51 protein-coding genes and 1 pseudogene (1 of these 52 running past the window's edge) are annotated in these 49150 nt (G+C 72.0%); 22 read left to right on the top strand and 30 right to left on the bottom strand.

Features of this window, described 5'->3' with window-relative positions:
- Positions 1–593 precede the first annotated feature (593 nt).
- Positions 594–878: a hypothetical protein gene (locus FB455_RS28790; RefSeq protein ID WP_013283842.1), complete on the top strand. Its 285-nt coding sequence runs from the start codon at positions 594–596 to the stop codon at positions 876–878.
- 253 nt (positions 879–1131) lie between these two features.
- On the opposite strand, the gene FB455_RS28785 is transcribed toward FB455_RS28790, so the two are convergent.
- Positions 1132–1740: a TetR/AcrR family transcriptional regulator gene (locus FB455_RS28785; protein ID WP_013283841.1), complete on the bottom strand. Its 609-nt coding sequence runs from the start codon at positions 1738–1740 to the stop codon at positions 1132–1134.
- 99 nt (positions 1741–1839) lie between these two features.
- Here FB455_RS28785 and FB455_RS28780 point away from each other — a divergent pair, with 99 nt between their 5' ends.
- The 6 genes from FB455_RS28780 to FB455_RS28755 all read left to right on the top strand — a co-directional run bounded on the left by FB455_RS28780 (position 1840) and on the right by FB455_RS28755 (position 6823).
- Positions 1840–2490 (top strand): hypothetical protein, encoded by a 651-nt coding sequence (locus FB455_RS28780; protein WP_145755388.1) that lies wholly within the window; start codon positions 1840–1842, stop codon positions 2488–2490.
- Between the two features lie 21 nt (positions 2491–2511).
- Positions 2512–3489: a CPBP family intramembrane glutamic endopeptidase gene (locus FB455_RS28775; protein WP_145755387.1), complete on the top strand. Its 978-nt coding sequence runs from the start codon at positions 2512–2514 to the stop codon at positions 3487–3489.
- Between the two features lie 19 nt (positions 3490–3508).
- On the top strand, positions 3509–3880 hold the full coding sequence (locus tag FB455_RS28770) for a hypothetical protein (RefSeq protein ID WP_145755386.1): 372 nt from the start codon (positions 3509–3511) through the stop codon (positions 3878–3880).
- A gap of 206 nt (positions 3881–4086) precedes the next feature.
- Positions 4087–4434 carry a hypothetical protein gene (locus tag FB455_RS34410; RefSeq protein ID WP_186466454.1) on the top strand — a complete coding sequence of 116 codons (348 nt, stop codon included), beginning with the start codon at positions 4087–4089 and terminating at the stop codon, positions 4432–4434.
- Positions 4435–4871: 437 nt separating this feature from the next.
- Positions 4872–6371: a SulP family inorganic anion transporter gene (locus FB455_RS28760; protein ID WP_071096941.1), complete on the top strand. Its 1500-nt coding sequence runs from the start codon at positions 4872–4874 to the stop codon at positions 6369–6371.
- On the top strand, positions 6371–6823 hold the full coding sequence (locus tag FB455_RS28755; protein ID WP_145755385.1) for a MerR family transcriptional regulator: 453 nt from the start codon (positions 6371–6373) through the stop codon (positions 6821–6823). The genes FB455_RS28760 and FB455_RS28755 overlap by 1 nt, the downstream gene beginning before the upstream one ends.
- Before the next feature lie 218 nt (positions 6824–7041).
- On the opposite strand, the gene cspE is transcribed toward FB455_RS28755, so the two are convergent.
- On the bottom strand, positions 7042–7245 hold the full coding sequence (gene cspE / locus FB455_RS28750; protein WP_013283833.1) for a transcription antiterminator/RNA stability regulator CspE: 204 nt from the start codon (positions 7243–7245) through the stop codon (positions 7042–7044).
- A gap of 435 nt (positions 7246–7680) precedes the next feature.
- Between cspE and FB455_RS28745 the strand changes: the two genes are divergently transcribed.
- Entirely contained in the window at positions 7681–8874 is a 1194-nt protein-coding gene (locus FB455_RS28745) for a PP2C family protein-serine/threonine phosphatase (protein ID WP_145755384.1), read from the top strand.
- Between the two features lie 71 nt (positions 8875–8945).
- On the opposite strand, the gene FB455_RS28740 is transcribed toward FB455_RS28745, so the two are convergent.
- The 3 genes from FB455_RS28740 to FB455_RS28730 form a co-directional block, all read right to left on the bottom strand.
- Positions 8946–9293, bottom strand: a complete 348-nt coding sequence (locus FB455_RS28740) for an STAS domain-containing protein (RefSeq protein WP_235437409.1) — start codon at positions 9291–9293, stop codon at positions 8946–8948.
- Complete coding sequence (locus tag FB455_RS28735) at positions 9290–9754, bottom strand: ATP-binding protein (protein WP_013283830.1); 465 nt, start codon at positions 9752–9754, stop codon at positions 9290–9292. The genes FB455_RS28740 and FB455_RS28735 overlap by 4 nt, the downstream gene beginning before the upstream one ends.
- A 247-nt stretch (positions 9755–10001) precedes the next feature.
- Positions 10002–10298, bottom strand: a complete 297-nt coding sequence (locus tag FB455_RS28730; protein WP_013283829.1) for a helix-turn-helix domain-containing protein — start codon at positions 10296–10298, stop codon at positions 10002–10004.
- A gap of 744 nt (positions 10299–11042) precedes the next feature.
- Here FB455_RS28730 and FB455_RS34930 point away from each other — a divergent pair.
- Positions 11043–11327: pseudogene (locus tag FB455_RS34930) on the top strand (MmyB family transcriptional regulator); the annotation flags it as partial.
- A gap of 245 nt (positions 11328–11572) precedes the next feature.
- Here FB455_RS34930 and FB455_RS28720 read toward each other — a convergent pair.
- The gene (locus FB455_RS28720; RefSeq protein ID WP_145755383.1) at positions 11573–12610 is read right to left on the bottom strand and encodes a sporulation protein; all 1038 of its coding nucleotides are present in this window, start codon (positions 12608–12610) and stop codon (positions 11573–11575) included.
- A gap of 161 nt (positions 12611–12771) precedes the next feature.
- Positions 12772–13395: a TetR/AcrR family transcriptional regulator gene (locus FB455_RS28715; protein WP_145755382.1), complete on the bottom strand. Its 624-nt coding sequence runs from the start codon at positions 13393–13395 to the stop codon at positions 12772–12774.
- A gap of 101 nt (positions 13396–13496) precedes the next feature.
- Between FB455_RS28715 and FB455_RS28710 the strand changes: the two genes are divergently transcribed.
- Positions 13497–13685 (top strand): NAD(P)-binding domain-containing protein, encoded by a 189-nt coding sequence (locus tag FB455_RS28710; RefSeq protein ID WP_222433954.1) that lies wholly within the window; start codon positions 13497–13499, stop codon positions 13683–13685.
- Between the two features lie 52 nt (positions 13686–13737).
- Here FB455_RS28710 and FB455_RS28705 read toward each other — a convergent pair whose 3' ends face one another.
- Complete coding sequence (locus tag FB455_RS28705; RefSeq protein WP_013283826.1) at positions 13738–15123, bottom strand: glycoside hydrolase family 6 protein; 1386 nt, start codon at positions 15121–15123, stop codon at positions 13738–13740.
- 156 nt (positions 15124–15279) lie between these two features.
- Here FB455_RS28705 and FB455_RS28700 point away from each other — a divergent pair, with 156 nt between their 5' ends.
- The gene (locus FB455_RS28700; protein ID WP_047891460.1) at positions 15280–16572 is read left to right on the top strand and encodes a GAF domain-containing protein; all 1293 of its coding nucleotides are present in this window, start codon (positions 15280–15282) and stop codon (positions 16570–16572) included.
- Between the two features lie 75 nt (positions 16573–16647).
- Here the strand turns inward: FB455_RS28700 and FB455_RS28695 are convergent, their stop codons facing one another.
- From FB455_RS28695 to FB455_RS28685, 3 genes are all read right to left on the bottom strand, one after another.
- Positions 16648–16833 carry a hypothetical protein gene (locus tag FB455_RS28695; RefSeq protein WP_222947460.1) on the bottom strand — a complete coding sequence of 62 codons (186 nt, stop codon included), beginning with the start codon at positions 16831–16833 and terminating at the stop codon, positions 16648–16650.
- A gap of 150 nt (positions 16834–16983) precedes the next feature.
- Entirely contained in the window at positions 16984–18051 is a 1068-nt protein-coding gene (locus FB455_RS28690; protein WP_145755381.1) for a DUF2855 family protein, read from the bottom strand.
- Between the two features lie 86 nt (positions 18052–18137).
- Complete coding sequence (locus FB455_RS28685; protein ID WP_013283822.1) at positions 18138–19043, bottom strand: oxidoreductase; 906 nt, start codon at positions 19041–19043, stop codon at positions 18138–18140.
- Between the two features lie 133 nt (positions 19044–19176).
- Between FB455_RS28685 and FB455_RS28680 the strand changes: the two genes are divergently transcribed.
- Complete coding sequence (locus FB455_RS28680; protein WP_013473813.1) at positions 19177–20055, top strand: helix-turn-helix transcriptional regulator; 879 nt, start codon at positions 19177–19179, stop codon at positions 20053–20055.
- A gap of 15 nt (positions 20056–20070) precedes the next feature.
- On the opposite strand, the gene FB455_RS28675 is transcribed toward FB455_RS28680, so the two are convergent.
- Positions 20071–20547, bottom strand: coding sequence for a TspO/MBR family protein (locus tag FB455_RS28675; protein WP_013283820.1), 477 nt, complete (start codon positions 20545–20547; stop codon positions 20071–20073).
- 134 nt (positions 20548–20681) lie between these two features.
- Between FB455_RS28675 and FB455_RS28670 the strand changes: the two genes are divergently transcribed.
- The 3 genes from FB455_RS28670 (at position 20682) to FB455_RS28660 (ending at position 23375) form a co-directional block, all read left to right on the top strand.
- A complete protein-coding gene (locus FB455_RS28670) occupies positions 20682–21839 on the top strand; it encodes a peptidoglycan DD-metalloendopeptidase family protein (protein WP_145755380.1) in 1158 nt (385 codons plus the stop codon).
- A gap of 175 nt (positions 21840–22014) precedes the next feature.
- A complete protein-coding gene (locus FB455_RS28665) occupies positions 22015–22812 on the top strand; it encodes a S1 family peptidase (protein ID WP_013283818.1) in 798 nt (265 codons plus the stop codon).
- A 122-nt stretch (positions 22813–22934) separates the two neighbouring features.
- A complete protein-coding gene (locus tag FB455_RS28660) occupies positions 22935–23375 on the top strand; it encodes a hypothetical protein (protein WP_047891465.1) in 441 nt (146 codons plus the stop codon).
- A 7-nt stretch (positions 23376–23382) separates the two neighbouring features.
- Here the strand turns inward: FB455_RS28660 and FB455_RS28655 are convergent, their stop codons facing one another.
- The 5 genes from FB455_RS28655 to FB455_RS28635 are packed head-to-tail and all read right to left on the bottom strand — an operon-like array spanning position 23383 to position 28513.
- Positions 23383–24093, bottom strand: a complete 711-nt coding sequence (locus FB455_RS28655; protein ID WP_030272842.1) for an ABC transporter ATP-binding protein — start codon at positions 24091–24093, stop codon at positions 23383–23385.
- Positions 24090–25058, bottom strand: a complete 969-nt coding sequence (locus FB455_RS28650; protein WP_013283815.1) for an ABC transporter ATP-binding protein — start codon at positions 25056–25058, stop codon at positions 24090–24092. The genes FB455_RS28655 and FB455_RS28650 overlap by 4 nt, the downstream gene beginning before the upstream one ends.
- Positions 25055–25921: an ABC transporter permease gene (locus FB455_RS28645; protein ID WP_013283814.1), complete on the bottom strand. Its 867-nt coding sequence runs from the start codon at positions 25919–25921 to the stop codon at positions 25055–25057. The genes FB455_RS28650 and FB455_RS28645 overlap by 4 nt, the downstream gene beginning before the upstream one ends.
- Complete coding sequence (locus FB455_RS28640; protein WP_047891468.1) at positions 25914–26918, bottom strand: ABC transporter permease; 1005 nt, start codon at positions 26916–26918, stop codon at positions 25914–25916. Before FB455_RS28640 ends, FB455_RS28645 begins: the two co-directional genes overlap by 8 nt.
- Positions 26915–28513: an ABC transporter substrate-binding protein gene (locus FB455_RS28635; RefSeq protein ID WP_145755379.1), complete on the bottom strand. Its 1599-nt coding sequence runs from the start codon at positions 28511–28513 to the stop codon at positions 26915–26917. The genes FB455_RS28640 and FB455_RS28635 overlap by 4 nt, the downstream gene beginning before the upstream one ends.
- A gap of 202 nt (positions 28514–28715) precedes the next feature.
- On the opposite strand from FB455_RS28635, the gene FB455_RS28630 reads away from it, so the two are divergent.
- Positions 28716–29984, top strand: coding sequence for a PP2C family protein-serine/threonine phosphatase (locus tag FB455_RS28630; protein ID WP_145755378.1), 1269 nt, complete (start codon positions 28716–28718; stop codon positions 29982–29984).
- Here FB455_RS28630 and FB455_RS28625 read toward each other — a convergent pair.
- A complete protein-coding gene (locus FB455_RS28625) occupies positions 29964–30305 on the bottom strand; it encodes an STAS domain-containing protein (RefSeq protein ID WP_230651205.1) in 342 nt (113 codons plus the stop codon). The genes FB455_RS28630 and FB455_RS28625 overlap by 21 nt on opposite strands.
- Positions 30306–30506: 201 nt before the next feature.
- Here FB455_RS28625 and FB455_RS28620 point away from each other — a divergent pair, with 201 nt between their 5' ends.
- Positions 30507–32090, top strand: a complete 1584-nt coding sequence (locus FB455_RS28620; protein WP_013283809.1) for a DUF4139 domain-containing protein — start codon at positions 30507–30509, stop codon at positions 32088–32090.
- Between the two features lie 69 nt (positions 32091–32159).
- Here the strand turns inward: FB455_RS28620 and FB455_RS28615 are convergent, their stop codons facing one another.
- From FB455_RS28615 to FB455_RS28565, 10 genes are all read right to left on the bottom strand, one after another.
- Positions 32160–32429 (bottom strand): GlsB/YeaQ/YmgE family stress response membrane protein, encoded by a 270-nt coding sequence (locus FB455_RS28615; protein ID WP_013283808.1) that lies wholly within the window; start codon positions 32427–32429, stop codon positions 32160–32162.
- A 111-nt stretch (positions 32430–32540) separates the two neighbouring features.
- Positions 32541–33500: an ion transporter gene (locus FB455_RS28610; RefSeq protein WP_013283807.1), complete on the bottom strand. Its 960-nt coding sequence runs from the start codon at positions 33498–33500 to the stop codon at positions 32541–32543.
- Between the two features lie 90 nt (positions 33501–33590).
- A complete protein-coding gene (locus FB455_RS28605; RefSeq protein ID WP_013283806.1) occupies positions 33591–34697 on the bottom strand; it encodes a magnesium and cobalt transport protein CorA in 1107 nt (368 codons plus the stop codon).
- 58 nt (positions 34698–34755) lie between these two features.
- The gene (locus FB455_RS28600; protein WP_013283805.1) at positions 34756–35436 is read right to left on the bottom strand and encodes a response regulator; all 681 of its coding nucleotides are present in this window, start codon (positions 35434–35436) and stop codon (positions 34756–34758) included.
- On the bottom strand, positions 35433–37979 hold the full coding sequence (locus FB455_RS28595) for a sensor histidine kinase (protein WP_013283804.1): 2547 nt from the start codon (positions 37977–37979) through the stop codon (positions 35433–35435). Before FB455_RS28595 ends, FB455_RS28600 begins: the two co-directional genes overlap by 4 nt.
- A gap of 80 nt (positions 37980–38059) precedes the next feature.
- Positions 38060–38941: a potassium-transporting ATPase subunit C gene (locus FB455_RS28590; RefSeq protein ID WP_013283803.1), complete on the bottom strand. Its 882-nt coding sequence runs from the start codon at positions 38939–38941 to the stop codon at positions 38060–38062.
- Positions 38941–41115, bottom strand: coding sequence for a potassium-transporting ATPase subunit KdpB (kdpB, locus tag FB455_RS28585; protein ID WP_013283802.1), 2175 nt, complete (start codon positions 41113–41115; stop codon positions 38941–38943). Before kdpB ends, FB455_RS28590 begins: the two co-directional genes overlap by 1 nt.
- 20 nt (positions 41116–41135) lie before the next feature.
- On the bottom strand, positions 41136–42791 hold the full coding sequence (kdpA, locus tag FB455_RS28580; RefSeq protein ID WP_145755377.1) for a potassium-transporting ATPase subunit KdpA: 1656 nt from the start codon (positions 42789–42791) through the stop codon (positions 41136–41138).
- Positions 42791–42880: a K(+)-transporting ATPase subunit F gene (gene kdpF / locus FB455_RS28575; protein ID WP_036311210.1), complete on the bottom strand. Its 90-nt coding sequence runs from the start codon at positions 42878–42880 to the stop codon at positions 42791–42793. Before kdpF ends, kdpA begins: the two co-directional genes overlap by 1 nt.
- Positions 42881–43344: 464 nt before the next feature.
- On the bottom strand, positions 43345–44049 hold the full coding sequence (locus tag FB455_RS28565) for a GAF and ANTAR domain-containing protein (protein WP_013283799.1): 705 nt from the start codon (positions 44047–44049) through the stop codon (positions 43345–43347).
- Between the two features lie 197 nt (positions 44050–44246).
- Here FB455_RS28565 and FB455_RS28560 point away from each other — a divergent pair, with 197 nt between their 5' ends.
- Together FB455_RS28560 and FB455_RS28555 are read left to right on the top strand one after the other, a co-directional pair.
- The gene (locus FB455_RS28560) at positions 44247–44696 is read left to right on the top strand and encodes an STAS domain-containing protein (protein WP_145755376.1); all 450 of its coding nucleotides are present in this window, start codon (positions 44247–44249) and stop codon (positions 44694–44696) included.
- A 179-nt stretch (positions 44697–44875) separates the two neighbouring features.
- Positions 44876–45586 carry a GAF and ANTAR domain-containing protein gene (locus FB455_RS28555; RefSeq protein WP_013283797.1) on the top strand — a complete coding sequence of 237 codons (711 nt, stop codon included), beginning with the start codon at positions 44876–44878 and terminating at the stop codon, positions 45584–45586.
- 8 nt (positions 45587–45594) lie between these two features.
- Here the strand turns inward: FB455_RS28555 and FB455_RS28550 are convergent, their stop codons facing one another.
- Positions 45595–45813, bottom strand: a complete 219-nt coding sequence (locus FB455_RS28550) for a hypothetical protein (RefSeq protein ID WP_013283796.1) — start codon at positions 45811–45813, stop codon at positions 45595–45597.
- 84 nt (positions 45814–45897) lie between these two features.
- Between FB455_RS28550 and FB455_RS28545 the strand changes: the two genes are divergently transcribed.
- Positions 45898–46653, top strand: a complete 756-nt coding sequence (locus FB455_RS28545) for an SAM-dependent methyltransferase (RefSeq protein ID WP_145755375.1) — start codon at positions 45898–45900, stop codon at positions 46651–46653.
- Between the two features lie 38 nt (positions 46654–46691).
- Entirely contained in the window at positions 46692–47117 is a 426-nt protein-coding gene (locus tag FB455_RS28540) for an ATP-binding protein (RefSeq protein ID WP_013283794.1), read from the top strand.
- Positions 47118–47137: 20 nt separating this feature from the next.
- Here FB455_RS28540 and FB455_RS28535 read toward each other — a convergent pair whose 3' ends face one another.
- Entirely contained in the window at positions 47138–47971 is an 834-nt protein-coding gene (locus tag FB455_RS28535; protein ID WP_145755374.1) for a DUF3152 domain-containing protein, read from the bottom strand.
- A gap of 139 nt (positions 47972–48110) precedes the next feature.
- Here FB455_RS28535 and FB455_RS28530 point away from each other — a divergent pair, with 139 nt between their 5' ends.
- On the top strand, positions 48111–49150 hold the 5' portion of the coding sequence (locus FB455_RS28530; protein ID WP_071096985.1) for a DUF2786 domain-containing protein. The gene runs 151 nt beyond the window's last position; 1040 of the gene's 1191 nt are visible here — the first part of the coding sequence; its start codon is at positions 48111–48113; its stop codon lies beyond the right edge, outside the window.

Genomic DNA, 49150 nt, shown 5'->3' with positions numbered 1-49150 from the left:
CCTCGCCAAGAACCGGGACAAATAGACCAAGCTGACCTGACGGGGGGTCAATCCCAAACCGTCCAGGAGGGGTCAGTTCTAATCCGCCGTTGACAGACTCGGTCCCGACTCCCGGCAGCGTAAGCCTGCACACGCAGGGCCCAGAACGTCCAGCTGGTCTTCGGCAAGCGATCGCAGCGAGCCCGCGAAGCGACCGGCACGCCACGAGGGACAGCAGGAGAAAGCAGGTCGTCGGCCTGTGGACACCGGCAGACCGTCGTCTTAGGAAACCGATGCTCTATCCCCTGAGCTACGAGGGCGCGAGCGCCTAGTCTAGCGACCTGGGGTTCACCTGGGCTGGCAGGGAGTGGCCCGCGTTCACCCATGATCCCCGGACCGCTGTTGTCGCAGCCCAGGAGCACACCCGGAATCTCCATGTGACGCCGGTTGATCTTGACGGGCAGGGCGGGGCGGCCGGCAGGACCGGGGTCGCGTCGGCGAGGAGCGTGCTGGTTCAGGCCGCGGCGCGGATTGCCGGTGCCGGTCGGGTGAAGGTCTTGCGGTCGCGGATGAGTGCCCAGAGGACGTCGACGCGTCGTCGGGACGCCCCGAGGGTGTCGCTCTACTGGAACTGGCCCTATGTGCTGGTCCAGGCCGGCCCCGAACAGGCCCTCGCCTGGCGCACCGGCGGTCACATTCGCCACCCGCACGGCGCGCTACCCGACCTGGTCTTCTCCGCCGACCGGTCATGGCTGGTCTCCGCGCGCTGGGACGACACCTGGACCTGCGTCGGCGGCCCCGCACCACTGATCCACACCCTGGAGCGCGACCCCGTGGCCAACGCCCGCCAGGTCCAACTCGGCGAGGACGCGCTGCCACCGGGGCTGGTCCGCGAGTGACGACCCGCGTCCCGGGTCGGCGGTCAGCCTCCGATCGTGGCTATCGCCCCCACTTCTCTCGGCAGGACGGCAGTCGCTGGTCGGTTTGCCGTAGATCCGCTTCCCGTCGGGGCCCGTGTAGCAGTGCTCGAGTTGGTCTTCGGCCTGGAACAGCGGGCGCCTGTCGATCTCTGTCCCGTGGCCGTCGTAGCTGACCAGTTCGGGGGCGTTGCCGGGGGCGCTGTCGGGATGCGGAGGATCGGCACGGGATGCCTCATGTGTTCGGGGCGTTGAGGACGCAGTCCACGGCCGTGTAGAGGGTTTCGGTTTCGGACTTCAGGATCGAGTCCTCGGCGGGCAGGGCTCGTTCGATGGAGAGCCCTTGGAGCACGGTGAGCAGGAATCTCACTCGGCGTGCGTGGTCCTCCCTGGGGAGCGCGCCTTCATCAGCGAGAACCGTCAGCCAGTACTCGACACGGCGCCACCCTTCCCGCTCCAGGGCGAGATAGGCCGCGCGCACCTCCTCGGTCGGTTCGGGTGCGATGAACATCTGGTACGCCCTGCTCCACGCCTCACGTGCCTGCTCCCCGACACCGGTGGGGGAGAGCACCTGCCGGAGACAGTTGACCAGTCGATCCCGGGCGGACAGTGATCGGTCGTGGATCGGGTCATCAGGGAAGACGTGGTCATAGATCCTGGCGAGCACCGCGTCCTGCAGCGCCCGCTGGGTCGGAAAGTGGAACCTGAGCGAGCCTGTGCTCACCCCGGCCCGTGCCGCGACCGCACGCACGCTCAACCGCGCAGCCAGGTCCTCGGCGAGCATCGCCGCCGCAGCCGCGAGGATCCGTTCCCGTGAGCTGGTGCTCCCGTCGTCCCGTGTCACCTGCCACCTCCTGGCACATCGTACTAGCACGCCGTGCTAGCGTTGCCACTAGTACGGCGTGTTAGTGGGACCCGGGCGATCGACGGTGAGTGAGGAAACGTGATCGAGGACTGGCGGCAACAGCGGGCGGCCAAGCGCATCAAGAGCGGAGACGGCCGGGCGTTGAAACGCCTCCGCTGGTGGCAGCTACCCTTCCGCACACTGTTCTACCTCGCGCTGCCCAACGGGAACGGCCGGCAGACGGTGTACGCCGTCGACATCCCACGCCGGACCAACCCGGAGGGCGGCAAGGCGAGAGCGCACCTGTATCTCGACGGCAGACACCACGCCGAGTCCAAGCTCCCGGCGGCCTTCCCCGTGGAGGGCGGCACCATCGAGGTGGCGAACAGCGCATTCGGGCTCAAACGCTGCCACTACGTCATCACTGCGGGCGCCGAGTACCCCCTCTTTCCCGATCCGAGGTCCGCCGAAGGACGCCGTGCCCGCGTCGAACGCGAGCACCCGACGCTGAGCCGCTCGATCAGCCTCCTCTCGGTGCTGATGCTCGTCATCGGCGTGGGCCTGAACCTGCTGCAACTCGCCGGACCGGTTTCGCAGATCCCCCCGATCGCGGAGAACGTCGGAACGTTCGAATCGCCCGTCCGCCTACCGATCTGGCTCAACTTCGCCCTCGCCGTCGGGGCCGCACTGGGGAGCGCCGAGCGGGCACTCCGCCTGCGTTACAGCGTGCTCGATCACGCAGGGAAGTAACCCCATCCACAGGAGGACAGCATGACCGCGGCAACCAAGCCGAACTCACTACTCACTCCGGGCGAGCCCCGCAACGGGCCGTCAGCTCCCGCCGGGGTCGAATACCACCGGGTACTCGCTGGCGACGAACGCCGGATCGGCCGCGGCATTCTTGCGATCATCCTCCTGCTGGCCGGGTTCGTCATCTTCCCGACGGTCCTCGGCAGGGCGGCTGCGGCCATCGACGTGCAGCAGGGCAACACCCCGCCGATCCTGGGCGGCACCGACTACACGCCGCTTTACCACGCCAGCACGATGCTCTCCCTCGGCCTGCTCATTCCGTGGAGCATGCTCATCCAGCGGTGGCTCTACGGCGTACCCGGTGCGTCCCTGCACTCCGTGACGTCACGGTTCCGCTTCGACCTGCTCGGCAGATCGCTGCTCGTCTTCGGTCCCGCCTGGCTGGTGGTCGTCGCCCTCGGATCTCTCGCGCCCGTCGACGAGGCCCCATGGTCGCAGACCGACCTCGTCGCCATCTTCATCGCCACGATGCTCCTCACCCCGCTCCAGTCGGCGGGCGAGGAATACGGCATACGTGGGTTGATCTTCCGCGTGATCGGAAGCTGGACCCGCAGCCGACGGGCGGGACTGGTCGCCGGGGTGCTGGTTTCGAGCGTGCTGTTCACGGCCGCACACGGAGCGACGGATCCGTACATCATCGTCTGGTACTTCGTGCTCTGGACCGGACTGGCCATCATCACCTGGCGCACCGGCGGGCTGGAGATCGCGGTTACGCTGCACGCCGTCCTCAACACGTTCTCCTTCATCCTGGCCACGTCCCTGCGGGTGGACCTCGGTAGTGCACTGCAGGACCGCTCAGCCGGAGTCGGCACGCCGTACCAGCTCGTCCCCGCCTTTGCGGTCGTCGTCATCACCGCAATCATCTGGTGGCGCACCCGAAAGACAGGCCCAGCACTTACCACGGGCCGTCATCAAACATCACGTCACACCCGATCGTGACCTCGGCGAGGCAATGGCCGTGCTGCGCTCCCCGACGCCGCTGCGGCTCGGCGGGCAGCTCGAACCCTCGGTGGACGGTGTCAAGTCCACTGTGGCCAAGGGCCGCGGCCGAGCCGACCGGCAACTCCTCGCCCGACTCGTCGTCAACCACCACCCCGCCGCACCCCGCGACGAGTACGACCTGCTCCGCGTCATCCTCCACAACGCCACCCGCACCGGCCTCGCCGCGCAGAACCGGACCGACCACCCCGACTTCGCTCAATACCTCGTCGGCGGAGTTCCCTGGGTCGGTCATCACCACCCGGCACGCGCAGCCAAACTCGCCACGCTGCTGGCCCACGCTGTCGCAGCACCGGAGACTGATGCGGCGCGGCAACTTCGCCGGATCTGACAAGGGCGCGTCGAACCGACCGAAGCACGGCCTGAGCAGGACTTACGCCCGTTCTGCTGATCTTCGGCAAGCGAGCACAGTAACGCGCGCGTGCGACCCACTAACACGAAAACAAAATAGGAACCCGCAGGTATTCAGCCTCCGGGAACAGATAGAGCGTCGTCTTAGGAGTCTCCATACGACTCCGGTTGATCTTGGAGGGGAGGGTGGAGTCTCTCGATGATCGGCGCCAGCGGGTGCTGGTCGAGTTGCTCGGCGATGAGGTCGTCGACAGCGGCGATGCGCTGCTCCAGGGCGAGGATCTCGGTAGCCATCTGCCCGACGACCACGGCGGCGGCGGCGCGTTGCCCGGGCAGGTTTACGGTCTGCTGCCGCGCGGCTGCCACCATCGCCTCGGCGACTTGGACGGCGTTCTTGAGGTGGCCGCGTCGGAGCAAGGCGGTGATCCGGTCGACGTCGGCGTGCCGGATCGCCACCGGCGCCTGTCAGCACGCCAGGACCATCATCGGTCCCTTCCGGTTGAGCTCCACAGCCCGCTCCAACACCGGGGCTGATCGGTGAGTAGTTCCTGCAGCCGGAACAGGGTTGCGACCCGCTGCCCGACGAGGTCCGCCTCGAAGCTCAGCCACGATCCCGGTGAACACACGTCAGCCATCCCCGCTCCCGGCCCCGCGGGCACGGCAAGCCCGAGCCCGCCGCCGTCGCCGGCCGGCACCCCGGACAGGATGTGCGAGAAACTGGATCAAGGGCCTGGCGGCTGCGACGTCGTGATGATCAACACGTCCGGCCGACTCTTCTCTTACGTAAGGGTAGGTTCGGTACCGGTGAACCCGGGTGTGGCCGGGTGACTCCTGTGGCGGTCCTGACGAGTCCGGGCGATGAGGCCCGCAGACCGTCCAGACCGACTGTTGCTGATCTGTGAGTAGCTGCGTCCCGTGGTTCGGGGCGGGAGCTGTGCGCGTCCGTCAGGCGCCCGAGTGGAAATGGCTTTATGTCTTCTGTGCTGTCCGCGGGCTCCCGACCGCGTCTGTCCCGTCCGTCCTGGCTGTCGCCGAAGGTGTTCCGCACCGAGGTCCTCGCCGGTCTGGTCGTCGCCCTGGCGTTGATCCCAGAGGCGATCTCCTTCTCGATCCTGGCGGGGGTCGACCCGCGGGTGGGGCTGTTCGCCTCGTTCACGATGGCCGTCACGATCGCGATCTGCGGTGGGCGGCCAGCGATGATCTCCGCCGCGACCGGCGCGATCGCGCTGGTGGTGGCGCCGCTGGCCAAGGAGCACGGACTGGACTATCTGATCGCGGCGGTGATTCTCGGCGGGGCGATCCAGGTCCTGCTGGCGGTGCTCGGGGTGGCGAAGTTGATGCGGTTCATCCCGCGCAGCGTGATGGTCGGTTTCGTCAACGCCCTCGCGATCCTGATCTTCGCCGCGCAGGTTCCGCACCTGCTCGGGGTGCCGTGGCTGGTCTACCCGCTGGTCGCCGTCGCCCTCGCGATCATGGTTGGACTGCCCCGCCTCACCCGCGCGGTTCCGGCGCCACTGGTCGCGATCGTGGTGCTGACCCTGGTCACCGTCGTCGCCAGCGTGGCGGTGCCGACCGTCGGTGACGAAGGTGCCCTGCCGGACAGCCTGCCCACCCTCGGCCTGCCGCAGATCCCCTGGACCATGGACACCCTCACCCTGATCGCCCCCTACGCCCTGGGGATCGCGTTGGTCGGGCTGATGGAGTCGCTGATGACCGCCAAGCTCGTCGATGACATCACCGACACCCCGTCCAGCAAGACTCGCGAGTCCTGGGGCCAGGGGGTCGCCAACATCGTCACCGGCTTCTTCGGCGGCATGGGCGGCTGCGCCATGATCGGCCAGACGATGATCAACGTGAAGGCGTCCGGCGCCCGCACCCGGCTGTCGACGTTCCTGGCCGGCGTCTTCCTGCTGATCCTGGTCGTCGCGCTCGGCGACGTGGTCGCGGTCATTCCGATGGCCGCCCTGGTCGCCGTGATGATCATCGTGGCGGTGTCGACGTTCGACTGGCACTCCGTCGCCCCGGCCACCCTCAAGCGGATGCCGTACGGGGAGACGATCGTCATGCTCGCCACCGTGGTCACCACCCTGGCCACCCACAACCTGGCCATCGGTGTGGTGGTCGGCGTGCTCACCGCCATGGTGATCTTCGCCCGCCGGGTCGCCCACCTGGTCGAGGTCACCAGCGTCCTCGACCCCGACGGCGGCACCCGCATCTACTCGGTGCACGGTGAGCTGTTCTTCGCCTCCAGCAACGACCTCGTCGGCCAGTTCGACTACACGAACGACCCCGACACCGTGGTCATCGACATGACCCACGCCCACGTCTGGGACGCCTCCTCCGTCGCCGCCCTCGACGCCATCACCACCAAGTACGCCGCACGCGGCAAGACCGTCGAGATCATCGAGCTGAACCAGCCCAGCGCCCGCATCCACGACACCCTCGCCGGCCGACTCGGTGTCGGCCACTGATGGCCCCCACCAGCCGCGACACCGGGCCGGAGCAGCGCGCCTCCGGCCCGGCCACCGGTCGCCTCATGCAGATCGGCGAAGCCGCCGAACGGGTCGGGCTCAGCATCCGCACCATCCGCCACTACGAGGAAGCCGGCCTGATCGTCCCCTCCGCCCGCAGTGACGGCGGCTTCCGCCTCTACACAGAACCCGACCTCGACCGCCTCGCCGTCGTCAAACGCATGAAACCGCTCGGGTTCACACTCGACGAGATGCGCGACCTCCTCGCCGTCCTCGACGCCCTCGACACCGCCACCGGCGTCGACCGCGCCGTTCTGCTCGACCGGCTCGACATGTTCCACACCGCCGCTACGACGCGGGTCATCGCACTGCGCGACCAACTCGCCATGGCCGAAGGCTTCGCTCGCGCGCTACGCGACGAACTCGACCACCACGGCGGCCCAACCGCCTGAGGCGCCGCCGCTGCCGATTGCCCATCAACCGGGACGGTGTGTCTTGGGCTGACCGTCAAGCGTCGTCCTTGCTGCAAGAGAACGGGGGCAATGCCGGCTCCGGACCGAGATGGCCGGCCTTCTGCCGATCAGATGATTTTCGCGATGGCGTGATGAACGCATGAAACGCCGAACGGCGGCCCGCTGAACCAGTCGGGCCGCCGTTCAGAGAATGTGGATCAGAGCGGGCGGATGTTCTCCGCCTGCGGGCCCTTCTGGCCCTGGGTGATGTCGAACTCCACCTTCTGATTCTCGTCGAGGCTGCGGAAGCCGCTCGCCGAGATCGCGGAGAAGTGGGCGAAGACGTCGGCGCCGCCGTCGTCCGGGCTGATGAAGCCGAAGCCCTTGTCGGCGTTGAACCACTTCACGGTACCTGTAGTCATGTCTGCTCCTTCGCAGGCTGTTAGAGACCGCACTGTGCGGACCCTTACGCCGCCGCGTTGATCACCCGCGTCGAAACGACACGAAAAACGAAAAGCGCCTGGATGGGTTTCAGATGCCCCATCAGGCGCCGGAAAACGTCTACGGAAATCAAAACTGCAACTCCGCTACCGTAGCACATGATCCGTCGTCGATCCGATGGCGGTGAGTGGACCTGGCCACTGGGCTTGCTCCCCTGCGGAGGCGCGCCCGGATCCAGGCCACCGCAACCGGCACCGACCGCGCCGACCTGCTGACAGGCTTGCCACGTTCCACACCCGCCGCCACTGCCCTATCGGGCGAGGCCACCGTCGCGCACCAGAGCGTGATGGGTGGAGCGCCCGCGTACTCTGATCGCTCGGGCAGCCCCGTGTGGGCGGGGGCGAAGGTCGGTGGGCATGAGCGAGCGGGACGCACTGCGAGGTCTGCTGCGGCAGTCGCACCACGCCCGGCCCGAGGACCTGCCGGGGATGGCACGGCGGGCCGCCCGGCAGCTCGGCGCCGACGACATGATCCTCTATGTGGTCGACCACGAGCAGCGTCAGCTGCTTGCGCTGCCCGGTCCGGACGCACCGCGTCGAGTCTCGCTGGCCATCGAGGGAACCCTGGCCGGCCGGGCGTTCAGCATGTTGCGCCCGTTCGGCGGCCCGGTGGACGACGGTGCGCGGTTGTGGTTGCCGCTGCTCAACGGTCTGGAGCGCGTGGGCGTCGCGGAGGTGGTTGCCGCGGCTGCCGTGCCTGACTCCGCGGTGGCCGCGTTCGAGGCGGTGGCCTCCCTGCTCGCCGAGCTGGTGATCACCCGATCGCAGCACAGCGACACGATCGAGTCGGTCCGCCGCCGCGAGCCGATGCGCCTGCCCGCCGAGATGCTGCGCGCCCAACTTCCGCCGCTCACCTTCTCCACCGGCGGCGTGATCATCAGTGGGATCCTGGAGCCCTGCTACGACGTGGGTGGCGACGCCTTCGACTATGCGGTCAACGGCGACATCGCCCACCTCGCCCTGTTCGACGCCGTCGGGCACGGCTCCGGTGGCGGGATGCGCGCCGTGATGCTCGCCAGCCTGGCCCTGGCCGCGTACCGCAATGCCCGTCGGGCCGGGTTCGACCTGGTCGAGACCTACCATCACATCGACACCGCGGCGCGTGACCACGACCGGCGCGGACTGATCACCGGCGTGCTGGCCGAACTCGACCAGCGCACCGGCCGGCTGCGGGTCATCTCCGCCGGACACCCGGGCGGGCTGGTGCTCCGTCGCGGCAGGGTCGCCGCCGTCCTGCCCACGCCCACCGCCCTGCCGGTGGCCCTGGGCGACCGGCGTCCTCCGATGGTGGTCGAGGAAGCCCTCGAACCCGGCGACGACGTGCTCTTCTACACCGACGGCATCATCGAGGCCCGCTCGGCCGACGGGGAACGGTTCGGCACCGAGCGGCTGGTCGACTTCACCGTCCGGGCACTGGCCGACGGGCTGCCGCTACCAGAGACCGCGCGGCGTCTCGTTCACGCGATCCTCGCCTACCAGGATGACCGGCTGCAGGACGACGCCACCGTACTCATGGTCCGCTTCCGTGAGCCCACGGCAGGCAGGGCCTGACCGCCCCGCAGTCCCAGCGTCGCAACGGCTGTTCCGCCGCCCGCCGCGACGAGATTCCCCGCCTCGCGCACTCAGACCGCGGTGGGTGGCGGATCTGCCACCCGGCCGAACAGCTGCATGATGCCGGTCAGGTCGAGGATCCGGCGGACCTGCCCGGTGGCGTTGAGCAGGGTGAGATCCACTCCCCGGTCGACCGCGTGGTGGTGCGCTCCGACCAGGATGCTGAGTACGGTCGAATCGATGAAGGTCAACCCTGCCAGGTCGATCTCCACCGTCCCGGCCTGGGCGACGGTCTCGTGCAGCAGGTCATCGAGCCGATCGGCGCCCGACATGTCGATCTCACCGGACAGCGCCAGGACACGACGATCAGCACCGACGTCGACATGCCAGTGCCAGGTCTGCTCCGTGGCCACTGTCACCCTTCCTCGTACACGGTCGATCGGGGGCGCAGCTGCGCTGTCACCGAGGCGGTCGTTCCCTGTCCGGAGTTGTCGATCATCAATCCTTCGGTGAGCTGCTGTGCCAGCCACAGTCCCCGGTGGCCGACCTCCCCGGGCGACGGCAGGGCGACGGCAATCTCACCCAGCCCGGGCCCGTTGTCGCTGACCTGGCAGGTCAGCAGGTCGTGGTGCTGCCACAGACGCACCTCGCCGCTGCCCCCGCCATGGCGCACCACGTTGGTGACCAACTCGTGCACCGCCAATACGAAGTCCTCCAGCCCGTCGCCGACCAGACCCGCCGAACGGGCTGCCGCGGCGACCGCGTGACGCAGCGCCGTAACCCGCGCAGCGGTGATCTCTTCCGACAACAACGCCACGTCACCGGCGCCGCGAGCGGTGCTCCACCCGGCACCCACGTCGTCCGTTCCGCCGCTGCCCATGATCGGACGCTACACGCAGCCGATCCGGCGCGCCCGGGCACGCCGGCCAGGCGTAAGACGGCGACCCCTCGGACCGCCGGTCACGCACAGCATTGCGGTCGCCGGCCGGATGTGAAGAGGTGCGACGAGTGGGGCTGACCGTCCGAGGCGGGAACCCGGGCGTTCGCCTGGTGGGCCGGCCGGCTCATCGCCCGCCGACGACCTCGCACGAAGGGTGGGCTGGTCAGTCCTGTCGCCGCAGCCCCCGCTACTGCTTCTCGTTCTGCCGGAGGGCTTCCTCGAGTTGGTCTTCCAGAATGATGATCCGGCACGCGGCCTCCAGGGCGGTGCCGTCGTCGACCATTTCCCGGGCCCGGGCAGCCAGGCGCAGCTGGTAGCGGGAGTAGCGGCGGTGCCCGCCGCTGGAGCGCTGCGGATTGATCAATTTTGTCTCGTCCAGGCGACGCAGGAAGTCCTGCGTGGTGCCGAGCATCTCCGCGGCCTGCCCGATGGTGTAGGCCGGGTAGTTCTCATCGCCGAACATGTCTTCGGGGTTTTGCCCCATGTCACCTCCACGTCGAGGGCCCCGGCGCACAAGCGCCGGGGCCCAGGGTTACGGGTCAGAACACCATCTACCGACCGGAACGTCGGCTTGTCGTATCCGCACCAGCCGTCATTGACGGCTTCGGGTGCGAGGATCGCATATGCGTGACCGGAGACCACCTCTCGTTCGATGGAAACTGCGGTGTCCGCCCGGCCTGACATGACGGCCGACGGCGGGCGATCCAACGGTGTAAGGCCCTCCCTTTCCTCTGCGTACACGTTTCCCTTGCTGTCGTACGGTCCGCCGGCGCCGGAGCCCACGCGACTTCACAGCCCCGACACGTGCAGCGAACATCAGCCGGAGCCCTGAAAGAACCTTGGCCCCACCTGCACCCCGGCGTGTGTCACGCCGGAACTGACGTGCTCTTACTGCCTCTCAAGAGAAACGGTGAAGCATGTTCCTCTTCTATCCGCCCGTCGTGTCCTCACGGCCGGACGGCCCGTCTGCGTCTTGACGGATCTTTCCTCTCGACTTGAAGAAGAGTATGCCGTACCGCAGAAGATGTCTAGCCTTTCCAACCTAGGTTTCCTGGTCGACGGTCATCAGGATGACCGGCCCGCCGAGCAAGCAGGGCGCGCGCCATGGCGACACGACCCGACGCCGATGCCACCTACCGGCCGATGAAGACCGCCGCGCGGTCGACGACGTACCAGGGCCGGCCGCGTTGGTCGCGTTCACCCCCACGACGCAGCCCTCCGGAGGCCCTTGCCGGCGGGTACGCGCTCGTCGCGGACCTGCGCGCGACGGGCAGCCGGTATCCGGCCGACGAACGGCTCCGGAGGGCTGGACGCGGAACTGCGGGCGACCAGTGACCGCTTCGCCGAGCTGTGGGAGTCCGGCGCCGTCGGCCGGCACGAGGCCGCCCGCAAGACAATCGATCATCCGTACGTGGGTCCGCTGACCCTGGACTGCGACGTGCTCACCGTGGCGGGCAGCGACCTGCGCATCATGATCTACACGGCCGAGCCGGGCACCGAGGATGCCGACCGCCTGGCCCTGCTCACTGTCGTCGGCACCCAGGCGCTCGCCGGTGGAGACCAGCTCGGTGTGGATCGCGGTGACACCACACCGGCCGGAGCCGACGTCCGGCGGCCCGGAGAGGTCTCCGGGCCGCCGGACGGTGGGCTACTTGGTGCCGGTCAGGGCGGCCAGGGCGTTGGCGGTCCGGAAGTACGGGTTACGGCCCAGGTCGCCGACGGCGGTGATGGTGGAAGGCATCCGTGAGGAGGCGTGGTTCACGCCTCCTCGTCGCCGCCCTCGTCGTCGCCGAAGGAGTCGAAGACCTCGTCGGCGACCATGCCGCCGGCGAAGCCGAGAGCGGCGCCGCCGACCACGCCCGCGGCGACCGCGCCCATGCCGGGACCACCGTGACGCTCCTGGTGGTCCTCCTCCTTGTAGTGCCCGCCGGGGTGGCCGTACGCGGCGTGCCCGTAGCCGGGCGCGCCGTAGCCCTGGGCGGGCGGGGCGTAGCCGTGGCCGTGGCCGGTGTGCAGGCTCTGGTAGCCGTCGAGGGCCTGGCGGACCCAGGTGTCGACCTGCGCGGCCCAGTCGACGCGGTCGGCGTCGGCGTGCGCGGCGTGGTAGCGGCCGTACGAGTCGTGGCCGCCGGTGAACAGGCCACCGCGCTTGTCGAACTCCAGCACCACGTCGACGCCGTGCTCGTTCGCGACGAAGGTCAGCTCAACCTCGTTGACGCCGTGGGCGTACTGCGCGGCGGCGTAGTACTCGATCTCCTGGTAGAACGGCAGGCTCTGGTGCAGCCCGGAGATGTGCCCGCGTTCCAGGTCGGCGCCCTTGAACCCGAAGCCGAGCCGGCCGAACGCCTCGAGGATGCGTTCCTGCACCGGCAGCGGGTGCACGTACACCGGGTCCAGGTCGCCCTTGTCGATCGCGCCGCGGATCGCCACCTCGGTGCGCAGGCCCATGGTCATACCGTGCAGATGCTGCCCGTACAGGTCGGTCACCGGGGTCTCCCACGGCATCGCCACCTGGAACGGCAGCGACAACTGCTGACCCTCGCGCAGGTGCAGACCACCCGCGACCTGTACGCGGTGGAACTCGACGAGGGCGTCGTACTCCTCCTCCGCGCCGTCGATCTCCACCCGGGTGACCAGCCCGACGGTGATGTGGTCGATCTCCACGTCGTGACTTCCGCCGGTCAGGTTCACCTGCCCGCCCAGCATCAGTCCCGGGCGGGTGCTCGGATTGGACAGGACCGTATCGACGCTGGGGCCGCCCACCCCGAACGCGCCCAGCATCTTCTTGAACACCACGAACCTCTCCCTCGACGACCGCCGTACGCGCGACACGAGGACCGTGAAACTTTCACGTGAAACCCTTGTGCCACAACGAGATCAACGGCGTCCATAATGGAAGCCGTCGAGCGGGGAAGCTACCAACGCCACCTGAGAAGTAGCTGAGTGAATCCAGGCGGTTACCCTCCGACACTGGGGTGGAGTGCCGCGACGGCTCGCATGGCGACGTCGACGGAGGCCTGAAGGTCCTCGCGGCTCGCGCCGGCCGCGGCGTGGACGGCGTGGCCCTCGCTGAGCGCCATCACGAAACGGGCGAGCGCCCGGCTGTCCAGGCCGTCCGGGAGATCCCCCTCCTTCGCCGCGCGGGACAGCCGTTCTTCGAGCGCGGCCTCGGTGGCCGCCCGGCCGGCGGCGAGGATCTCGGAGATGCGGGCGTTCTCCGGGGAGCAGGCCAGGCCGCCCTGGATGGAGAGGCAGCCGGCGGGGTGGCCGCCGGCGGTCAGGTTGTCGGCGCCGGCGCGCAGGAAGGCTTCGATCGCCGCGTACGCGGTCGGCTGGTCGAGGGCGGCGCGCGCGTTCGCGAGGTTGGTCTCGTGGTAGCGGTCGAAGGCCCGCTTGAACAGCTCCTCCTTGCTGCCGAACGCGGCGTAGAGGCTGGGCCGGTTGATGCCCATCGCCTTGGTGAGTGAGCTGAGCGACGCGCCCTCGTAGCCCTGCTGCCAGAAGACCTCGGCGGCCCGGTCGAGGACCGTCTGCTCGTCGAAGGCGCGCGGCCGTCCCGGGGTCGGAGTCTCAGTGCCCATGGCTTGACCATACCGCTCGGTACAGAACGTGACCCAGCACCGGTGCGCCGGACCGGTTGGCGCTGTCCGTCTCCAGCGACCACCCGGAAGCGGTCGGACTGGTGACGCGGCTGTACGACCGGCTCGGCTTCGACATGGTGGACAACAGCCCGCTGAGCGAGTCCTGGCGTACCGGCCCGGGTCAGCCGGCGTGGATCCGCCACGCGTACCAGAACCGCGAGGAGCTGGCCCGCAACCTGAGGCGGGCACGGCGGTTCGTGAATCCGTTGCGGACAGCAGCGGCGAAGTGAGAGGCCCGGCGCGGAGAACGATCCTCCGCGCCGGGCCCGGGGTCGGTTCCAATCAGGCGGCGCAGGTGGCGGTGGCGCCCTGGCCGGTGCCGGTGCCCTGGAAGCCGAAGTTGGTGGTCTGGCCGGCGCCGACCTGCCCGTTGTAGCCCACGTTCGTGAACCGGACGGTGCCGCTGGTGCCGCTGGCCTGGGCGTTCCAGGTGCCGGTGATCGCGGCGCCGCCCGGCAACGCGACGGTCACGGTCCAGCCGTTGATGGCCGCGGAGCCCGCGGTGACGTTCACGCTCGCGGTGAAGCCGCCGTTCCACTGGTTGATCGCGACCGCCGCGGAGCAGCCGTTACCGGCCGGCGGCGGGGTGGTCGGCGGCGCCGTGGTGGGCGGCGCCGTCGTCGGCGGAGCCGTGGTCGGTGGCGCGGTCGTCGGCGGGTTGGTCGTCGGCGGCGCGGTCGTGGGCGGGTTGGGCGCGCCGTTGGCCAGGCTGAAGGCCAGGTCCGGCTGGAACGAACCGGCCGTGTAGCGGCAGCCGTCCGCCTCACCCGGCGGCTTCACCCAGAGGTACGCGTCGATGTTGGCGTCGCCGGTGTTCGTCGTCGGGTACTGCCCGATGCGCCGGTCGGTGTTGTCGTCGGCGCACCAGTCCCCGGCAGCTCCCCCGTTGCGGCTGGTGTCGATGACCTGCCGCTTGCCGGAGATGCCCATGCCGTTGAGCGCGGAGATGACGGCCCGGCCGAAGTTCGCCTCACTGGAGGTGGGGTTGAAGTTCGACACGTTGGTGAAGAAGCCGTCGGCGTACTGCACGCCGGCCGCGCGGAGCCGGTTGGCAGTGTCGTTGGCGCTGTTCCAGGTCGAGTGGCCGCCGTCGAGGTACACCTTGGCGTTGGGGTTGGCCGACTTGATGGTCTGGGTGGCCGTGGTGAGCGCCTGGTTGCGGGCGTTCAGCTCGCCGGTGCTCAGGCAGGTCTGGAGCGCGAGCGAGTCGGTCTCCAGGATGATCAGGACGGTCTGGTTGCCGAGTCCGCGGGCGAAGTTGGACACCCAGGTCTGGTACTGGTTGAGGTCCGGCGCCCCGCCGGCGCTGGCGCCGCCGCAGTCCCGGTTGGTGATCTCGTACACCGACAGCACCGGGATCTGCTGCGCCGCGTTGGCGGCGCCGATGAAGCTGGAAACCTCGGACTGGATGGTCGACGGGTTGAAGTTGGCGTACCAGCGCGCCTGCGGCTGGCTGGCGATCTTGTCGCGGATGACGGCGGCGCGCGAGTCGCCGGGGTTGGCGGCGACCCAGCGGACGACCGCCGAGGACGGGTCGCGGTAGAGCGATCCGGACACCGTGCCGGCGGATGCGCCACCGACGGCGAAACCGACGCCGGCCGCGGCGAGGCCCGCGACGGCGGCCACGCTGATGGCCGCTGATCTGCGGCGGGACGAGAGGATAGCCACGTCGTGTTTCCTCCTGATCACATAGACGTATCCAAGTTCATGGGAGCGTTCCCACGACGGTAACGGAGGCGGGCGTCGATGCCAAGATGTGAACGTCGGCCACTGCCCCGTAATCTGGCGACGGTCGACGAAGCCGGCGTGGGAGGAAGACCAGGCATGACGGCACTACCAGGCCAGCATCTGCCCACGGCGGATCCGTCGGTCACCGGGCGGCCCGCGGACGAGGATCTGCGGACGCTGTTCGGCAAGTCCATCGCCGTCTTCGCGGCGCTCGCCGGGCCGACACACGTGGTGGAGGCGGCGAACCCGGCGTTCTTCACCGCCATCGGCGAGGAACGCGCCCGCACCGGGGTCGCGCTCGCCGAGCTGATGCCGGAACTGGACGGCCAGGGCTTCATCGCCCTGCTGGACGAGGTCTACCGCACGGGCGAGTCCTACACCGGCCACGACGCCCGGATCATGCTCGGCACCGGATCGCAGGCGCGGGAGGCGTTCTTCGACTTCACCTACGAGGCACGCCGCGACGCCGACGGCACGGTGACCGGGATCCGCGTGATCGGGGTGGAGACCACGCAGGTCAAGCACGCGCAACGGCTGATGGCCGAACACCGCGCGATGCTGGAGCAGATCGCCCGGCAGGCGCCGCTGGCCGAGGTGCTCGACGGGATGGCCCGCTGCATCGAGAACCTCGCGCCGCAGGAGGTGCTCGTCTCCGTCCTGCTCGCCGACGCCGACGGCCTGCACCTGCGCCACGGCGCCGCGCCCAGCCTGCCCGACTTCTACAACCAGGCCATCGACGGGATCGCCACCGGCGAGGGTGTCGGCTCGTGCGGCACCGCCGCGCACCGGCGCGAGCCGGTCATCGTCACCGACATCGCCACCGACCCGTTCTGGGCCGACTTCCGCGACCTGGCCGAGCGGGCCGGGCTCGCCGCCTGCTGGTCCACGCCGATCCTCGCCCGCGACGGCAGCCTGCTCGGCACCTTCGCCATGTACCACCGCACCCCGCGCGTCCCGCGCGACGCCGACCTGGCGCTCGCCCGGGTCTTCACCGGCACCGCCGCCCTGGCCATCGAACGCCACCACATCGAACAGGCGAAGGCCGAAGCGGACGCCCGCGCCCGGGCCGCGCACGACGAGCTGGCCCGGGTGGTGCGGGCGGAACGGGAACTACGGGCCGAGGCGGAACAGCGTGCCGCCGCGGCGGCGGAACTCACCGCCCGGCTGCGCGCCGCCGCAGCCGCGCAGGCCGCCACTCCGCGCCCCGAACGGTGTCAGCTCGGCGGCGGCGACGGCTGCACGGCACCGGCCGAGATCAAGATCGCTGACTCGTGGGGTGACTCGGCGTGGGGCTGCCCGCTCCACGTCGAGGAGGCAATCATCAACGTGCGTTCGGTCTTCATCGCCAACGAGGAACTCGGCGGCCTGGCCGCCTACCTGAACCGCTGACCACTCGACCGCGCCTGGCGACACCATCAAGGGGACCGGTGCGCGCGGCCGGGGCCGTCACGCCCGGCTGACGGCCTAGCGCCCGTCGGGCGCGCCGGCCGGCTCGCGAGCGGGTTGCGCCGCGGCGAACGGGCTCCGCAGGCGGGTCATGGATTCGGCGCTGACGTCCGCGATCGGACTGCGCTCGTCGTCGGCGGCTCCGACCCCCTCCACACGGAAGGGGTTCAGGGCGAACGTGTTGTCGGGCACGAAGTGCTCCAAGGGAATCTGCACGGCAGCGCTCGACTCAGTCGTCGCGGCTGGGAAACCGTGGGAGAAGCAGGGGGTGGCGATCAGTCATCGGTACCCCGCGTCGTCAGCCTAGCGCGCATCGGCCGGGCGGGCGCGCCACGGCCGGAATCGGCGACCGGCTCAGAGCTGGACGACGTGCCCCACCCGGGGCGGTGTGCGGCCCGCGAGGACGTCGAGCCACGCGTCCCGCAGCGCCTCCGGGCCGGCGCCGACCCGCACGTCGAGCCATCCGCTCACCACCCGGGAGAACCGCTGCCAGGCGTCGGCGAACCGCTCGTCGAGCCCGTCGCGACCCCAGTCCTGGCTCCGCTTGCGGATGCGCACCGGCGCGAAGAAGACCTCCCCGGCGGCACCCGCGTTGGGCGTCTGCTGGGTGAGTCCGACTGCGATGTCCCGGACCAGCAGGTCGCCGAGGTGCGCGCGCAGGGCGGCGCGGGTGGCGGGTGAACCGGACAGGTCGAGATAGACGGTCGGTACGGCGTCGAGCGCGCCGATCTCGTCGTAGGAGAGGACCTCGTCGTAGCAGCCCAGCGACCTGGTGAAGGCGAGGTTGCCCCGCGAGGTGAGCCCGATCAGGCGTGGGCCGCGGCCGTGCAGTTCGAACGCGGTGGCGTACGCCGTCTTGCTCGACGCGGACGACAGCACCAGCGACCGCGCGCCGTAGGCGTCCTCGTCGATCACCTGGTCGGCGAGCATGAACGAGGTGAAGAACAGCGGCCGGAACAGGATCAGCAGGTCCTCCTGCTCCGCCCGGTAGGCGGGGTCGCCGGTGGTCGACCGGTAGGAGTTGTACGGCGACGGCAGGCCGGCCCGGTGCGCGCTCGCGTCGCGGAACCCGGACCCGTCCACCCGGTCCGGGCGTACCACCAGGTGGCCCGCGGGCGGCAGGTAGCCGTAGACCCGGTGTCCCGGCTCGACGCCGGACACTGTGGACGCGACCACCTCGGCGAAGCCCCACAGCGGCGGGAGGCCCCACCGGTCGTCGAGTCCTCGGGGCTGCGGCGGGAAGAACTCCCAGTAGCGCATCGCCTCACCGAGCACCGCATACGTCACGTTGTTGGCGGTCAGGCCGACGCGGTCCACGCGCAGCAGCGCCTCCCCGTCGGCGGGGTCGGACACAGCGCCGTCGACGAGTGTGGTGCGAGCGAGGTCGTCACGGGCCACAGCGAACGTCCACGAGTCAGCCATGGCCTGACGCTAGGCAGCCGCGAAACCGGAGACAAGTGCACTGGGAGTGCAAAATCCCACTCGACGCATCGTTGCGCACCGCCGGTTCAGAGGTAACGAACACCCGTCAGCTCCGCCGCCGCAGCCCAGAGGCGCTGACCGACGGCCGGGTCGGCGGCCTGCCGGTTCAGCCGCGCCTCGGCCACCGGACCCCAGGTCTCGAAGAGCCGGGACGGGCCGAAGAACTGGCCGCCGCGTACCTCCGGGTCGGTCGCCGCCCGCAACTGCGGCAGGGCGCCCTGCTCGACCGGCTGGGTGGCGAGCAGGCCCAGCCGCCCGATCATTCGTCCCAGCCGGCCCCGGTGTTCCCAGGCCCGCGGCGTGAGGTTGCTGCGGGTGAGACCGGGATGCGCCAGCGCGCTGACGATCGGCAATCCGGCCGCGCGCACGCGACGGTCCAGCTCGACGCCGAAGACGGTGGTGGCGAGCTTCGAGCGGCCGTACGCGGCGGAGGCCCGGTAGTCGCGCTCGGACATCAGGTCGCCGAAGTCGAGCCGCGCGTTGCGGTGGGTGAGCGAGCTGAGGCTCACCACCCGCGCCGCCCGCGCCCCGGCGAGGGCGTCCAGCAGCAGGCCGGTCAGCGCATACGGGCCCAGCATGTTGGTGGCGAACTGGAGCTCGAAGCCGTCGGCGGAGGTACGGCGCGGGCCGAGCAGCACCACACCGGCGTTGTTCACCAGCAGGTCGATCGTCGGGTGGTCGGCGGTCAGCTTCGCGGCGAACGCGCGTACCGATTCGAGGCGGGCCAGGTCCAGCTCGCGTACCTCGGTGTCGCCGCCGATGCGGCCGGCGGCCTGCCGGCCGGCGGCGGTGTTCCGCACGGCCAGCACGACGTGGGCGCCGCGGCGGGCCAGTTCGGTGGCGGTGACCAGGCCGAGGCCCGAGTTCGCTCCGGTCACGACGGCGACCCGGCCGCGCTGGTCGGGGATGCGGTCGGCGGTCCATCCGGTCATCTGCTGCTCCTCGGGTACGGCGGTTCGTGTCGAGCGATGACGCTAGGAGCGTTCCGGCCCGGCTCGGTCGTTCGCGGTTGCCTAGGTCCGCGGGACCTACCCTGGGCGGGCGGCGTCGCGGCAGACTGGCGGCATGAGCAGCCCGCATCCGTACGCACGCGAGCTGGGCGCCTTCCTGCGCGCCCGGCGCGGCCGGCTGCGCCCGCGCGACGTCGGCCTGGAGCCGGGCGGCCGGCGCAAGGTGACCGGCCTGCGGCGGGAGGAACTGGCCCTGCTGGCCGGGCTGAGCACCGACTACTACCAGCGGATGGAGCAGGGCCGGGAGGTACGCCCCTCGGACGACGTCCTGGACGCGCTCGCTGGCGCCCTCGGCTTGGACGACACCGAACGCCGGCACCTGTTCACGCTGGCCCGGGCCGCCCGGCGGCCGGTGCCCGCCCGCGTCGACCGGGAGCCGGAGCGGGTGCCGGACGGCACCCGGCGGCTGCTGCGGGTGATGGACACGCCGGCTGTCGTCCTCGGCCGGCATCTGGACCTGCTCGACTGGAACCCGATGGCGCAGGCGCTGCTCGGCGACCCGGCGGACCATCCGCCCGGCCGGCTCAACATGCTCCTGCTGCTGTTCGACGACGCGCTGACCGGGGGACGGAGCTGCCCGGACTGGGAGCGGCAGGCGCTCGACTACATCGGCATGCTCCGCGCCGCCGTCGCCGACGACCCGACCCATCCCCGCGCCACCGCGATCGTCGGCGAGCTGAGCATCCGCAGCGCGGAGTTCCGGCGGCTGTGGGCACGGCACGACGTCCGCGCCTCGGTGAGCGGCACGAAGACGTTCCGGGTACCAGGACTGGGCGACATCGTCCTGGACTGGGACACCTATCCGCTGCCGGGCAGTCCCGGCCCGGTCGTGCTCGTCTTCACCGCCGAGCCGGGCAGCCCGGACGCGGATCGGCTGCGGCTCCTGGCGTCGTGGCGCGCGACCCGCCCGGCGTCCGCCGACGGCCGACCTTGATCAGCGGAACGCCGGTCACCGTCCCCGGTTGAGGCCGACGATCGCGCCGTTGAGCGCGGTGGCGAAGAGGGTCCACGCGACGTACGGGGCGAGCGCCGCCCCGGCGGGACGGTCGGTGCGCGCCGCGCGGCGCAGCAGCACCAGGTTGGACGCGTTGAGCGCGGCGATCTCGGCCAGCGCGGCGCCGGGCCTGCGGGCGCCGAAGAACAGGGCGGTCCAGCCGGCGTTGAGCGCCAGGTTGAGCGCGTAGCCGCGGGCGAACGCGGCGCGCTCGGGCCCCTCGGAGCGGTCCAGCGCCCGCGCACCGGCGACCGCGATCAGCCCGTACAGCGGGGTCCAGACGAGGGGGAACGCGGCCGACGGCGGCTGCCAGGCGGGCTTGCGCAGACGGCGGTACCAGCGCGACGAGGTGCCGGTGGAGGTGGCGGCGGCGCCCGCGGCGGCGGTCGCGGTGACTGCTGCCGCGGTCTTGACCAGGGTCGGTACTCGCATACCGCTCAGCTACCCGGCCAGCCGCGAATCAACCCGACGCACAGATCCTTCATCGGAGCATGCGGAACTCGTAGACAATTTTCATACCCTTCGATAGCCTCGCCATTCAGTGATGCTTGTCGATAGGAGGCCCCATGCGACGGCTCGTGCTCTCCTTCACGCTGGCGGCGATCGGCGCCTGGGCCGTGGTGCCGGCCCCGGCCTCGGCCGCGCCCCGCCCGGCACCCGCGCCCGTCACCGACGCGGTGACCGCGAAACTCCTCGGCCAGGCCGACGCCGCGACCCGGACCGCCGGGCCGCAGCGGACCCGGGTCACCGTCACCCGGGCGAGCGGCGGATGGGCCTTCGGCACCGCGGTGCTGCTGGCGGACCGGTCCCGGGACGCGCACCCCACCGGGTCGGTCTTCCTCGCGCGGGCCGAGGGCAAGGGCTGGACCGTCGCCTTCGACGGCGAGGCGTCGTTCGGTGACCTGGCCGCCGCGTCACCGCTGGTGAGCAAGGACGAGAAGGCGGTGTTCACCACGCCCGTCGCACCGATGTACGCGGGGAGCGACTTCCGGACCGGCATGGCGCTGCCGTTCGCGGTCGGGCAGACGTGGACGCTCACCGGCGGGCCGCACGGCTGGGGCGGCGGCGCGCCGTGGAGTTCCGTCGACCTCGCCGGTGGCGACCAGGTGGTCCGGGCCGCGCGGGCCGGAACCGCGTACACGATGTGCACCGGGTGGATCCGGGTCATCCACGACCGGGGCTACTCGACCGACTACTACCACCTGTGGAGCAGCATCTCGGTGAACGGCGCCGCCGTCGGGCAGGGCGCGTACCTCGGCTACACCGGCACCGACGTCACCTGCGGCGGCTCCGCCACCGGCCGGCACGTGCACTTCGGGCTGCGGCAGAACTCGGTCTACGTCCCGATCGCCGGGCACGGCATCGGCAAGTGGGACTTCGTCAACGGCGCCGGCGAGTACCAGGGTGGCGCCCGGTACGGATCCGCCTTCGCGGGCGTGGGCGGCGCCGTCTACAACTACGGCGCGCTCGGCTTCAACCAGGGAGTCGTCGACGCGAACGGCGGTGGCACGCTGACCCGGCGCTCCGGTCCCGGAACCGGGTACGGCGTCCTCGGATCGCTCGCGGACGGCACCACGGTCACCGTCTCCTGCTCCGCCAACGGCACCTCGCACACCGGCCGGTACGGCACCACCGCGTTGTGGGACCGGCTCAGCGACGGCAGCTGGGTGTCCGACGCCTACCTGTCCACCGGTGTCAACGGGCCGATCAACGGCTGGTGCTGACCCCGGACTCCCGTCGTCCGGCGCGCGCCGGTGCCGAGCACGGCGCCGGCGCGCGCGGCGTATGACACAGACGGGATGCCCACATCCATTGCAGTTCATCGATGAACGTCCATAAGCTCCTGCCACCTCGAGTGCGGCCTGGCCGGGCGGCACACAGTCGATGTCGGGAGGGACCATGGTCCGTTGGCGTAGATTCCTCGGCCGGATGGCGGCCGTGTTGGCAGTGGTCACCGCGGGAGCGGTCGCCGTGACCGCGCCGGCCACGGCGGCCCCGGCCGGGGACATGACGCCGTACGTCGTCGGCGGCACCCGGGCCGCGCAGGGCGAGTTCCCGTTCATGGTCCGGCTCTCGATGGGCTGCGGCGGAGCGCTCTACAGCCCGCGACTGGTCCTCACCGCCGCGCACTGCGTCGGCCGCACCGGCGCCAACACCAGCATCACCGCCACCCTGGGCGTGGTGGACCTCCAGTCCTCCAGCCGGATCCAGGTCCGCTCCAACTACGTCTACCGCGCCCCCGGTTACAACGGCAACGGCGACGACTGGGCGCTGATCCGGCTCGCCTCCCCGGTCACCTCGCTCGCCACGCTCAAGATCGCGACCAGCACGGCGTACGACAACGGCACCTTCACGGTGGCCGGCTGGGGCGCCGCGCGGGAGGGCGGCGCACAGCAGCGCTACCTGCTCAAGGCCAGCGTGCCGTTCGTCGACGACACCACCTGCAACCGCTACTACGGCGGTGACGTCATTCCCGGCGAGGAGATCTGCGCCGGGTACGCCAGCGGCGGTGTCGACACCTGCCAGGGTGACTCGGGTGGCCCGATGTTCCGCCGGGACGCCGCCAACGCCTGGATTCAGGTGGGCATCGTGAGCTGGGGCAACGGCTGCGCCCGCCCCAACTACCCCGGCGTCTACACCCAGGTCAGCACGTTCGCCTCGGCGATCCAGTCCGCCGCCGCGAGTCTGGGCGGCTGACAGCGCGGGGCGCGGTGGCCCGGTCGCGGCGCAGCGGCCGGGTCACCGCCACGTCCGTACGGCCGGGCCGCGGCACCGTCGCCTGTGCACGTGGATGAGGGTGACTGCTACCTTCCGGACGCATGGACGACTCCCCTCGCTGGTACCGCCCCGCCCCCGACGCGCTGCTCCTGGTCGGCAGCGCCACCGCGCTGCTCGGCTACCTGATCCCCTGGTTCCGCGCCAGCCGCCTCCATCAGTGGTCGTACTCGGGCTGGACCTACCTGGAGGCCGAGGGCGGTTGGACCTGGCTGGTCGTGGTGTCCCTGGTGATCGCCGTCCTCGCCGGTCTCTGGGCCGGGCGGAGCGTGGCGTGCGCCAAGCTCGCGGTCGGCGCAGCGGTGGCCGGGATGTTCCTCGCCGGTGCGGTGGTCGCGGTGAGCCTGGGCGCGCTGCCGGAGCGCGACAGCATCAACTGGGTCGGTGAGCTGCCCTTCGGGATGGGGATGCCGCTCATGGCCGTCGGATTCGGGGCCGTCGTCGCCGGGGCGCTGGGCGTCGTACGCCGCCCGGTGCAGGAGTGACGCGACGTCACGCCGCCGGCAGGTCCACCACCCGGTTGGCCCAGCGGGCCATCAGCGCCGGGTCGTGGGTGATGACCAGGACCCCGGCTCCCTGCCGGCGCTGGTAGTCGGTGACGACGGCGGCGACGTGCGCCTGGGTGGAGGCGTCGAGCATCGCGGTCGCCTCGTCGCAGAGCAGGTAGTCCGGCCGATGCACCAGGGCGCGGGCCAGGCATGCGCGTTGCAGTTGCCCGTCGCTCACCGCGTGCGGTCGGCGGGTCAGCAGGTCGGCGGTGAGGCCGACCAGGTCGGCCAGTTCCGCCGTACGGGCGGCCGCCTGCTCGCGTGATGTGCCGGTGGCGCGTAGCGGCTCGGCGATGATGTCGGCGAGGCTGAGCCGCGGGTCGGTGGCGGCGCGCGGGCTCTGGAACAGGATCGCGACGCGGGTGCGCAGGTGCGCCGGCAGGCGGTGGCGGACGCCGCCGAGCGGTTGACCGTCGATCGTGACGTGACCGCCGTCCGGGGCGTGCAGCAGGGCGAGGACGCGGGCCAGAGTGGACTTGCCGCTGCCCGAGGGGCCGCGCAGTCCGACCGTCTCGCCCGGGGCGACGTGCAGGTCGACCCGGTCGAGGACGCGCTGCCCGCCGTACGCGACGCAGACCTGGTGCGCGGCGAGCCCGGCGGCCGGCGCGGCGCCCGGGGCGGCGGCGTCGGTGGCGCCGGGAACCGTGAGCGTCATGCCGGTACCTCCTCGCGCAGCGGGTGGTGGCAGGCGACCCGGCCCTCGCCGTCGGCGGCGAGGCGGGGCAGGGCGTCGCAGGTGTCGGTGGCGCGGGCGCAGCGCGGGGCGAAGGCGCAGCCGCCGGGCAGGTCGGTGAGCGCAGGCGGGTGGCCGGGTACCGGAACGAAGGCGCGGTCGGGCAGCGCGTCGAGCAGACCGGCGGTGTACGGGTGGGCCGGGTCGTCGAACAGCGCCCCGGCCGGGCGGTGTTCGACGATGCGGCTGGCGTACATCACGGCGACGGTGTCCGCGACGCGGCGCGCGGCGGTCAGGTCGTGCGTGATGAGCAGGACGGCGGCGCCGGTGTCGCAGCGGCGGCGCAGCAGGTCCAGCGTGTGGTCGACGAGCGGCCGGTCGAGGCCGGTGGTGGGTTCGTCGGCGAGCAGCATCGGCGGGTCGGGCGCGAGGGCGAGCGCGGTGGCGAGCCGCTGGGCCATGCCGCCGGACAGCTCGTGCGGGTACCGGTTCAGGTCGGCCGGGTCGAGACCCACGTCGGCGGCGATCCGGGCGGCGGCGGCCGGCGCGTCGCGGCGGCTGTGTCCGTGGGCGCGCAGCGTCTCCTCCAGCAGCTTCCGCCCGGTACGCACCGGGGTGAGCGCGGTGGCGGGGCTCTGCGGGACGAGGCCCAGGCCCCGGCCGCGTACGTGCCGGGCGAGGTGCCGCTCCCCCGCGCCGATCAGGTCGGCCTCCTCGCGTCCCGGCGCGTGCAGGCGGGCCTGCCCGGTGACGGTGGCGTTGCGCGGCAGCAGGCCGAGCAGGGCGTGCGCGAGGACGGACTTGCCGCACCCGGACTCACCGACCACTGCGAGCAGCTCGCCGGGCCGCAGCGTGAGGCTCAGGTCGGTGACGGCGTGCACGACCGCGTCGCGCAGCCGGAAACGGACGGTCAGCCCGTCGACGGTCAGCAGCGCCGGGGCGGTCACAGGTGCAGCTCCGCTCGTACGCGCGGGTCGAGGCGGTCACGCCAGCGGCCGGTGAGCACGGCGAGCGCCAGCGTGGCCGCCACCAGCAGGAGGCCGGGGACGATGCTGGCCCACCAGGCGCCGGTGAGCAGTGACCGCTGCCCGTCGTTGATCATGTTGCCGATCGAGGCCAGGTGCGGCGGCAGGCCGAGGCCGAGGAACGACAGCGCGGTCTCGTGCCAGACGGCGTGCGGCACCATGAGCGTGGTCGCCAGCGCCAGGCGCGGCAGCACGTGCGGCAGCAGGTGCCGGGTGAGCACCCGGACACGCCCCGCGCCGCCGGAGATCGCGGCGTCCACGAACGGCCGGTTGCGCAGGCTGAGCAGCTCGGAGCGGACGATCCGGGCGGTGGACAGCCAGTGCGTCAACGCGATGGACGCGATCACCGCGCCGAGGCTGGGACGCAGCATCGCCACGATGAAGATGCCCAGCAGCAGGTGCGGCAGCGCGGCGACGGTGTCCACGACGCGCATGAGCGCCCGGTCGACCCAGCCGCCGACGCTGCCGGCGACGGCGCCGACCAGGCCGCCGATGACCGCCGCGACGAGCGCGGCGACCGCGCCGACGAGCAGCGAGACGCGCAGGCCGTAGAGGCTGCGCAGAGCCACGTCGCGGCCGAGGTCGTCGGTGCCGGCCAGGTTCTCCGGCGAGGGCGCGAGCCGGGTACGGGAGAGGTCGACGGCGCTCTGGTCGAGCGGCCACAGGACCGGGGCGAGAAGCGCGGCGGCGACGACACCGGCGAGCACGACGACGGCGACAGTCGTGCCGACGCCGCCGGGGAGGCGCAGGCGCCGGACGCGCGCAGGGAGGGCGAGGTCAGTCATCGAGGCGTACCCGGGGGTCGGCGGCGGCGTAGGCGAGGTCGGTGACCAGGTTCGCGGTCAGCACCACGACGGTGGTGGCCAGCGTCGTGGCCGCGAGCAGCGGGAAGTCGGCGCCCAGCGCGGCCTCGACGGTGACCGCGCCGAGGCCGGGCAGGGAGAACACGGTCTCCACCAGGACCGCGCCGCCGACGAGTTCGGGCAGGTGCGTGCCGACCAGGGTGAGGAACGGCAGCAGCGCGGTCCGCAGCGCGTGTCCGAACAGGACGACCCGGCCGGGGAGCCCTCGGGCGCGGGCGGCCAGGACGTGGTCGTCGCGCAGGCTCTCGGCGACCGCGTCGCGGACGAACAGCACGAACCACGGCGCCTGGGAGATCGCCAGCACCGTCACGGGAAGCACCAGGTGCCGGGCCACGTCGGCCGGGTCGGTGCCCGTGGCGGTGATGTCGGTGAGCCCGCCGGCGGGCAGCCAGCCGAGGCTGAGGGCGAACACGGCGATCGCCGCGAGGCCGATCCAGAACACCGGCATGGACTGCACGGCGTACGCGACGGCGCGCAGCGCCCTGTCGAACCAGCCGCCGCGCCGGTACGCGGCCAGCGTGCCCAGCAGCACGCTCGCCACCAGCACCAGGGCCAGCGCGGTGCCGACCAGCAGCAGCGTCCAGCCGGCCCGGGCGGCGAGCACCGAGGTGACCGGCTCGTGCCGGCTCGTCGACCACCCGAGGTCGCCGCGCAGCAGGTTGCCGATCCAGCGGGCGTACTGCACCGGCAGCGGATCGTCGACGCCCCAGTTGGCGCGGATCTGCGCGAGGTTCTCCTCGCTGGTGGTGAACGCCGCCGCGCCCGCGTACTGCTGGGCCGGGTCGATCGGTGAGGCGGCGCCGAGGGCGAACATGCCCATGCTGGTCGCCGCCAGCACCGGTAGCGCCACCAGCAGCCGGCGCCGGACCACGGTGCCGGCCCCGGCCGGCCGCCGCCGACCGGTCACGGCTGCCGTCACGGCTTCTTCGTCCAGGTGTGCACGTTCCACCAGATGCTGTTGGCGACGTCGTGCTCGTGCGGCTCGACCCGCGGCGTCACCCCGGTCACGGCGTCCTTCAGCACGTAGGTGTGCCGGAGATAGGTGAGGAAGACCCACGGCACGTCGGTGGCGAGCTGCTTCTGGAACGTGGCGTACGCGGCCTTACGGGCGGCCGGGTCGGCGTTGTCCCGGCCCTCCTGCAACGCGGCGTCGGTGACAGCCGAGCGGTACGAGCCGGGGTTGAAGAAGCCCTGCCCGGCGAAGGCCGAGCTGAACAGCTTGTACGAGACGAAGTCCGGGTCGTACGGCGTGCCGTAGCCCATCATCAGCGCGTCGTCACCCATCCGCGGGGTGATCGCGTCCCAGGTCAGGCCCTCCGGCGTGACAGTGATGCCGACCTTCTTCGCATCGGCGGTGACGGCCAGGGCCAGTTCCTTGCGCAGGCTGTCGGTGGCCGGGTACATGAGCGCGAACGCGGCCGGCCGCCCGTCCTTCACCCGGATGCCGTCCGGGCCGGGCTTCCACCCGGCGGCGTCCAGCGCGGCGGTCGCCGCGGCGGTGTCGGCGGCGGGCCTGCCGGCGATCGACGGCTCGGCGTATTCCGACGTGGGCGGCACCGGGCCGAACGCGGGTTCGCCCGCGCCGCCGAGCACGCCTGTCACCATGGCCTGCCGGTCCACCGCGACGTTCAGCGCCTTCCGGATCGCGAGGTCGCCGGTGACCGGGTTGCCCATCGGCAGCATGACGCCCCGGTAGTCGGCGGTCGGCACCTTCTGCACCCGGTAGCCGTCCCGGCCCTCGAACCCGGACGCGAGCTTCGGTGCCAGCTCCGCCGCGTCGAACTCGCCGGCCCGCATCCGCTGGGCCCGGACGTTGTCGTCGGCGACGAACGCCACCACCACGCCGGAGTTCGCCGGCTTGCCACCCCAGTACGTCTCGTTGGCCGCGAGCACGAGCCGGTCACCGGGTGTCCACGAGGTGAACCGGTACGGGCCGGTGCCGACCGGCTTGCGGTTGAACGCGGCCTTGTTGACGTCCTGCCCGGCGAACGCCTTCGCCGGGACGATCCCCAGCGCCAGCCGTTGCAGGAACGGCGCGTACGCGTACTTCAGGGTGAACACGACCGTCGCCGGGTCGGGCGCGGAGACGGAGGCGAGCATGTCCAGATCGGACCGCAGCGTGGAGTCGACTCCCGGGTCGAGCACCGCCTGGTAGGTGAACACCACGTCCTGGGCGGTCAGCGGGCTGCCGTCGTGGAACAGCACGCCCTCGCGCAGCTTCGCGGTGACTGTCTTCCCCTCCGCCGAGACGGCAGGCAGTTCACGGGCCAGGGCGGGCACCAGCTCGTTGCGGGCGTCCCGGGCGACCAGCCCGTCGAAGATCAGCGATGCGCCGTCGACGCCGTAGTTGAGCACCGGGTTGAGCGTGTCCGGCTCGCCGGCGGTGGCGACCACGAGCGTGTCCGCGCCCTTCGGGCCGCCTGTCGAGGCCGTGGGCGACGAGCAACCGGCGGCGGCGAGCAGGGCGGCGGCGAGCACCGCGGCCACGCGTACGGGCTTGGGTCTGATCGCCACGGCAACCCCTCGAACACTCGTCTGCGGGTGGCAGCGCACGGGCGCTCCGGCGAAGATCGATCATCGCGTGCCGGAGCGCCCGCTACCGCCACTATTCGGTAGTTGCCAACTATATGCAATAACCTCTGGTCGATGACGGCGACCCGCCGCCCCCGGTCTCGCTCGCCAGGCGGACGTCCGGCGCGCTGAATATGCTCGGGGGGTGAAGGACAGCGAGCAGGCGGTGCTGGCCGGGATGTTGCAGTCGGCCGAGGACGCCGCCCCGGTGCAGGCGGTCGAGGCCGTCACCGGCGTCATCGCCACGGCGCTGAACGCGCGCGGCGTCTCGCTGCTGATCGCCGACCTCAGCGGCCGTGCGCTGGTCCGGCTGACGCACCAGCCGGCCGGCGGCGGTACCGGCCGGCGTCACGGCGAGGAGGACGCCGAGGTCCTCCCCTTCGACGGCGGGCCCTACGAGCAGGCGCTCCGTCAGCAGGCCCCGGTGGTCGTCCCCGGCGACGGCGCCTGGACCGTGCTGGCGCCGGTCACCGACCGCGGTGAGGCGATCGGCCTGCTGGAGATCGACCTGCCCGACGACCCGGACGGCGACGTGGTGAACTGGGTCGCGCGTACCGCGCACGCGCTGGCGTTCGTGGTCATCGCCAACCGCAGGCACACCGACCTGTTCGAGTGGGGACAGCGCACCACCCCGTTCAGCCTCTCCGCCGAGATCCAGCGTCGCCTGCTGCCCGCCTCGTTCACCTGCGAGGCCGGCGCCTTCGCTCTCTCCGGCTGGCTGGAACCCGCCGCGAGCGTCGGCGGCGACACCTTCGACTACAGCCTGGCCCGGGACCTGCTGCACCTCAGCGTCACCGACGCGATGGGCCACGGCGTGGCGAGCGCGCTCACCGCCACCCTCGGCGTGGGCAGCCTGCGCAACAGCCGCCGCCGTGGCGCCGGCCTGGTCGCCCAGGCCGAGGAGGCCAACCGGGCCGTCGCGGAGAACGCGAACGTACGCGGCGCGTACGTCACCGCCGTGCTGGGCCGCATCGACCTGACCACGGGACGCTGCGAACTGGTGAACGCCGGGCACGTCCCACCGATGCTGGTCCGGGACGGCCGGGTCGTACCGGTGGACCTGCCGGGCAACTTCCCGTTCGGGATGTTCCCCGGCGAGAGCTACCGCAGCGGGGAGCTGCCACTGCTACCCGGCGACCGGCTGGTGGTGGTCACCGACGGCATGCGCGACCGCAACGCCGCCGACCTCGACCTGCCCGCCGCCCTGCTCCGCCTCTCCCACCTGCATCCCCGTGAGGCGGTCCGGGCGCTGTCCGACGCGGTGCTGGAGATCGCCGGGCCGGCTCTGACCGACGACGCCACGCTGCTCGTCGTCGACTGGTACGGCGACCACGGGCCGCGGCGCAGCACCGCCGGTGCCGACACCGCCCGCGTCAGCCCGGACGAGGAGCGCTCAGCGCACCGCGGCCGGTGAGCCGTCCTCGGCGTCACGCACCGTGCCGAAGAGCGGGATGACGCGGTCCACCGAGGTGATCGAGAAGACGTTGCGGATCGACTGGCGGACGACGGCCAGACCGAGCCAGCCGTCGCGCTCCCGCAGGTTCTTGTAGACGAGCACGAGCGCGCCAAGGCCGCTGGAGTCCACGAATCCGACCTGGGTCAGGTCGACGACCACCGTCCGGGCGCCGGTCTCCACCACCTCGAGCAACCGGTCACGCAACGTCGGTGCGCTGGCCATGTCCAGGTCGCCGGCGACCTCGATCACCGGGCCGACACGCCCCTGTCTGGTCGTCACCGAGAACTCCACCACTCCCCCTCCACCGCACACCCGTCGCTACCCGACACCGTGCCAGAAATCCGCCCTGATCGCCTCCCGTAGGTGCGCGGCGGTTCAGCGGCCTACCCGCGAAGTGGTGGAGGACACCTCAGTGCGCGCCACCGCGTATCCGCTCTACGGCAGCCCCGCCGCGGGCGCGCCTGAACTACCCTCGCCGCCGTGGACACTGTGGAGATCGATGCGCCCGTCGTCGGCGTGACCGTCTACCCGGACCGCGCCCGGGTCACCCGCCGCGGCGGCGTCCGGCTGGCCGCGGGCGACCACCGGGTACGCGTCGCCCCGCTCCCGCTGGGCCTGCGCCGGGACTCGATCCGGGTGGGTGGCCGGGGCGCGGTGACCGTACTCGGGGTGGACGTGACCGCGTGGCGGCAACCCCGCAGCACCGACGCCCAGGTGGTCGAGCTGGAACGGCGGCGGTGGGAACTGGCGGACGAGCTGGCCGAGGTCGGTGACACCGACGCGGTCGAGGAACAGCGCGGCGAGTTCCTCACCCGGCTCGCCGAGCGGGCCGGTGGCACGTACGCCCGGGCGCTGGCCGCGGGCGACGCGGCCCCGGCCGACGTCGCGGCCTTCACCGACTCGGTGTCCGGTCAGCTCACCGAGTCGCGGGCCCGGCGGCGCGGGCTGGCCCGGCGGCGCACCGAGCTGGCCGAGGAGCTGGCCGCCGTCGACCGGGAACTGGACGCGGCGCGCGGCAAGCGGGAGCCGGACCGGCTGGCCGCCGAGGTGTCCGTCTCGGTGGACGCCGACGACACCGAGGTGGAGCTGGAGCTGACATATCTGGTGGACGGCGCCCGCTGGACGCCCTCCTACGACCTGCGGCTGGTCGAGGACACCATGACTGTCACCTGGTTCGGGCTGGTCAGCCAGGGCACCGGGGAGGACTGGCCGGAGTGCGAACTCCAGCTCTCCACGGCCCGTCCGGCGGCGGCGAGCGGCGTACCCGAATTGTCGCCCTGGTATCTCGACCGGCTCCGGCCGGAGCCGCCGATGGCCGTGTCGGCCGCGTCGTTCGGCGGCGTGGTGCCGCCCCCGGCGCCCGGCGCGGCACCGGCGGGCCGTCCCCGCGCGGCACGGGCCGCGGCGCCGGCGGTGCGGGAGAGCGTCGCCGAGGTGGAGCAGGGCGTGACGGCGGCTACCTACCGTCCCGCGCGGCCGGTGGCGGTGCCCGCGGACGGCAGCGCGCACCGGGTGACGATCGCGGTGCTGGAGCTGCCGGCCCGGCTGGACCACGTGAGCGTGCCGGTGCGTGCCGCCGAGGCGCACCTGCGGGCCACGGTCCGCAACTCGTCGGACCACACGCTGCTGCCCGGCCCGGCGTCGGTCTTCCACGGCGCCGATTTCGTGGCGGCGACGCGGCTGAAGACGTGGGCGCCGGGCGAGGAGACCGAGCTGGCGCTCGGGATCGACGACCGGCTGCGGGTGGAGCGGAAGCTGTCCCGGCGCACCGAGAGCAAGGCCACGCTCGGGTCGACGCGGCGGCGGGAGGTGGAGTACCGGATCACTGTGGCGAACCACACGCCCCGGCCGGCCACTGTGGAGGTCCAGGACCAGCTGCCGGTGTCCCGGGACGAGGCGGTGGTGGTACGCGAGACCGCGCTGACGCCGCCGCCGGCCGAGCGTACGGAGCTGGGTGAGCTGACCTGGCGGCTGTCACTGGCACCTGGTGAGAGCGGCGAGATCGCCCTCGGCTTCCGGGTGGAGCTGGCCAAGGGCGTCGAGCTGACCGGCTGGCGGGAGTAGCCGGCGCACACGTTAAGAAGGGCCCCTTCTTATGCGCGATGCGTTAAGAAGGGGCCCTTCCTTCGGTCCTCAGATGCGGCGGCGGCCGTAGAGGCCGGCGAAGACGGCGACGCCGATGGCGGCGAAGCCGACCTGGAGCAACAGCTCGATCCAGTCGATGCCGGGGGTGTCGTCGACGCCGAACGCGCCGGCCACCAGCGTGCCGACGAACGCGGCGACCACACCGATGAGCAGGGTCAGCCAGATCGGGATGTTCTGCTTGCCCGGCACCACCAGGCGCCCGAGCGCACCGATGACGAGACCGATGATGAGCGCGGTGAAGAAGCCCGTGATCTCCACGAGAGGCGTCCCTTCCCTCAGATGTGTTGGCGTCTGGCTGGTTGCCCCGATCAACCAGCCGGCCAAACCCGGGAGCCGCGTTCGTCACGGAACTGTCATGACCGTCCCTGATCAGTGGTCCGAGGGCTGGCGGCGGCGCGGCGCGCCGGGCGGCTCCTCCCGGTCGATGCGCAGTTCCCGCTCCAACTCGGCGATCACCATCCGCAGGTCGTCCAGTCGCTGGCTGATCGCGATCCGGTCCACCTCGTCCGGTATCCCGTCCCCGTCGGAGTCGTAGTCGGAGGCCAGCCCCTCGGTCATCTCCAGCCGGCGCGCCTCCTCCATCGAGTTGACGATGACGGCGATGAGGATGTTCAGCAGGAGGTTGACCGCGATCATCACGAAGCTGACGTAGTAGAGCAGCGTCCACGGCGACACCTCCAGACCCTGTTCCAGCAGGTCCGGCAGCGTCTCCAGGGACAGCAGCACGAACAGCGTGACGAGCGAGCGGCCGATGTCGCCGTACTGCTCGGGGTAGCGGTCGCCGAAGATCAGCCAGCCCGCCATGCCGTACACGTAGAGCGTGACGGCGGCGAGCGCGAGGAAACCCGCGACGCCTGGGAGGCTGCGCCACAGCGCCGCGACGATGGTCCGCAGGCCGGGTGAGAAGCGCACGAGGCGCAGCACCCGGGCGACCCGGATGAACCGCAGCACAGCCGAGTCGCCGTGCAGGCCCGGGACGAATATGGCTGCTGTCACCAGCAGGTCGAAGACGTTCCAGCCGTGCCGGAAGAAGTCCTGCGGGCGGCGGCCGTACGCGAGCACCCGGATGGTGATCTCCACGACGAAGACCGCCCGGAACATCCACTCCGTCCACCGCAGCACCGGCCCGGCGGCCCCGAGGTTCGGGTACGTCTCGATGCCCAGCACCACGCCGTTGGCCATGATGAGCACCACGATGGCCACCTCGAACGGCCGGGACGCGACGATCCGGGCACAGTGGCCGGCCAGCCCGCGCTTTCCGTCACTGGTCCGGCGCCCGCCGCGCGGTGCCGGAACCGTGTCCCCGATCAGCGTTCCCCTCCGGCACACGAGAGCCGGACGACGCACGGACGACAGGGGGTAGCCACCCGGACACTTTAGTGGATCACCGACGGCGAACTGCTCCGGCGCCCGGCCGGCTCACAGCCAGCCGCGGCGTTTGAACAGCAGGTAGAGCGCGCCGCAGACGGCGAGCATCAGGGTGACCGCGAACAGGTAGCCGTACCGCCAGTCCAGCTCCGGCATGTGGGTGAAGTTCATCCCGTAGACGGTGCCGATCAGGGTGGGTGCGAACAGGATCGCCGCCCACGCGGAGACCCGTTTGATCTCCTCGTTCTGCTCGAAGCTGGCAGCGGTCAGGCTGCGCATCTCCTCGTTCTGCGCCTGCGACACCAGTGTGGCGTTGACTGTGAGGATGTTCTGGAGCAGGTGCCGGAACCCGTCCACCCGCTCCACCACCTGGGTCAGGTGGTCGGCCACGTCGCGCAGCCGGCGGCGCAGTTCCTCGTCCGTGCCGTACCTGTCGAAGCCGTGCGTGAGCGCGTCGACCACCTTCAGCAGCGGCCGGGCGGCCCGCTGGAACTGGATCACCTCGCGGCTCAGCTCGTAGATGCGGCGGCTGGCGTTCGGGTCGCCGCCGAACACCTCGGTCTCGATCTCGTCGATGTCGTTCTCCAGCCCGGCCACCACCGGCGCGTAGCCGTCCACCACCCGGTCGAGCACGGCGTAGAGCACCGCCTCCGGGCCGAGCGCGAGCACCTCGGGTTCGGCCTCCAGCCGCCGCCGTACCCCGGCCAGGTCCGGCGTGCCGCCGTGCCGCACGGTGATCACGAAACCGGGGCCGAGGAACAGGTGCAGCTCGGCGAACTCGACCGCCTCCCGGGCGTCCAGGTAGCGGGCGGCGCGCAGCACCACGAACAAGGTGTCGCCGTAGCGTTCCAGCTTGGGGCGCTGGTGGGCGTTGATCGCGTCCTCGACGGCCAGGTCGGGGAGCTGGAACTCGGCGGCGAGCGAGGCGACCTCCTCCCGGCCCGGCCGGCGCAGCCCGATCCAGGCCATCGCGTCGTCGAGGTGTTGCAGGCAGCGGAACGTGTCGGCGAGGGTGACAGGCGACGCCCGGCGTACGCCGCCGACGTAGACGCCGCTGTCGACCAGCCCGTCGGGTCGCTCCGGCTCGGCCGCACCCGCGTCGATGGCGTGCTCGTCCAGGCGGCGGCCGAACCCCTCCGAGGACCGGTTGTCCGCCATGCCCCTCCCCCGCTGCTCGGCCGGGTCGCCGAGTCCCCCGCCCGCGCTCGCGCAAACGTCAGGGGCGGTAGCGGTAGCCCATGCCCGGTTCGGTGATCAGGTGGCGGGGCCGGGCCGGGTCGTCCTCCAGCTTGCGCCGCAACTGGGCCATGTACTGCCGCAGGTAGTTCGTCTCGTGGTGGTACTCCGGCCCCCACACGTCGTGCAGCAACTGGCGCTGGCTGACCAGCTTGCCCGGGTTGCGCAGCAGCTTCTCCAGCATGGCCCACTGGGTGGGGGTGAGCTTGACCTCGACGCCGTCGTCCCGGGTGACCGTCCGGTCGGCCAGGTCGACGGTGTTGTGGCCGATCCGCAGCGCGGGCACGGCGGGCGTGGCCGGGGCGAGCCGCCGGGTCACCGCGCGGATGCGGGCCAGCAGCTCGTCCACCCCGAACGGCTTGGTCACGTAGTCGTCGGCGCCCGCGTCGAGCGCGGCCACCTTGTCCTCGCTGCCGGCCCGTCCGGACAGCACGATGATCGGCACGGCGGTCCAGCCGCGCAGACCCCGGATGACGTCGGTGCCGTCCAGGTCGGGCAGGCCGAGGTCGAGCACCACCAGGTCCGGCGGGTGCCCGGCGGCGGCCTTGAGCGCGGCGGCGCCGCTGCCTGCGACCTCGACGTCGTAGCCCCGGGCGCGCAGGTTGATCCGCAGCGCGCGCAGGATCTGCGGCTCGTCGTCGACGACCAGGATCCGGGTCATTCCTGCGGCCCCTCCGGCTGGGTGGCGGCCGGCAGCCGCAGCACCATGGTGAGACCGCCACCGGGCGTGGTCTCCGGGGTGATGCTGCCACCCATCGCCTCGGCCAGTCCCCGGGACAGCGCCAGCCCCAGGCCCACCCCGGTCTGGTTGTCCCGGTCGCCGAGGCGCTGGAACGGCAGGAAGACGTGCTCCCACTGGTCCTCCGGGATGCCCGGGCCGGTGTCGATCACCCGCAGCTCGACCTGCCCGGCGTGCGCGCTGCCGGTGATCGCCGGCGGCCGGCCGGGCGGGCTGTGCCGCAGCGCGTTCGCCACGATGTTGACCAGCACCCGCTCCAGCAGGCCCGGGTCGGCCAGCGCCGCCGGCAGGTCGGCCGGGATGTCGGTGGTCACCTCGGCCGCCGCCGGGCCCAGCTCGTCAAGCGCGAGGGGTACGGCGTCCTCCAGCCCGATCGCTGTGGCGCTCACGCCCAGCGCGCCGGCCTGCAACCGGCTCATGTCGAGCAGGTTCGCCACCAGCCGGCCCAGCCGGTCCAGCGACTCGTCGGCGGTGGCGAGCAGTTCCTCCCGGTCGTCCGCGTCGAACTCGACGTCGTGGCTGCGCAGGCTGCTCACCGCCGCCTTGGCCGACGCCAGCGGCGTACGCAGATCGTGGCTGACCGCCGCGAGCAGCGCGGTCCGCATCCGGTCGGCGGCGGCGAGCGGACGGGCGGTGGCGGCCTCCTCGGCCAGCCGTTCCTGGCGCAGCGCGACGGCGGCCTGCGCGGCGAACGCCTCGACCACCCGCCGGTCGGCCGCCTCCAGCCGCCGGCCGGCGAGCACCACGCTGAGCCGGTCGTCGACCGGCACCACCGTCTCGCCCGCGCCCGGGCTACCGGGCGGCCGCTCGCCGACGCTCGCCACCACCCGCCAGGCGTCCGCCCCCCGGGCGCGCGCCGGGCGTCCGCCGGCCTCGTCGGTCAGCTCCAGCACGCTCACCGCGCGCAGCCCGAACGTCTCCCGCAGCCGGTCCAGCAGCGCGGGCAGCGGCCGCTCGCCGCGCAGCACGCTGCCCGCCACGGTGGCCAGGGTCTGCGCGTCGGCGGAGGCCCGGGCCGCCTCCCGGGTACGCCGGGCCGCCACGTCGACCACCCAGCTCACCGCGATGGCGACGCCGACGAACACGCCCAGGGCGAGCAGGTTGTCCGCCTCGGCGATGGTGAGCGTCCGGTACGGCGGCGTGAAGAACCAGTTGAGCAGCAGCGAACCGCCGAGCGCGGCGACCAGCGCGGGCCACAGCCCGCCGACGAGCGCCACGCCCACCACACCGGCGAGGAACAGCAGGATGTCGTTCGTCAGGGTGAGATCGGGCAGCGTCCGCAGCACGAGCGTGAGCAGCGGCATGCCGAGCACCGCGAGCGCGTACCCGATCAGCCGTCGCCGCCGGGACAGCGCGGCGGGCACCGACGTACCCCGGCGCCCGCGCCCCGCCTCGGGGTGGGTGACCAGGTGCACGTCGATCGGGCCGGACAGCGCGGTGGTGGTCACCCCGACGCCCCGGGAGAACACCTGCGCGAACCGGCCCCGGCGGCTCGCGCCGAGCACGAGCTGGGTGGCGTTGACGCCCCGGGCGAAGTCCAGCAGCGCCGCCGGGATGTCGGTGCCGAGCACCTGGTGGTACGTACCGCCGAGGCTCTCCACCAGCACCCGCTGCCGGGCGAGCTGGGCCGGGTCGGCGCCGGCGAGCCCGTCGCTGCGGGCCACGTGCACGGCGAGCAGGTCGGCGCCCTTGCTGCGGGCGGCGATCCGGGCCGCCCGGCGGATCAGCGTCTCGCCCTCGGGGCCGCCGGTCAGCGCGACCACCACCCGTTCCCGCGCCTCCCAGGTGTCGGAGATGCCCTGCTGGGCCCGGTACGCGTCGAGCTGCTCGTCGACCTTGTCGGCCAGCCAGAGCAGCGCCAGTTCGCGCAGCGCGGTGAGGTTGCCGACCCGGAAGTAGTTGCCGAGCGCGGCGTCGATCTTGTCGGGCCGGTAGATGTTGCCGTGCGCCATCCGGCGGCGCAGCGCCTCCGGCGTCATGTCCACCAGCTCGACCTGCTCGGCGGCCCGGACCACCTGGTCCGGCACCGTCTCCCGCTGGGTGGTGCCGGTGATCTGCGCGACCACGTCGTTCAGTGACTCCAGGTGCTGCACGTTGACAGTGGAGAGCACGCTGATCCCGGCGTCGAGCAGCTCCTGCACGTCCTGCCAGCGCTTCTCGTGGCGGGAGCCGGGCACGTTCGTGTGAGCCAGCTCGTCCACCACGACGACCTCGGGCCGCCGGGCCAGCACCGCGTCCAGGTCCATCTCGGTGAACTCGACGCCCCGGTACGTCATCGACCGGCGCGGCACCACCTCCAGGTCGCCGACCATCTCGGCGGTGTGCCGGCGGCCGTGCGTCTCGACCAGGCCGATCACCACGTCGGTGCCGCGCTCGGCCCGGCGCTGGGCCTCCTCGAGCACGGCGTACGTCTTCCCGACGCCCGGAGCGGCACCGAGATAGATCCGCAGTTCACCCCTGCCCACGCCCCCATCCTCCCCGAGTGGAAGGAAGGGCCCCCTGTTAACGCCTCGCGAGGTGAAGGGGGCCCTTCTTAACACTTCCGTCAGCGCGCCGGGAACGCCTCGTCCAGCGCCAGGTTGAGTTCCAGCACGTTCACACCGGGCTCGCCCATGAAGCCCAGCGCCCGGCCGGTGGTGTGCTCGGCGACCAGCCGCCGTACCGCCGCCGGGTCCGCGCCGCGCTCCCGCGCCACCCGGGCCACCTGGATCCGGGCGTACGCCGGGGAGATGTGCGGGTCGAGGCCGCTGCCGCTGGCGGTGACCGCGTCGGCCGGTACGGCCGGGCGCGCCGGGGCGTCCCCGCGTACCGGGGTGACGATGCCGCCCTCGGCCACGTAGTCGTGGCCGGGCTGCGCCGCCTCCACCGGCACGCCCTGCCAGATGGTGACGAACGGCGTCGCGGGCGCGGCCTGGTTGACGCTGACCACGCGGGTGATCGGGCCGGTGAGGCCGTCGGCGCGGAACACGGCGAGCACCGCGCCCACCCCGTCCGGCGTGCAGTACGGGCGCCGCCCGTCCACGCCGTCGAGGTCGCCGACCGCCTTGCTGCGGGCGCAGACCTGGGTGAGCAGGCTGTGCGCCGACGTCTCCTCGTCGCCGGTGAGCGTGTCCACCACGCTCTCCGGGCCGAGGTTGCCCGCCGCGGTGGCGGTCGGGTCGTAGCCGTCCCCGGCGGCCGACGGGCGGGACTGGAAGTAGCGCGGGACCGGGTTGCCGTCCGCGTCGGTGAACGACTGGCCGATCAGCAAGCTGCCGACGGTCCGGCCGCCGACGGTGAGCAGTGAACCGTCCGCCCTGCCGTCGAGGCCGGGGAGCCGGCCGACGGCGACCAGAGCGAGCGGGTAGACCAGGCCGAGCAGCACGGTGAAGACGAGCACCGCGCGCAGGGCGGCCAGGTGCTGGGAGAGCCAACTGGGAAGGCGCATCACGAGATCCCCGGGACGAACTGGACGAGCAGGTCGATGAGCTTGATGCCGACGAACGGCACCACGATGCCGCCGAGGCCGTAGAGCCACAGGTTGCGGCGCAGCAGCGTCGAGGCGCTGGCCGGGCGGTAACGCACGCCGCGCAGGGCCAGCGGGATCAACGCCACGATGACCATCGCGTTGAAGACGACGGCGGAGAGGATCGCCGACTCTGGGCTGGCCAGGCGCATGATGTTGAGCCGGTCCAGCGACGGGTAGATGCCGGCGAACATGGCCGGGATGATCGCGAAGTACTTCGCGATGTCGTTGGCGATGCTGAACGTCGTCAGCGCACCCCGGGTGATCAGCAACTGCTTGCCGATCTCCACGATCTCGATCAGCTTGGTCGGGTCGGAGTCGAGGTCGACCATGTTGCCGGCCTCCTTCGCGGCCGACGTGCCGGTGTTCATGGCGACGCCGACGTCCGCCTGGGCCAGCGCGGGCGCGTCGTTGGTGCCGTCGCCGGTCATGGCGACGAGCCGGCCGCCCTCCTGCTCCTTCTTGATCAGCGCGAGCTTGTCCTCCGGCGTGGCCTCGGCGAGGAAGTCGTCCACGCCCGCCTCGTCGGCGATCGCCTTCGCGGTACGCGGGTTGTCACCGGTGATCATCACGGTGCGGATGCCCATCCGGCGCATCTCGTCGAAGCGCTCCCGCATCCCGGCCTTCACCACGTCCTTGAGGTGGATGACGCCGAGCGCCCGGGCCGGTTCCCCGGCCACGTGCTCGGCCACCACGAGCGGCGTGCCGCCGGTGCCGCTGATCCCGTCGACCAGTTCACCGACCTGTTCGGTCGGGTGGCCGCCGTTGTCGCGTACCCACTTCATCACCGCGGCGGCCGCGCCCTTGCGGACGTGCCGGACGCCCCCGTCGGCGTCGAGGTCGACGCCGCTCATCCGGGTCTGCGCGGTGAACGGCACGAACGTGGCGTGCGGGATGAGACCGGGCTCGCGCTCGCGCAGCCCGTACTCGTTCTTCGCGAGCACCACCACCGAGCGGCCCTCGGGGGTCTCGTCGGCCAGGCTGGACAGCTGCGCCGCGTCGGCGAGCGTGGCCGCGTCCACGCCGGTCACCGGCAGGAACTCGGCGGCCTGCCGGTTGCCGAGCGTGATCGTGCCGGTCTTGTCCAGCAGCAGCGTGTTGACGTCGCCCGCCGCCTCGACCGCCCGGCCGCTCATCGCCAGCACGTTGCGCTGCACGAGCCGGTCCATGCCGGCGATGCCGATCGCGGACAGCAGCGCGCCGATGGTGGTCGGGATGAGACAGACCAGCAGGGACACGAGGACGACGCCGGTGACGCCGGAGTCGGTGATCGCCGCGGTGTCGGGCGCGGCGGCCTGGTAACCCTTGGCGAAGATCGCCATGGGCTGGAGCGTGACGACGGCGAGCAGGAAGATGATCGTCAGCGCGGCCAGCAGGATGTTCAGCGCGATCTCGTTCGGCGTCTTCTGCCGGTTGGCGCCCTCGACCAGCGCGATCATCCGGTCGATGAAGCTCTCGCCCGGCTTCTGGGTGATCCGGACGACGATCCGGTCGGAGAGGACCCGGGTGCCGCCGGTGACCGCGCTGCGGTCGCCGCCGGACTCCCGGATCACCGGGGCGGACTCGCCGGTGATCGCCGACTCGTCGACGCTGGCGATGCCCTCCACCACGTCGCCGTCACCGGGGATGACCTGCCCGGCCTCGACCAGGACGACGTCACCCTGCCGCAGTTGCGGCGCGGGCACCGCCTCGTCCCGGTACGCGTTCGCGGCGGCACCGGGCGTCCAGCCGACCAGGCGGGTGGCGATGGTGTCCTGCTTGGCCCGGCGCAGCGTGTCGGCCTGGGCCTTGCCGCGTCCCTCGGCGACCGCCTCGGCCAGGTTCGCGAAGATCACGGTCAGCCAGAGCCAGACGGTGATCGCGACCGCGAAGACCGACGGGTCGGCGACCGCGAGCACAGTGGTAAACAGCGCGCCGATCTCCACGATCAGCATCACCGGGTTGCGCCACAGGGTGCGCGGGTCGAGCTTGCGCAGCGCCTCCGGCAACGACCGGAGCAACTGGCGAGGGTCGAGCAGTCCGCCGCCGACCCGGTCCTCCCGGCGGCCCGGCGTGCCCGGAGCCGGCGCGTCGGCGGTCTGCACAGGTGCGGTCATGTCCTTGTCTCTCATGGTTGTCACAGCCCTTCGGCCAGCGGGCCGAGCGCGAGTGCGGGAAGGAAGGTGAGCGCGACGAGGACCACCGTGACGCCGACGACCATGCCGACGAACAGCGGCCGGTGGGTCGGCAGGGTGCCCTCGGAGGCGGGTGTGGGTTGCTGGCGGGCCAGCGAGCCGGCCAGCGCGAGCACGAAGATGATCGGCAGGAACCGGCCGAGCAGCATGCAGAGCCCGAGCGCGGTGTTCCACCACTGTGTGTTCACGGTGATGCCGGCGAACGCGGAGCCGTTGTTGTTGCTGGCCGAGGTGAACGCGTAGAGCACTTCGGACAGTCCGTGCGGCCCGACGTTCAGCGCCGTCGAGGCGTTGCCGGTGGCGAACGCGGCGGCGGTGCCGGTGAGCACCAGCGCCGGGGTGATCAGGAAGTACATCGAGGCGAACTTGATCTCGCGCGAGCCGATCTTCTTGCCCAGGTACTCCGGGGTGCGCCCGACCATCAGCCCGGCAACGAACACCGTGATCACCGCGAGGATCAGCAGCCCGTACAGACCGGCGCCGACCCCACCGGGGGCGACCTCGCCGAGCATCATGTTGCCGAGCGTCATCATCCCGCCCAGCGCCGTGTACGAGTCGTGGAACGAGTTGACGGCGCCGGTCGAGGTGAGCGTGGTGGCCGCCGCGAACGTGGCCGAGTTCGACACGTCGAAGCGCACCTCCTTGCCCTCCAGCGCCGCACCGACCGCCTGCGGCACCGTGCCGTCGCCGGTCAGCTCGAAGACGTTGGTGAGGGTGATGCCGGCGAGCGCCAGGATCGCCATGACGGCGACGATCGCGTAGCCCTGCCGCTTCTGCCCCACCATCCGGCCGAAGACCCGGGGCAGGCTGAACGGGATCACCAGGATCAGGAAGATCTCCAGCCAGTTCGTCCACGCGGTCGGGTTCTCGAACGGGTGGGCGCTGTTGACGTTGTAGAAGCCGCCGCCGTTGGTGCCCAGCTCCTTGATGACCTCCTGGCTCGCCACCGGCCCGCCGGTGACGGTCTGGGTGCCGCCGGTCAGCGTGGTCACCTCGGTGCCGCCGGACAGGTTCTGCACCACGCCGCCGAGCATCAGGGCGAGCGCGCCGAGCACCGCGATCGGCAGCAGGATCCGCAGCGTGACCCGGGTCAGGTCGACCCAGAAGTTGCCCAGCTCGCCGGTGCGGCTGCGGGCGAAGCCCCGGACCAGCGCCACCGCCACGGCGATGCCGACGGCGGCCGAGACGAAGTTCTGCACCGCCAGGCCGGCCATCTGCACCAGGTGGCCCATCGTCGACTCACCCGAGTACCACTGCCAGTTCGTGTTGGTCACGAACGACACAGCGGTGTTCCAAGCACCGTGCGGCACCACCGGGTCGAGTCCGAGCGAGAGCCACAGGTGGTTCTGCAGGCGCTGGAACGCGTACAGGAACAGCAGGGAGACGGCCGAGAAGGCCAGCACCGAGCGGGCGTACACGCCCCAGGTCTGCTCGGCGGCCGGATTGACCCCGACCAGGCGGTAGATCCCCCGCTCGACCCGGGACGACCGGGTTCCGGCGACCACGCGGTGCATGTAGTCGCCGAACGGCCGGTGCACGGCGACCAGCGCCACCACCAGCGACAGGACGAAGAGCACTCCCGCTGTCGTCATGCTCATCAGAAGCGCTCCGGGAACAGCAGGGCGGCGACCAGGAACACGCCCAAGCCGATCGCCAGCACCAGGCCGACGGCGTTGACGGCGTTCACAGCTTCTCCACGCCCCTCACCACGAGGGCGAGAGCCGCGAACAGCCCCACCGTCAGCAACACGAACAGCACGTCAGACACGGCTGATCTCTCCTAGCGGAAGATGTCCTCGCGACCGCCTCCCGGCCGCGCCGGGCAATCACAGCGCCGTATCCGCCGGACGGACAGGGGTCTTGACGCGACCATCACGCGCGGCCGCGGTTTCTTGACGCGCTTTTCACGCCGCCTCCGCGGCCGGTGATCCGGGTCACCGGACGGGCCTCGACGCCGATCGACCGGAGGTGCCGGTAGCCGGCGCCGAGCACCGCGGCGAACCCGATCGGCACGGCCCGGGATCAGGCGTCACCCGGGCCGGTCAGCTCGCCGTAGCGGTGCGCGAGGAACCCGGCGAAGACCGCCGCACCCAGCGCGGCCACCGCCGCGACCGCGCGCAGGTCGGCCACCGCGAGCGGCGAGGCGCGGACCTCAGCGGGCGGCGGCGCGGGAGACGAGCGCCTCGGCCACCTCGCGCAGCTTGCGGTTGGAGTCCTGGGAGAGCTTGGCGAGCAGCGTGAACGCCTCCTCGGCCGAGCAGCGCCGCTGGCCCATGATGATGCCCTTGGCCTGCTCGATCACCGCCCGGCTGCGCATCGCCTCCTGCATCTGCCGGGCCAGCGTCGCGGTGCTCTCGTAGAGGTGCGCGTTGGCGAGCGCCACCGCCGCGTACGCCGCGAACTCCTCCGCCAGCTCGATCGACGACTTGTCGAACGCGCGCGGCGCGCCGCCGTGGATGTTCAGTGCCCCGGTGACCGCCTCCTGGATCGGCAACCCGATCGACAGTGAGCTCTGGACTCCCGCCGCGCGGGCCCGTGCGGCCCAGCCCGGCCAGCGCGGCTCGTCGGCCAGATCGGGCAGGCAGATGCTCACCGCGCTCATCGAGGCGTCCAGGCAGGGGCCGTCGTCGTGCGCGTACTGCCACTCGTCGAGGCTGCGGGCCAGGTCGCTGGTGTAGGCGATGGCCCGGTTCGCGCCCGCCTGCACCAGGGAGACGGACACGTGCGCGCTGCCCGGGACCGCCCGGTTCGCCAGTTCGGCGACACGTGCCAGGACGTCGTCGAGCGCCACCTCGTCGAGCCGGATCCGGCTCAGCTCCGCGAGGGCGTCGGCGGGTTCCATGCTGGCGGATTCCATCCTCGTGTCCTGTCCTGGCGGGGTCATCGGCGTCTGTCGTTCCGCTGACGGTACCCGGCACGGGCGGGTCCGAACGCCTCCCACGCTGCGATGTCCACCCGGTCGACGTATCGTCGGGTACGGGTCAAGACATGTGCCCTCCCTGCTCGCGGCGTGCCTCGCCGCAGGCTTCCTCAATCGGTGAGGTCGGAGGTGACATGTCGGACGAACGGCCGGTCTTCGGCTGTCATGACGTCCCCACGGCGTCCGGGGCGTTCCGCCGGGACGAGCCGATCATGTGGCTGAGCTGCGACGCAGGCGTGGACATGACATGGATCTCGGTGGCCGGCGAGGTGGACCTCAGCAACGCGCACCTGCTCACCGAACTCGTGGAGTCCGCTGTCGCCGCGCCCGCCCCGCTCGTGGTGATCGACCTGTCGGAGGTCAGCTTCTTCGGCGCGTACGGGACGAACGCGCTGGTGCTGGCGCAGCGGATGCTCACCCGGCACGGGCGGCGGCTGGTCCTGCACCGGCCCTCCCCGGTGGTCCGGCGCGTCCTCGGCGTCACCGGCACGCTCACCGCGTTCGAGGTCGTCGATCGGCCCGCGTTGCCGGCCGCCGGCGACGGGTCGGCACGTCCCGTCGTACCCACCCGCTCCGGGTCGTAGAGTTGTCCCGGTAGTCGACGTCCCGTCGGGGGCGTCACGAACGAGCGTCAAGAAGCGGCGCAGGTCCCGATCCATGCCGGAATCGGGATGCTGGTCCGTCACCACGGGCCGATCCCCGCCACCAGCCGTCCCGGCCTACCGGGCCGACGGCGTCGCTTCGCACAAGGACGTCACAGCTCATGCCGCAGGCCCACCCCGACCTCGCCGCTGCCTTGATCAGACTCGGCCGGATCAAGTACGACGAAGTCGACCTCGACGTGGTGTTGTCGACCATCGCCCAGGTCGCCAAGGACACCCTGCCCGGTACCGCCGAGGTGTCGGTCACCCTGGTCCAGGGCACGGAGGCGCACACCGCCGCGTACACCGGCGAGCTGGCGCTGACGCTCGACGAGTGGCAGTACGCGCAGGGCCGCGGCCCGTGCCTGGACGCCGCCACCACCGGCACCGCCATGCTGGTGCCGGACATGGCGGCGGAGAGCCGCTGGCCGGAGTGGGCGGCCCGGGCGCACGCGGCGGGCGCGGCCAGTTCGCTGTCGATCGGCCTGCCCATCCAGGAGGCGATGGTCGGCGCGCTGAACATCTACGGCGCATCGCCCGGCGTCCTGGACCGCCAGGTCGAGCTGGCGCAGACGCTGGCCGGGTACGCCGCCATCGCGCTCGCCAACGTCCACCTCTACGAGAGCACGGCGACGCTGGCGCAGCAGATGCAGGAGGCGATGCAGAGCCGGGCCGTGATCGAGCAGGCGAAGGGCATCATCATGGGGCAGCGGCGCTGCTCGGCCGACGAGGCGTTCGCCATCCTGGCCCGGGTGTCCCAGGACTCCAACCGCAAGCTGCGTGAGGTCGCCGAGTCACTCGTCGATCGCGCGGTGCACGGGCCTCGTGACTGAGCGTGAGGTCAGCGCGGCATCTCGCGCCAGCCGGAACCGCTCGCGCGCCACGCCCCGGCCAGGATCGTCGCCGAGCCGCGGCTCGGGCACTGCTGGATCCGGGACCGGCCGCTCGCCCCGCCGATCTGCGCCTGGACCTGCCACTGGCTTCCGTCGGTACGGATGTAGACGTCGCGCCGTCCGCGAGGGTTGCTGACGCCGTTCCACCAGTGTTCCTCGACCACCATGCGGTGACCGTACCTCAGGAGACCCGGACCGGCCCAGACCGGAATTCCGTTGCTCCGCGTGACCGGGCGGCGCACCCTCCACGAATGACCTCACCGGACCTGCCGCGCCAGTTCACCATTCGCGAAGGCGAGCTGCCCATCCTCAACCCGTTCGACGACGTCAAGCTGGCCACGCTGGGCCGGGCGATCCGGCTGCGGCCCGGCGACGAGCTGCTCGACCTGTGCAGCGGAAAGGGCGAATTGCTCTGCACCTGGGCCCGTGACCACGGGATCACCGGCACCGGGGTCGACATCAGCACCGCCTTCACCGCCGCCGCCCGGCAGCGCGCCGCCGAACTCGGCGTGGCCGGCCGGGTACGTTTCGTGCACGGCGACGCCGCGGCGTACACCCCGGAGCGGCCGGTCGACGTGGCCGCCTGCGTCGGCGCGACCTGGATCGGCGGCGGGGTGCCCGGGACGCTGGAACTGCTCGACCGGGCGCTGCGGCCGGGCGGCATGGCGATCGTCGGCGAGCCCTACTGGCGGCGTGACCCGCCCGACGACGAGGCCGTCACCGGCTCGCACGCCCGGTCCCGCGACGAGTTCAAGGATCTGCCCGGCCTGGTCGAGTCGTTCGGAGAGTGCGGCTGGGACCTGGTCGAGATGGTCCTCGCCGACCAGGACAGCTGGGACCGGTACGCCGCCTCGCACTGGCTGAACCTGCGCCGCTGGCTGGACGCCAATCCGGACGACGAACTGGCCCCGGAGCTGCGGCGGGAGCTGACCGAGGACCCGGTGCGGTACGTCCGTTTCCAGCGCGAGTATCTGGGGTGGGGCGTGTTCGCACTGCTGCGGCGCTGACCTGCTTAGCGAACGGCTACGCAGGGTAAAGACAGATCATGGGACAGTTGCGCACCTCGCCGCCGCCGCCGCAGGCCTCAGAGCTGGAGCGGTGGGTGCTGGACAGTCCCGAGGATCTGCGCGGCCTGCGCGCCTCCCTACGCGACGCGCTGAACCGGCACGGCCTGGTGCAGGGTGCGGACCTCGACGAGGTGCCGCACCTGGTCGTGCTGGTCGCCACCGAGCTGGCCAGCAACGCGCTGCGGCACGGTCGCCCGCCCACCATCATCACGCTGCTCGCCACCGACGACCGGTTCCTGCTCGACGTGGCCGACCACGACGTCAGTTCGGTGCCGGAGCTGACCGACATCCACCCGATGGACTCGGGCGGGCGAGGACTGTTCCTGGCCCAGTCGGTCTCGCTCGACGTCGGCTGGTACGGCACCGAGAAGACCAAGAACATCTGGGCCTCGTTCTCCCGGTGACGACCCGGCCGACCGGCCGCTCAGCGGTCCCCGGCCGGGATCGGGTCGTCGTACTGGCCGGACGGCCCGGCCAGCGGTTCGCCGCCCACGATCGGCCACGGGTTCGGGGTGCAGCCGTGCAGGCCGAGCGTCTGCTGCACCATGACCGGCGCCGGGCCGCCGGCCCGGGGGCAGCGCTCGTGCCCGCGGCCCAGCCGGTGGCCGACCTCGTGGTTGAGCAGGTACTGCCGGTAGCGGGAGAGATCGGTCACGTGCGGCACCCCGTACACCCAGCGGGCCACGTTGATCACCACCTGGTCGCCGTTGCGGCAGGACGTGTAGCGGTCACTCGGGTCGCCGCAGAGCCGCCCCCGGGTGACAGGCGTGGTGAGCAGCACTGTGAAGTCGGCCGGGTCGTCGCGGCCCACCCGTTGCAGCCGCCACCGGCCGTCGCCGGTCCAGCCGCGCCGGTCGGCGAGGGTGGCGGCGACGTCCCGGGCGAACCGCTCCACGTCCACGTTGCGGATGCCGTCCTCCACCGCGACCCGATAGCGCAGCAGCTCACCGGAGCGGCCGGCGACCGCGCCGACCGTGTCGGCGGTGCGGAAGGTGCCGTCGCCCCGGGCCGGATAGCCGATGCCGGGGGCCACCCGGCCGGCCGCCGGGACCGGCGTCGGCGCGGCGCGGGCGCCCGCTGGGGGCGCGCTCGGTGCCGCCGCCGGCACGGTCCGCCGCACCTCGATGCGGTCCAGCAGGTCCGGGTGCCGCGCGGCGTACCCGCCGGCGGCGAGCGCGGCCCCGACCAGGACCACCGCCAGGAACCGCCCTGATCGCGATCTCCGCCGCCGGTGCAGCCCCCGCTCGTGCCCGCCCACGTCGATCTCCGTCCGTCGCGCCGCCCCGCTCCGGGCAGGAGTACGGACGCCGGGCCCGGACGGTTGAACGGGCGGGCCGGGTACCGTCGGTGCCGGGGTGGGCGACCTGCCGCCTGTCGGAGTCCAGGGAGAGCCACCCGTGTCACCAGCCGAGCGACTGCTCGACGCCGCCGTCGCGACCGCGCGCGGCACCGACGTACGCGAAGCCGAGCGAGCCCTCGACGGGCTCGTCGTGGCCGACGGCGCGGCGGTGGACGCGGCGCTGCTCGCCCGGCTCACGCGCGACGTGGGCCGGCTCTGGCCGCGGGGCTGGCAGCCCGCCGACCTGGACCGGCTCGCCACCCGGCGGCTCACGCCGCGCGGCGCCCGGCTGCTGCGCGACGTCATGGCCGCGCAGCGGCGCACCCTGCCCGCGCCGGTACCGGCCTGGTTCGACGACCAGCTCACCGACACGGGCGCCCGCTGGGACGACGACGCGGGCTGGCTGGACCGGCGCGCCGACGGGGACCGGATCACCGCGCTGCGGGACGCGGTCGACGCGGCCGTCCTGGTGGCGGGGCTTCCGCCGGTCGCGGCGCTCCGGCCGCCGCCCGGCTCGGCGGGCACCGCACTCGCCGCCGTGACACCGAGCGGTTCCCGGATGCTCGACCGGGTACGCGCACTGCTGGCGAAGGCCGAGTCGACCGGCTACCCGGCCGAGGCGGAGGCGTTCACCGCGAAGGCGCAGGAGCTGATGGCCCGGCACAGCATCGACGCGGCGCTGCTCGACGCCGGGGCCGAGCGGTCCGGCGGCCCGGGCGGCGTGCGGATCGGCGTCGACGCCCCGTACGCGGCCGCGAAGGCACTGCTGATCCAGGAGGTGGCGGCGGCGAACCGGTGCGAGTCGGTCTGGTCCGACGACCTGGGCTTCGCCACAGTGCTCGGTTTCCCGGCCGACCTGGCGGCGGTCGAACTGCTGCACACCTCGCTGCTCGTGCAGGCCACCGCCGCGATGCTGCGCGGCCGGGGCGAGCGCGGCAGGGCCGGCGGGCGGCGCACCAAGGGCTACGACGAGTCGTTCCTCAACGCGTTCGCGCTGCGCATCGGCGACCGGCTGCGGGAGGCGAGCGCGGCGGCGGCCGAGGAACTCGACGACGACCGGCTGCTGCCGGTGCTCGCGGCCCGCTCGGATGCCGTCCG

This window comes from Micromonospora sp. CNZ296, assembly GCF_007827635.1.
The sequence above is the reverse complement of the archived record's forward strand: the minus strand, read 5'-3'. Positions and strand labels throughout refer to the sequence as shown.

Coding starts and splice junctions, on each gene's coding strand:
- FB455_RS28775 (WP_145755387.1), top strand. CDS start 2,512: ATGACCGCGGCAACCAAGCCGAACTCACTACTCACTCCGGGCGAGCCC.
- FB455_RS28760 (WP_071096941.1), top strand. CDS start 4,872: ATGTCTTCTGTGCTGTCCGCGGGCTCCCGACCGCGTCTGTCCCGTCCG.
- FB455_RS28755 (WP_145755385.1), top strand. CDS start 6,371: ATGGCCCCCACCAGCCGCGACACCGGGCCGGAGCAGCGCGCCTCCGGC.
- cspE (WP_013283833.1), bottom strand. CDS start 7,245: ATGACTACAGGTACCGTGAAGTGGTTCAACGCCGACAAGGGCTTCGGC.
- FB455_RS28745 (WP_145755384.1), top strand. CDS start 7,681: ATGAGCGAGCGGGACGCACTGCGAGGTCTGCTGCGGCAGTCGCACCAC.
- FB455_RS28735 (WP_013283830.1), bottom strand. CDS start 9,754: ATGGGCAGCGGCGGAACGGACGACGTGGGTGCCGGGTGGAGCACCGCT.
- FB455_RS28730 (WP_013283829.1), bottom strand. CDS start 10,298: ATGGGGCAAAACCCCGAAGACATGTTCGGCGATGAGAACTACCCGGCC.
- FB455_RS28715 (WP_145755382.1), bottom strand. CDS start 13,395: ATGGGCACTGAGACTCCGACCCCGGGACGGCCGCGCGCCTTCGACGAG.
- FB455_RS28700 (WP_047891460.1), top strand. CDS start 15,280: ATGACGGCACTACCAGGCCAGCATCTGCCCACGGCGGATCCGTCGGTC.
- FB455_RS28690 (WP_145755381.1), bottom strand. CDS start 18,051: ATGGCTGACTCGTGGACGTTCGCTGTGGCCCGTGACGACCTCGCTCGC.
- FB455_RS28685 (WP_013283822.1), bottom strand. CDS start 19,043: ATGACCGGATGGACCGCCGACCGCATCCCCGACCAGCGCGGCCGGGTC.
- FB455_RS28680 (WP_013473813.1), top strand. CDS start 19,177: ATGAGCAGCCCGCATCCGTACGCACGCGAGCTGGGCGCCTTCCTGCGC.
- FB455_RS28675 (WP_013283820.1), bottom strand. CDS start 20,547: ATGCGAGTACCGACCCTGGTCAAGACCGCGGCAGCAGTCACCGCGACC.
- FB455_RS28670 (WP_145755380.1), top strand. CDS start 20,682: ATGCGACGGCTCGTGCTCTCCTTCACGCTGGCGGCGATCGGCGCCTGG.
- FB455_RS28665 (WP_013283818.1), top strand. CDS start 22,015: ATGGTCCGTTGGCGTAGATTCCTCGGCCGGATGGCGGCCGTGTTGGCA.
- FB455_RS28660 (WP_047891465.1), top strand. CDS start 22,935: ATGGACGACTCCCCTCGCTGGTACCGCCCCGCCCCCGACGCGCTGCTC.
- FB455_RS28655 (WP_030272842.1), bottom strand. CDS start 24,093: ATGACGCTCACGGTTCCCGGCGCCACCGACGCCGCCGCCCCGGGCGCC.
- FB455_RS28645 (WP_013283814.1), bottom strand. CDS start 25,921: ATGACTGACCTCGCCCTCCCTGCGCGCGTCCGGCGCCTGCGCCTCCCC.
- FB455_RS28605 (WP_013283806.1), bottom strand. CDS start 34,697: ATGGCGGACAACCGGTCCTCGGAGGGGTTCGGCCGCCGCCTGGACGAG.
- FB455_RS28600 (WP_013283805.1), bottom strand. CDS start 35,436: ATGACCCGGATCCTGGTCGTCGACGACGAGCCGCAGATCCTGCGCGCG.
- FB455_RS28590 (WP_013283803.1), bottom strand. CDS start 38,941: ATGCGCCTTCCCAGTTGGCTCTCCCAGCACCTGGCCGCCCTGCGCGCG.
- kdpB (WP_013283802.1), bottom strand. CDS start 41,115: ATGACCGCACCTGTGCAGACCGCCGACGCGCCGGCTCCGGGCACGCCG.
- kdpA (WP_145755377.1), bottom strand. CDS start 42,791: ATGAGCATGACGACAGCGGGAGTGCTCTTCGTCCTGTCGCTGGTGGTG.
- FB455_RS28565 (WP_013283799.1), bottom strand. CDS start 44,049: ATGGAATCCGCCAGCATGGAACCCGCCGACGCCCTCGCGGAGCTGAGC.
- FB455_RS28560 (WP_145755376.1), top strand. CDS start 44,247: ATGTCGGACGAACGGCCGGTCTTCGGCTGTCATGACGTCCCCACGGCG.
- FB455_RS28555 (WP_013283797.1), top strand. CDS start 44,876: ATGCCGCAGGCCCACCCCGACCTCGCCGCTGCCTTGATCAGACTCGGC.
- FB455_RS28550 (WP_013283796.1), bottom strand. CDS start 45,813: ATGGTGGTCGAGGAACACTGGTGGAACGGCGTCAGCAACCCTCGCGGA.
- FB455_RS28545 (WP_145755375.1), top strand. CDS start 45,898: ATGACCTCACCGGACCTGCCGCGCCAGTTCACCATTCGCGAAGGCGAG.
- FB455_RS28540 (WP_013283794.1), top strand. CDS start 46,692: ATGGGACAGTTGCGCACCTCGCCGCCGCCGCCGCAGGCCTCAGAGCTG.